This is a genomic window from Acidovorax cavernicola (genome assembly GCF_003581445.1).
Genome location: NZ_QXMN01000033.1, coordinates 1 through 57,671, shown reverse-complemented (window position 1 = coordinate 57,671; position 57,671 = coordinate 1). Strand labels below are relative to the sequence as shown.

The 57,671-nt window shown below is 64.5% G+C and carries 47 protein-coding genes and 1 pseudogene (1 of these 48 running past the window's edge); 24 read left to right on the top strand and 24 right to left on the bottom strand.

The annotated features are described in order from the left end of the window. The 3 genes from azu to D3H34_RS22635 form a co-directional block, all read right to left on the bottom strand. On the bottom strand, positions 1-119 hold the beginning of the coding sequence (azu, locus tag D3H34_RS22645) for an azurin (protein ID WP_119556496.1). 334 nt of this gene lie to the left of the window's left edge; the window shows 119 of its 453 coding nt (coding positions 1-119); it begins with the start codon at positions 117-119; its stop codon lies off the left edge, out of view. Positions 120-219: 100 nt separating this feature from the next. Next, a complete protein-coding gene (locus tag D3H34_RS22640; protein ID WP_119556495.1) occupies positions 220-2,577 on the bottom strand; it encodes a cytochrome P450/oxidoreductase in 2,358 nt (785 codons plus the stop codon). A 10-nt stretch (positions 2,578-2,587) separates the two neighbouring features. After that, positions 2,588-3,562, bottom strand: a complete 975-nt coding sequence (locus D3H34_RS22635) for a Bug family tripartite tricarboxylate transporter substrate binding protein (RefSeq protein WP_119556494.1) — start codon at positions 3,560-3,562, stop codon at positions 2,588-2,590. Positions 3,563-3,683: 121 nt separating this feature from the next. On the opposite strand from D3H34_RS22635, the gene D3H34_RS22630 reads away from it, so the two are divergent. Continuing rightward, positions 3,684-4,493 carry an IclR family transcriptional regulator gene (locus D3H34_RS22630; protein WP_119556493.1) on the top strand — a complete coding sequence of 270 codons (810 nt, stop codon included), beginning with the start codon at positions 3,684-3,686 and terminating at the stop codon, positions 4,491-4,493. 10 nt (positions 4,494-4,503) lie between these two features. Here the strand turns inward: D3H34_RS22630 and D3H34_RS22625 are convergent, their stop codons facing one another. Then, positions 4,504-5,328 carry an undecaprenyl-diphosphate phosphatase gene (locus tag D3H34_RS22625; RefSeq protein ID WP_119556492.1) on the bottom strand — a complete coding sequence of 275 codons (825 nt, stop codon included), beginning with the start codon at positions 5,326-5,328 and terminating at the stop codon, positions 4,504-4,506. A gap of 204 nt (positions 5,329-5,532) precedes the next feature. Here D3H34_RS22625 and D3H34_RS22620 point away from each other — a divergent pair, with 204 nt between their 5' ends. Next, positions 5,533-6,396: a hypothetical protein gene (locus D3H34_RS22620; RefSeq protein ID WP_119556491.1), complete on the top strand. Its 864-nt coding sequence runs from the start codon at positions 5,533-5,535 to the stop codon at positions 6,394-6,396. Here D3H34_RS22620 and D3H34_RS22615 read toward each other — a convergent pair. From D3H34_RS22615 to D3H34_RS22605, 3 genes are read right to left on the bottom strand one after another with little or no spacing between them, the layout of a single operon-like run. Further along, positions 6,388-7,032: an aspartate/glutamate racemase family protein gene (locus D3H34_RS22615; protein ID WP_119556490.1), complete on the bottom strand. Its 645-nt coding sequence runs from the start codon at positions 7,030-7,032 to the stop codon at positions 6,388-6,390. The two genes, D3H34_RS22620 and D3H34_RS22615, sit on opposite strands and share 9 nt — an antisense overlap. A gap of 18 nt (positions 7,033-7,050) precedes the next feature. Further along, positions 7,051-7,968: a transporter substrate-binding domain-containing protein gene (locus D3H34_RS22610; protein WP_119556489.1), complete on the bottom strand. Its 918-nt coding sequence runs from the start codon at positions 7,966-7,968 to the stop codon at positions 7,051-7,053. Between the two features lie 56 nt (positions 7,969-8,024). Then, positions 8,025-9,359, bottom strand: coding sequence for an aspartate aminotransferase family protein (locus D3H34_RS22605; RefSeq protein ID WP_119556488.1), 1,335 nt, complete (start codon positions 9,357-9,359; stop codon positions 8,025-8,027). A gap of 141 nt (positions 9,360-9,500) precedes the next feature. Between D3H34_RS22605 and D3H34_RS22600 the strand changes: the two genes are divergently transcribed. Then, positions 9,501-10,367 carry a MurR/RpiR family transcriptional regulator gene (locus tag D3H34_RS22600; RefSeq protein WP_119556487.1) on the top strand — a complete coding sequence of 289 codons (867 nt, stop codon included), beginning with the start codon at positions 9,501-9,503 and terminating at the stop codon, positions 10,365-10,367. A gap of 16 nt (positions 10,368-10,383) precedes the next feature. Here the strand turns inward: D3H34_RS22600 and D3H34_RS22595 are convergent, their stop codons facing one another. The 3 genes from D3H34_RS22595 to D3H34_RS22585 all read right to left on the bottom strand — a co-directional run bounded on the left by D3H34_RS22595 (position 10,384) and on the right by D3H34_RS22585 (position 14,055). Continuing rightward, positions 10,384-11,115, bottom strand: coding sequence for a GntR family transcriptional regulator (locus tag D3H34_RS22595; protein ID WP_119556486.1), 732 nt, complete (start codon positions 11,113-11,115; stop codon positions 10,384-10,386). Positions 11,116-11,279: 164 nt separating this feature from the next. Further along, the gene (locus D3H34_RS22590) at positions 11,280-11,747 is read right to left on the bottom strand and encodes a (2Fe-2S)-binding protein (protein ID WP_119556485.1); all 468 of its coding nucleotides are present in this window, start codon (positions 11,745-11,747) and stop codon (positions 11,280-11,282) included. 28 nt (positions 11,748-11,775) lie between these two features. Then, positions 11,776-14,055, bottom strand: a complete 2,280-nt coding sequence (locus D3H34_RS22585) for a xanthine dehydrogenase family protein molybdopterin-binding subunit (protein WP_119556484.1) — start codon at positions 14,053-14,055, stop codon at positions 11,776-11,778. A gap of 210 nt (positions 14,056-14,265) precedes the next feature. On the opposite strand from D3H34_RS22585, the gene D3H34_RS22580 reads away from it, so the two are divergent. Continuing rightward, on the top strand, positions 14,266-14,631 hold the full coding sequence (locus D3H34_RS22580) for an SPW repeat protein (protein ID WP_119556483.1): 366 nt from the start codon (positions 14,266-14,268) through the stop codon (positions 14,629-14,631). A 142-nt stretch (positions 14,632-14,773) separates the two neighbouring features. Here D3H34_RS22580 and D3H34_RS22575 read toward each other — a convergent pair whose 3' ends face one another. The 4 genes from D3H34_RS22575 to D3H34_RS22555 form a co-directional block, all read right to left on the bottom strand. After that, positions 14,774-16,279, bottom strand: coding sequence for an efflux transporter outer membrane subunit (locus D3H34_RS22575; protein ID WP_434057708.1), 1,506 nt, complete (start codon positions 16,277-16,279; stop codon positions 14,774-14,776). A 5-nt stretch (positions 16,280-16,284) separates the two neighbouring features. Beyond that, positions 16,285-19,551, bottom strand: coding sequence for an efflux RND transporter permease subunit (locus D3H34_RS22570; RefSeq protein WP_119556482.1), 3,267 nt, complete (start codon positions 19,549-19,551; stop codon positions 16,285-16,287). 643 nt (positions 19,552-20,194) lie between these two features. Further along, positions 20,195-23,317: an efflux RND transporter permease subunit gene (locus D3H34_RS22560; protein WP_119556480.1), complete on the bottom strand. Its 3,123-nt coding sequence runs from the start codon at positions 23,315-23,317 to the stop codon at positions 20,195-20,197. Further along, complete coding sequence (locus D3H34_RS22555) at positions 23,314-25,002, bottom strand: efflux RND transporter periplasmic adaptor subunit (protein WP_119556479.1); 1,689 nt, start codon at positions 25,000-25,002, stop codon at positions 23,314-23,316. Before D3H34_RS22555 ends, D3H34_RS22560 begins: the two co-directional genes overlap by 4 nt. A 303-nt stretch (positions 25,003-25,305) precedes the next feature. On the opposite strand from D3H34_RS22555, the gene D3H34_RS22550 reads away from it, so the two are divergent. The 7 genes from D3H34_RS22550 (at position 25,306) to D3H34_RS34010 (ending at position 30,348) form a co-directional block, all read left to right on the top strand. Further along, positions 25,306-25,827: a DUF6622 family protein gene (locus D3H34_RS22550; RefSeq protein WP_119556478.1), complete on the top strand. Its 522-nt coding sequence runs from the start codon at positions 25,306-25,308 to the stop codon at positions 25,825-25,827. A gap of 48 nt (positions 25,828-25,875) precedes the next feature. After that, entirely contained in the window at positions 25,876-26,820 is a 945-nt protein-coding gene (locus tag D3H34_RS22545) for a sterol desaturase family protein (protein WP_119556477.1), read from the top strand. Positions 26,821-26,839: 19 nt separating this feature from the next. Beyond that, on the top strand, positions 26,840-27,430 hold the full coding sequence (locus tag D3H34_RS22540; protein WP_119556476.1) for a protein-S-isoprenylcysteine O-methyltransferase: 591 nt from the start codon (positions 26,840-26,842) through the stop codon (positions 27,428-27,430). Positions 27,431-27,454: 24 nt separating this feature from the next. Continuing rightward, the gene (locus D3H34_RS22535) at positions 27,455-27,754 is read left to right on the top strand and encodes a 2TM domain-containing protein (protein WP_119556475.1); all 300 of its coding nucleotides are present in this window, start codon (positions 27,455-27,457) and stop codon (positions 27,752-27,754) included. Next, positions 27,751-28,824, top strand: a complete 1,074-nt coding sequence (locus tag D3H34_RS22530; protein ID WP_119556474.1) for a sensor histidine kinase — start codon at positions 27,751-27,753, stop codon at positions 28,822-28,824. Before D3H34_RS22535 ends, D3H34_RS22530 begins: the two co-directional genes overlap by 4 nt. Before the next feature lie 2 nt (positions 28,825-28,826). After that, complete coding sequence (locus tag D3H34_RS22525) at positions 28,827-29,702, top strand: LytR/AlgR family response regulator transcription factor (RefSeq protein ID WP_434057707.1); 876 nt, start codon at positions 28,827-28,829, stop codon at positions 29,700-29,702. A 121-nt stretch (positions 29,703-29,823) separates the two neighbouring features. Continuing rightward, positions 29,824-30,348: a hypothetical protein gene (locus tag D3H34_RS34010; RefSeq protein WP_147400471.1), complete on the top strand. Its 525-nt coding sequence runs from the start codon at positions 29,824-29,826 to the stop codon at positions 30,346-30,348. On the opposite strand, the gene D3H34_RS22520 is transcribed toward D3H34_RS34010, so the two are convergent. Both D3H34_RS22520 and D3H34_RS22515 read right to left on the bottom strand, forming a co-directional pair. Continuing rightward, positions 30,318-31,391, bottom strand: coding sequence for an IS1595 family transposase (locus tag D3H34_RS22520; protein ID WP_119556473.1), 1,074 nt, complete (start codon positions 31,389-31,391; stop codon positions 30,318-30,320). The two genes, D3H34_RS34010 and D3H34_RS22520, sit on opposite strands and share 31 nt — an antisense overlap. A gap of 502 nt (positions 31,392-31,893) precedes the next feature. Further along, positions 31,894-32,130, bottom strand: coding sequence for a hypothetical protein (locus D3H34_RS22515; RefSeq protein ID WP_147400470.1), 237 nt, complete (start codon positions 32,128-32,130; stop codon positions 31,894-31,896). Between the two features lie 115 nt (positions 32,131-32,245). Here D3H34_RS22515 and D3H34_RS22510 point away from each other — a divergent pair, with 115 nt between their 5' ends. From D3H34_RS22510 to D3H34_RS22500, 3 genes are all read left to right on the top strand, one after another. After that, the gene (locus D3H34_RS22510; protein WP_119556471.1) at positions 32,246-32,989 is read left to right on the top strand and encodes a hypothetical protein; all 744 of its coding nucleotides are present in this window, start codon (positions 32,246-32,248) and stop codon (positions 32,987-32,989) included. Between the two features lie 99 nt (positions 32,990-33,088). After that, positions 33,089-33,277, top strand: a complete 189-nt coding sequence (locus tag D3H34_RS22505; protein WP_119556470.1) for a hypothetical protein — start codon at positions 33,089-33,091, stop codon at positions 33,275-33,277. A gap of 288 nt (positions 33,278-33,565) precedes the next feature. Next, entirely contained in the window at positions 33,566-33,805 is a 240-nt protein-coding gene (locus tag D3H34_RS22500; protein ID WP_119556469.1) for a hypothetical protein, read from the top strand. Between the two features lie 339 nt (positions 33,806-34,144). Here D3H34_RS22500 and D3H34_RS22495 read toward each other — a convergent pair whose 3' ends face one another. From D3H34_RS22495 to D3H34_RS22480, 4 genes are all read right to left on the bottom strand, one after another. Beyond that, positions 34,145-35,158, bottom strand: coding sequence for a hypothetical protein (locus D3H34_RS22495; RefSeq protein ID WP_147400469.1), 1,014 nt, complete (start codon positions 35,156-35,158; stop codon positions 34,145-34,147). 128 nt (positions 35,159-35,286) lie between these two features. Continuing rightward, positions 35,287-40,203, bottom strand: a complete 4,917-nt coding sequence (locus D3H34_RS22490; protein ID WP_119556467.1) for a coiled-coil domain-containing protein — start codon at positions 40,201-40,203, stop codon at positions 35,287-35,289. Further along, the gene (locus D3H34_RS22485; RefSeq protein ID WP_119556466.1) at positions 40,200-41,000 is read right to left on the bottom strand and encodes a hypothetical protein; all 801 of its coding nucleotides are present in this window, start codon (positions 40,998-41,000) and stop codon (positions 40,200-40,202) included. Before D3H34_RS22485 ends, D3H34_RS22490 begins: the two co-directional genes overlap by 4 nt. Then, the gene (locus tag D3H34_RS22480; protein ID WP_167481256.1) at positions 40,997-42,331 is read right to left on the bottom strand and encodes a DNA replication complex GINS family protein; all 1,335 of its coding nucleotides are present in this window, start codon (positions 42,329-42,331) and stop codon (positions 40,997-40,999) included. The genes D3H34_RS22485 and D3H34_RS22480 overlap by 4 nt, the downstream gene beginning before the upstream one ends. 653 nt (positions 42,332-42,984) lie before the next feature. On the opposite strand from D3H34_RS22480, the pseudogene D3H34_RS35005 reads away from it, so the two are divergent. From D3H34_RS35005 to D3H34_RS22460, 4 genes and pseudogenes are all read left to right on the top strand, one after another. Continuing rightward, positions 42,985-43,241 (top strand): annotated as a pseudogene (locus D3H34_RS35005) (IS481 family transposase); the annotation flags it as partial. Continuing rightward, positions 43,239-44,609 (top strand): SIR2 family NAD-dependent protein deacylase, encoded by a 1,371-nt coding sequence (locus tag D3H34_RS22470; RefSeq protein ID WP_434057709.1) that lies wholly within the window; start codon positions 43,239-43,241, stop codon positions 44,607-44,609. The pseudogene D3H34_RS35005 and the gene D3H34_RS22470, both read left to right, overlap by 3 nt. Next, entirely contained in the window at positions 44,599-46,476 is a 1,878-nt protein-coding gene (locus D3H34_RS22465) for an ATP-binding protein (protein ID WP_119556504.1), read from the top strand. The genes D3H34_RS22470 and D3H34_RS22465 overlap by 11 nt, the downstream gene beginning before the upstream one ends. An 11-nt stretch (positions 46,477-46,487) precedes the next feature. Further along, positions 46,488-46,697 carry a KTSC domain-containing protein gene (locus tag D3H34_RS22460; RefSeq protein WP_119556464.1) on the top strand — a complete coding sequence of 70 codons (210 nt, stop codon included), beginning with the start codon at positions 46,488-46,490 and terminating at the stop codon, positions 46,695-46,697. A 969-nt stretch (positions 46,698-47,666) separates the two neighbouring features. Here D3H34_RS22460 and istB read toward each other — a convergent pair. From istB to D3H34_RS22445, 3 genes are all read right to left on the bottom strand, one after another. Continuing rightward, positions 47,667-48,458: an IS21-like element helper ATPase IstB gene (gene istB, locus D3H34_RS22455; RefSeq protein ID WP_119556463.1), complete on the bottom strand. Its 792-nt coding sequence runs from the start codon at positions 48,456-48,458 to the stop codon at positions 47,667-47,669. After that, entirely contained in the window at positions 48,448-49,992 is a 1,545-nt protein-coding gene (istA, locus tag D3H34_RS22450; RefSeq protein ID WP_119556462.1) for an IS21 family transposase, read from the bottom strand. The genes istB and istA overlap by 11 nt, the downstream gene beginning before the upstream one ends. 469 nt (positions 49,993-50,461) lie before the next feature. After that, positions 50,462-50,812, bottom strand: a complete 351-nt coding sequence (locus tag D3H34_RS22445) for a hypothetical protein (RefSeq protein WP_119556461.1) — start codon at positions 50,810-50,812, stop codon at positions 50,462-50,464. 137 nt (positions 50,813-50,949) lie between these two features. On the opposite strand from D3H34_RS22445, the gene D3H34_RS22440 reads away from it, so the two are divergent. The 6 genes from D3H34_RS22440 (at position 50,950) to D3H34_RS22415 (ending at position 56,736) form a co-directional block, all read left to right on the top strand. Next, on the top strand, positions 50,950-52,779 hold the full coding sequence (locus D3H34_RS22440) for a glutamine--tRNA ligase/YqeY domain fusion protein (RefSeq protein WP_119556460.1): 1,830 nt from the start codon (positions 50,950-50,952) through the stop codon (positions 52,777-52,779). Positions 52,780-52,918: 139 nt separating this feature from the next. Beyond that, the gene (locus D3H34_RS22435; protein ID WP_119556459.1) at positions 52,919-53,884 is read left to right on the top strand and encodes a GSU2403 family nucleotidyltransferase fold protein; all 966 of its coding nucleotides are present in this window, start codon (positions 52,919-52,921) and stop codon (positions 53,882-53,884) included. After that, positions 53,881-54,441 (top strand): pseudouridine synthase, encoded by a 561-nt coding sequence (locus tag D3H34_RS22430; protein ID WP_119556458.1) that lies wholly within the window; start codon positions 53,881-53,883, stop codon positions 54,439-54,441. Before D3H34_RS22435 ends, D3H34_RS22430 begins: the two co-directional genes overlap by 4 nt. Positions 54,442-54,479: 38 nt before the next feature. Next, the gene (locus tag D3H34_RS22425) at positions 54,480-55,394 is read left to right on the top strand and encodes a M23 family metallopeptidase (RefSeq protein WP_119556457.1); all 915 of its coding nucleotides are present in this window, start codon (positions 54,480-54,482) and stop codon (positions 55,392-55,394) included. A 65-nt stretch (positions 55,395-55,459) separates the two neighbouring features. After that, on the top strand, positions 55,460-56,398 hold the full coding sequence (locus D3H34_RS22420) for a restriction endonuclease (protein WP_119556456.1): 939 nt from the start codon (positions 55,460-55,462) through the stop codon (positions 56,396-56,398). Positions 56,399-56,412: 14 nt separating this feature from the next. After that, the gene (locus D3H34_RS22415) at positions 56,413-56,736 is read left to right on the top strand and encodes a hypothetical protein (RefSeq protein ID WP_119556455.1); all 324 of its coding nucleotides are present in this window, start codon (positions 56,413-56,415) and stop codon (positions 56,734-56,736) included. 18 nt (positions 56,737-56,754) lie between these two features. On the opposite strand, the gene D3H34_RS22410 is transcribed toward D3H34_RS22415, so the two are convergent. Beyond that, positions 56,755-57,671, bottom strand: a 917-nt coding sequence (locus D3H34_RS22410; RefSeq protein ID WP_119556454.1) for a M14 family metallopeptidase, incomplete at its 5' end; no start/stop codon positions are given.

The following is a 57,671-nucleotide window of genomic DNA, read 5'->3' as shown; positions in this document are numbered from 1 at the left end:
CTGGTCTTGTTGAACTGCATCGCGTCGCTGCCTTCGATCTCCACGTCGCACGTGGCGGCCAGCGCGGGGCCGGCAAGCAGCGCAGAAAAAAGCAGGGCCGCGGTGGTTCTCGTCTTCATCACATGATTCTTTCGGTTGGGTGCCGGCTCGGCACGCCTCACTGTGCAGCCGGCATGCCGCGGAACCCTTGCGATGAATCAAGGCGCCGAGGGAAAGGGCTCAGAGTTCGAGCACCAACCGCCCTTCGCAGGCACGGGAGCAGCATGCCATCATCTTCGTGTTCGCGTCCCGCTCGCTGCGCGTGAGCACCACGTCGCGGTGGTCGACCTTGCCGGCAATCACGCGCACTTCGCACGAGCCGCACAGGCCTTCCTCGCAGTCGCTCTGCACATCGACATTGGCCGCGCGCAGCGCCGTGAGCAAGGTCTGGTCGGGCGGCACGGTGATCACGAGGCCAGAGTCTTTCAGTTCCACCTCGAAAGCATGCTCCTTCGACGGGTCGAGCGTGGCCAGCGTCGATTCGAAATGCTCGACGCGCAACGCGCCTTCGGGCCATGCGGCGCAACAGTCTTCGAGCGCTTCGAGCATGCGCAGCGGACCGCAGGCATAGATCTGTGCGCCGGGCACCGGCGTGGCCAGCAACGTGCGCAGGTCGTTGCGTTGGCCTTCATCGGCCGCATGCACGTGCAGGCGCTCGCCGTGCAGCGCGGCCAGCTCGTCGACGAAGGCCATGGTGGCGCGGCTGCGGCCGCTGTAGTGCAGCTCGTAGTCCATGCCCAGCGCCTTCGCGCGACGCGCCATCGCGCTCACGGGCGTGATGCCGATGCCGCCGGCGATGAAGATCGCCTTCGCGAGCGACTCGTCGAGCCGAAAGTGGTTGCGCGGCCCGCGGATGCGCAGACGGTCGCCCACCTTCACGTTCGCATGCACCCAGGCCGAACCGCCACGACCGTCGGGCTCGTGGAGCACGGCGATCTCCAGCGCGTGCGCTTCGTCGGGGTCGCCGCACAGCGAGTACTGGCGCGACAGCTCGGGCGTGCCGCACTCCACGTCGATGTGTGCGCCGGGCGTCCAGCGTGGCAGCGGCTTGCCGTCGGGCGACACCAGGCGCAGCCGGACGATGCCATCAGCCACCCGCGTCACGCGCTCGACCACCACCGGCCGCGCGATCGCGTGCGCCGACGGCTCACCGATGCGCACGGGCACCTGCACGTCGCGCAGGCCCGCATCGGCACGCTCCGGGTTGGCGCGCGGGTCCCATTCGACCCACAGGTGCTCGGGCCCGCGGAACGAGGTGTTCGGCACGTAGCTGAAACGCTGCGGCGACAGGCGCATGTGCGGCAGGCGGCGCGTGAACTCCTCCAGGAAGATCTGCATCTCCATGCGCGCCAGGTTCTTGCCCATGCACTGGTGCGAACCGTAGCCGAAGGTCAGGTGGTCGCTGGCGTTGTCGCGGCGGATGTCGAACAGGTCGGCATCGGAAAAATGTCCTTCGTCGTGGTTGGCCGACGAGGTGACGATCAACAGGCGCGAGCCCGCCGGCAGGTCGACGCCGCCGACCTGCGTGTCCTTCGTGACGAGCCGGCGCCAGGCGGCCACCGAGCCATTGTGGCGCAGGCACTCTTCCACCGCGTTGGGGATCAGGCCCGGGTCCTCGCACAGCTCCTGCCACACCTGCGGATGCTGCAGCAGCAGCTTCACGGCGTTGGCGGTGGCGTTGGCGGTGGTCTCGTGCGCGGCGACGATGCCGGCCATCATCATCGAGTGCAGGTACGAGTCGGTGACGACCTCGGGGTGCTGCATCTGCTTGCGGATGCCGTACTGCATCCAGCCGGGTGCATCGGGGTCCTGGCGCATCTTCTCGAGCACCTTGCCGGCGTACTGCCAGAAGTTGCCGACGGCATGCGCCACGGCCACCTGCTCTTCGGGCTTGGGGCGGCCCCAGGTGTTGACGGTGTGTGCGATGGAGTACTTGCGCAGCGTGTCCATGTCTTCCTCGGGCACGCCGAGGAAGTGCAGCGCCACGGTGAGCGGAATCTCCCACAGCATCTGGTCGACCAGGTCCGCCTTGCCGTCGTCGATGAAGCGGTCGACATAACTGCGCGCCAGTTCGCGCACCAGCGGCTCGTGGTGCTTGAGCGCCTCGGGCGTGAACGGGTCCATGAGCGCGCGGCGGCGCGGCATGTGGGCCGGCTCGTCCTCGTTCACCAGCGTGCGGTTGAGCGCGAAGCCGTACGACGCGAGCACGGCGTTGGCCTCGTCGCCGGTGGGCGTGATCTTCTCCAGCGCGTTCGACGGGCTGAAGGTGAGGTTGTCGCGGAACACCGCCTTGATGTCGTCGTAGCGCGTGATCACCCAATAGCCCAGCTTGGGGCTGTAGAAGATCGGCTCCTGCTCGCGGGCCCAGCGCACGTACTCGGGCGGGTCCTGCTGGTAGCCGTCTTCGAAGGGGTCGAACTCGGCGGCGCGCTGGCTCACGGGGCAGCCGGTGGGCGTGCGCTCGGCAGAGAGCGCCCCGTGTGCGACGGGGCAACCCGAAGCGGAAGACGTGCGCGATGGCATGGCGGTGTCGGACATGGCAGCGGACTCAGTCGAGCGTGATCTTCAGGTCGCGGATCAGCTTGTGCCAGCGCACGGTCTCGGCCTTCAGCAGCTCGGTGTACTGCGCGGGCGTGTTGCCCACGGGCTCGACGCCGAAGTCGACCATGCGCTTGTTCACCGAAGGCTCGTGGATGGCCGCCACCAGCTGGCGGTTGAGCGTGTTCACCACGTCGGCCGGCGTGGCCGCGGGCACCACCACGCCGACCAGCGCGGCGGCCTCGACGTTCTTGTAGCCGAGTTCGGCGAAGGTGGGCACGTCGGGCAGCTGCGGCAGGCGCGTGGGGTTGGCCACGGCCAGCGCGCGCACCTTGCCGCCCTTGATGAAGCCGGCACCGGCGGCCATGTCGACCATCATGGCCGGCAGCTGCCCGCCGACCACGTCGGCCAGCGCGGGCGCTGCGCCGCGGTACGGCACGTGGACCATGAAGAGCTTGGCCTCGACCTTCAGCAGTTCCATCGCCAGGTGGTGCGGGCTGCCCGCGCCGGCCGAGGCGTAGTTGATGCCGCCCGGCTTGGCCTTGGCCTGCGCGATGAAGTCCTTGGCGTTGGCAAAGCCCGAGTTGGCGCCGACCACCAGGATCATCGGGAACTTGCCCATCAGCGTGACGGGCGCCAGGTCCTTCGTGGGGTTGTAGCTCAGCGACTTGTACAGCGCCGGGTTGAACACCAGCGTGCCGTTATCGGCCGAGAGCACGGTGTAGCCATCGGCCGGCGCGCGCGCGGTTTCGGCAGCCGCCAGCGCGGTGTTGCCGCCGGGCTTGTTGTCCACCAGCACGGGCTGGCCGACCTGGGTCGACAGCGTCTGGGCGACGGTGCGCGCGAGGAAGTCGGAACCGCCGCCGGCCGCGTAGGGCACGAGCCAGCGGATCGGCTTGCTCGGAAAGGCGGTCTGGGCGCTGGCGGCGGTGGCCAGGGCAGCGAGGGACAGGACCGCAAGGCCGCGGGCGAAGTGCTTCTTCATCGGGTGTCTCCGGAGTGGAATTTGTGTATTGCGTAATTATCATACGCATTGCGTAATCAACGATCCGCGGGTTTACCCGGCCAATCGGGCCACCCAGGCCGCCACCTAAGATGAGGACGACATGACCTCTCCCGCCGAAGCTCCTTCCGCCCCTCCTCGCGAGCGCCGCCAGCGCGTGCAGTCCGCCGAAACCGGCATGGCCGTGCTCAAGGGCCTCGCGCACCTGGGCGGGCGCAGCAGCCTCACGGCCCTGGCCACCCACGTGGCCGAGAGCCCGGCGAAGGTGCACCGCTACCTCGCCAGCCTGATGGAAGAAAGCCTGGTGCGGCAGGACACCGTCTCGCAGCACTACTACCTGGGGCCCGAGGCGATCCAGATCGGCCTGGCCGCCATGCGCCAGGCCGACCCGATCCGCGCGGCCGAGCCTTGCCTGATCCGCCTGCGCGAGTCGCTGGAGGTGACCTGCTTCGTTGCGGTGATGGGCAACAAGGGCCCGACCATCGTGCGCTTCGAGGAACCGGGCCTGCCGGTCACGGTGAACGTGCGCGTCGGCTCGGTGATGTCGATACTGTGGTCGGCCACCGGGCGCGCCTTCCTGGGCCTGCTCGACGAGTCGCGCGTGGTCGCGCTGGCCGAGCAGGAACTTGCCGATGCCACCGAGGACATGCGCGCCCTGCTCGACGCCGGCGACCCCATCGGCGCCCTGCGCCGCGACGTGCAGCAGGCGCACTGCGCCATCGTGCGGGACACCTACCTGCGCGGCATCAGCGCCGTGGCGGCGCCGGTCTACGACTATGCGGGAAGGGTGTGCGCCGTGATCACCGCGCTGGGTGCCACGGGCGGGTTCGACCCGTCGATCGACGGGCCGATCGCCATCGCCGTGCGGCGGGAGGCGAAGGCCGCCGGCGCGCTGCTGGGCGCGGCGGCCTGAGGCTGCTGCCTTATTCCGCCCAGACCACCGCGCCAGTCCAGGCCGTGGCCAGCACCACGATGCCGAAGGCGATGCGATACCAGGCGAACGGAATGAAGTTGTGCGTGCTGATGTACTTCAGCAGCCAGCGCACGCACAGCCACGCGCTGATGAACGAGAAGGCCAGCCCCACCGTGAACAGCGGAATGTCGGCCACCGACAGCAGCCCGCGCTCCTTGTAGAGGCTGTACACGCCCGCGCCGATCAGCGTCGGGATCGCCAGGAAGAACGAGAAATCGGTCGCCGCCTGGCGCGACAGGCCCAGCAGCATGCCGCCGATGATGGTCGCGCCGCTGCGGCTGGTGCCCGGGATCATCGCGAAGCACTGCACCAGGCCGACCTTGAGCGCGTCCCAGGGCGTCATGTCGTCCACGTGCTCGACGCGCACCGAACCCGGCGGCCGCTTTTCGGCCCATAGGATGATGAAGCCGCCGATGATGAAGGTGCTCGCCACCACCGTCGGGATGAACAGGTGCGCCTTGATCATCTTGCCGAACAGCAGGCCCAGCACCACCGCGGGCAGGAAACCGATGACGATGTTCATCGCCAGCCGGCGCGCCTTGGGCTGGCGGGGCAGCGCCACCACGGTCGAATGGATCTTCTGCCAATAGACCAGGATCACCGCGAAGATCGCGCCGGTCTGGATGGCGATGTCGAAAACCTTGGCCTTGGCGTCGTCGAAGCCCAGCAGCGAGCCCGCAAGAATGAGGTGGCCGGTCGACGAGATCGGCAAGAACTCGGTCAGCCCCTCCACGATGCCCATGACAGCGGCCTTGGCCAGCAAAACGATATCCACGCGTACTCCTTGTAAGAGCGGCAATTATGGCGAGCCCCCTGGTCAGGCTCTGTTCAGGCCCGCTGCGACTGCCGTTCCACCGGCTGAACACGGCCCCCTCCAATCCCCCCTCTACCCAGGAAATACCTAGTTCGGGTGATGTTCGACGTCGGCGCATTAATACATATTGATAACAGTTATTCATCTGCGTGCGAAGGAGCATCCATGTCAACGTTCACCACCGGGAGTGAACTCGAGGCGTGCGTCGCAGAAGAACGCCCCTCGACGCTCGACGACCATGTCGAAGACCGTCTCAAGAGCCCCTGCCAGCTGGAGCGGGAGCAATGCCACGGCATGCTGCGCGTGACCGAGGCCACCGGCGCGTCCGCCCACGAGCTGCGCCAGCTGACGCAGCGCCTGGCCGACATCGACCGCTGCGGCGCCAGCGCCTGCATCGTCGCGCAGGGCCACGTGGAGGCCGACCGCATGGCCTCCGGCCTGCAGGCCGACGCCGCCCTGTGCATCGACTTCCGCCTGCTGGAGCCGCTGGGCCCGGCCCACGACAAGAAATGGTTTGCGCGCTGGAAGTTCTGGAGCTTCCTGCTCGGCGCGGCCGGCCCCGTGGCCGCGCTCACGCTGCAGGGCCTGGCGCTGCGCCCGAGCGAGCCGCACGACGCGCACGCCGACCTGGTCGCCAAGTCGCGCAAGGTGCTCGAAAGCTGGCGTCGCACGTCCGATGCGCTGTTCTGGCACGCGGTGGAAGACTATGTGCGCCAGCAGGCCTTCTCGCTCGAAACCCAGGCCTACCTGATGCACTGCGTGGCGGCCGTCTTCGGGTCCGACACCGACACGCAACTGCTGTCCGACGCCGAACGCGAACGGCTGGCCGCGGTGCTCACCGACACCTACTGCGACGCGCTCGGCACCGCGGCGACCATGCCCTCGTCCGACATCTACCGGCGCCTGGCGCAGGGCCTGGAAACCGACAGCGGCAACGCCGGCCCGGGTCGTCCGCTCGGGCGCGGCGAAGCGGCCCAGGTCGCGATGACCGCCCTCTTCACGGTCGCGGGCAACGGCGGCTCACACTGACGCGCGGCGGCGCAGTGCGCGCACCGCGCTGTCGACCGTCGTCAGCACCGGCAGGCCGCTGGCCGCCTCGCAGGCAGCACGTGCCCGCGCCATGCTGAACTGAGCCAATGCAATGCGCGTGCAGCCGCGCGCGCGCAGCGCCGCCGCCTGTTCGGCGATGAGCGCATCGTGGCGCTGCGCATCGCCCGCATCGAGCGCCGCCAGCGCGCCCTCGGCCAGCGCCAGCTCGAGCGCCATGCCCGCCGGAAACTCGGGCGGCATCGACTCCAGCGTGCGAGGAAAGGTCGCGATCAGGCCCAGGCGCCCTTCGCCCTGCGCGGCCTCCTCGATCATGGCCTCGTTGGGCTTGAGCACCGGAATGCCCGCATGCCGCCGCGCCACCGCCTCGATGCACGGTCCGAAGGCCGAGCAGGTGAAGAGGATGCCGCGCGCGCCCGTGTCCACCGCGTACTGCGCCAGACGCTGGAAGCGCTCATGCATGGCGGCATCGAGCCCCTTGCCGTCGCGAGCCAGGTCGGCCGAGAGGCTGTCGTCCAGCAGGTTCATGCGCACGGCCTCGGGCCAGTCGCGCGCGAACGCCTCGTTGATGGGGGCGACGGAATGCGAGAGCGCGTGGATCAGGGCGATGCGGGTCATGGGTCGGAAGTCGGAATCTCAGATGCCCTTGGACGACGGGTTGGCGAACGCGTCCTTCGTCTCGGCGTTGAGCGGGTAGTTGATGTTGATGCCCTTGGGCGGGATTGGCGACATGAACCACTTGTTGTAGAGCTTCTCCATCTCGCCGGACTTCATCATGCCCGAGACCACGCGGTCCACCAGCGCCTTGAAGGCCGGGTCGTCCTTGCGGAACATCAGCGACTGGTTCTCGGTGCGCAGGCTCTCGCCGGTGATGGCGAAGTCCTTCGGATTGCGCGCATTGGCGATCTGGCCCGCGAGCAGGATGTCGTCGAGCACGAAGGCCTGCGCGCGGCCGCTCTCGACCAGCAGGAAGGAGTCGGTGTGGTCCTTGCCCGAGAGCTGGTTCACCTCCAGGCTGCGGCCCTTGTCGGCGGCGCGCAGCAGGCGGAACGAGGTGGTGCCGGCGGTCGTGACCACGGTCTTGCCCTGCAGGTCGGCGATGCTCTTGATGCCCGAATCGGCCTTCACCAGGGTGCGCACGTTGTAGCGGAAGATGTCCGGCGAGAAGGCCACCTGCGACTGGCGCTCGACCAGGTTGGTGGTGGAGCCGCACTCGATGTCCACCGTGCCGTTCTGCACCAGCGCGATGCGGTTGGCCGAGGTCACGGCCTGGTACCTGACTTCGACCGTCGGCAGCTTCAGCTCGGTCTTCACCGCATCGACGATGCGGTTGCAGATCTCGATGCTGTAGCCCACCGGCTTCAGGTTGGCATCCAGGTACGAGAAGCCGAACGACGCCTCGCGGTAGCCGAAGGTGATGGCGCCGCTGGCCTTGATCTTGGCGAGCGTGTCGCCGGTGGCCTGCGCCTGCGCGGCGGTGGTCGGCACCAGGGAGGCGAAGGCCAGCGCGAAAGCGGCGGCGGCGATGGAAAACGACGGACGAAGCTGGGGCATGGAACGCTCCTCGGGACGGCGGTTGAAGAAAAGGGAATGGGAGCGACGGCGGCTGCTCAGCGCGCAGCGCCGCGCGTGACCGCATCGACCGAGGCCGCGAGCAGCGCGACGATCTCCTGCAGGTGATCGCGCGTCGCGATGTACGGCGGCGCCAGCAGCACGTGGTCGCCCTGGCGGCCGTCCACCGTGCCGCCAAAGGGGTAGCACAGCAGGCCGCGCGCCATCGCGTCCTTCTTGAGGCGCGTGTTGACGGCAAGGGCCGGATCGAAAGGCTGCTTGCTGGCGCGGTCGGCCACCAGTTCGACGCCCCAGAAGAAGCCGCGACCGCGGATATCGCCCACGTGCGGGTGATCGCCCAGCGCCTCGGCCAGCATTGCGCCGAAGGCGATGCCGTCTTCGCGCACCTTGGCCACCAGGCCGTCGCGGCGGATCACCTGCTGCACCGCGAGCGCTGCTGCGCAGGCCATCGGATGGCCCAGGTAGGTGTGGCCGTGCTGGAAGAAACCGCTGCCCTTGGACATGGCCTCGACGACCTTGCGCTGCGCGAGCACCGCGCCGATCGGCTGATAGCCGCCGCCCAGGCCCTTGGCGATGGTCATCAGGTCGGGCGCCACGCCCTCCTGCTCGCAGGCGTGCAGCGAGCCGGTGCGGCCCATGCCGCACATCACCTCGTCGAGGATCAGCAGCACGCCGTACTTGTCGCACACCGCGCGCACGGCCTTGAAGTAGCCCGGCACCGGGGTGAGCACACCGGCGGTGGCACCGCCGACGGTCTCGGCGACGAAGGCGATCACGCGGTCCGCGCCCTGCGCGACGATGGCCGCCTCCAGCTCGGCCGCCAGACGCAGGCCGTACTGCTCGGCGCTTTCGTCGGCGCGCTGTTCGCGGTAGGGATAGCACGGCGCGACATGCGTGGCCGGCACGAGGATCGGCGCGAAGGGCTCGCGCCGCCAGGCGTTGCCCCCCACCGCGAGCGCGCCCAGCGTGTTGCCGTGGTAGCTCTGGCGGCGCGCGATGAAGTGCGTGCGCTGCGGCTGGCCGGTCTCGACGAAGTACTGGCGCGCCATCTTCAGCGCCGACTCCACCGCCTCCGAACCACCGCTCACGAGGTAGACGTGGCTCATGCCTTCGGGCGCCGAGCCGATCAGCTCGTCGGCCAGCTGCTCCGCCACTTCGCTCGTGAAGAAGCTGGTGTGGGCGTAGGCCAACCGGTCGAGCTGCGCATGCATGGCGGCCATCACCTCGGGGTGGCCATGGCCAAGGGAGGACACGGCTGCGCCGCCCGAGGCATCGAGGTACTCGCGCCCTTCGGCGTCGCGGATGAACATGCCCTGCGCGCTGGCGGCGACGGGCGGGGTGTGGCGAAGGTGGCGGTGGAAGACGTGCGTCATGGCAGGCGGAAGGACGAAGGACTGGGACTCGGAACCAATGTTTCCGGCGAATTATTTATTGGAACATTTGTTCCGTCAACTCCCGGGATTTTCCTGCTCCGGTACATTCGTTCCAGACACCCCGAGAAAAGAGACACCGCCATGGGCGCCCAAGAACAGATCCGCCAGCGTTTCAACGAACTGAGCCCTGCCCTGCAGCAGGTGGCGCGCTACGTGCTCGACCATCCGAACGAGGTGGTGACGGGCTCCATGCGCAACGTCGGCACGCGCTCGCAGAGCACGCCCGCCACGCTCGTGCGCTTCGCCCAGCACCTGGGCTTCGAGGGCTGGCCGCAACTCAAGGAGGCCTTCGCCGCCGACATGGGCCTGGGCACCGAGACCTACGGCGTGCGCGCCAAGCAGCTGGTGGGCCGCGTGGCCGACCAGGGCCTGGCGGGCGAGATGTTCGAGGTGCAGCGGCGCAACCTGGAGCTCACGCACCAGCAGAGCGGGCCGGCACTGCTCAAGGCCTGCGCGCTGCTCGAGAAAGCCCCGGCCGTGCATGCGGCGGGCTTTCGCGCGTGCTTTCCGATTGCGTTCTCGTTCGTCTACGTGTACCGGCTCTTTCGCACCAGCGTGCATCTGGTGGACGGCCAGGGCGGCTCGCTCGAGATGCAGCAGCGCGCCTTCGCCAAGGGCGACGCGCTGGTGGTGGCGAGCTTCGCACCCTACTCGCGCGAGGCGCTGCAGGTGGCGCAGGCGGCCAAGGCCGCCGGCTGCCGCATCGTGGCCATCACCGACAGCGTGACCTCACCGCTGTCGCTGCTGGCGGACGAGACGCTGCTCTTCACCATCCACAGCCCCTCGTTCTTCCCGTCGGTGGCCGCCGGCGTGGCCGTGACGGAAGCACTGGTCGAACTGCTCGCGAGCCGCGCGGGCAAGCCGGTGATCAAGCGCATCGACCAGGCCGAGGCGCAGCTGTTCGAGTCGGGGGCCTACCTCATGGCGCCGGTGGCGCGCGGCGGCTGAGAAGCCGCGTCAAGGATCAGGCCAGCGCCCGGGTGCGGCCGGCGCTCTGGCGCAGGTAGAGCACCAGCAGGTCGCGGTTGGCGTTGATGTGCTCGCGCATGGCGGCTTCGGCGCTCGCCGCCTCCTGCTTGCCGAGCGCCTCGACGATGCTGCGGTGCTCGTCCAGCGCCTGCAGGGCCTGGCTGTGGCGGTACATCAGCATCGCGGCATCGCGCTTGTGCGGACGCGAGCGGCTGTCGAAGATCACCGGCAGCTGGCAGGCACGCTCCACGGCTTCGCTGAGCCAGCGGTTGTCGGCCAGCGACAGCAGCTTCTGGTGGAAGGCCTGGTTCAGGTCCTGCCACTGCTCGCCGCGGGCGTCGGTCCACTCGCCGCTGTCGTGCAGCAGCGCGTGCTGCGCGTCGACCATGGCCGTCAGCTCGGCCAGCACCTCGCTGCCGAGACCGCGTTCGCCCAGCAGGCGGCAGCCCATGCCTTCCAGCGTGGCGCGCACGCTGAAGGCGTCGAACACGTCCTTGGCATTGAAGCGGCGCACCTGGAAGCCCTTGTTGGGCAGGTACACCAGCAACCCCTCGTCGGCCAGCCGCGCCATCGCGCCGCGCACGGGGGTGCGCGACACGCCGAGCTCGTTGGCGAGCGAAATCTCCATCAGGTGGGCGCCGGGGGCGATCGCACCGTCGAAGATGCGGGTGCGCAACGTATCGGCCACGGACAGCACGCGCGTCCGCGAGGGGTCTGGGGGGGTCATCGAAAGTCGGAAACGGGAGACGGCCCGAAGCAGGCCGCGCGGATGGTACGGCGACGTATCGAAGCTTCATATCCCCGATTTCCGTAAAAATCCCGTTCTGGCGACTTATTCGATAGTTACGTATAAATTATTAATTTCTGTAAACAACAACCCCGGGTTCTGCGTTAGCGCCCCGCGGTTTCTGCCGCCAGGTGGATCGCGGCGCGAATCCGCGGATAGGTGCCGCAGCGGCAGATGTTGCCGCGCATGGCGTCGGACACCTGGTCGTCGCTGGGCTTCGGGGTCGCCTTGAGCAGCGCGCAGGCCGACATCAGCTGGCCGCTCTGGCAATAGCCGCACTGCACCACGTCGACTTCGGTCCAGGCCTGGCGCAGGGCATCGGCCTCCCGGCCCTTCAATCCCTCGATGGTGGTGACCTCGCGCGAGCCTACGGCTTCGAGCGGGGTGACGCAGGAGCGCACCGCCTGCCCGTCCAGGTGCACGGTGCAGGCGCCGCACAGCGCCTTGCCGCAGCCGAACTTGGTGCCGACGAGCTTCATCTCGCCGCGCAGCACCCACAGCAGCGGGGTGTCGGGCTCGGCGCTCACGGTGGCGGTCTGGCCGTTGATCTTCAGTGTGGTGGTCGTGGTCATGGGGGTGTGTCCTTCTTGTTCTCGTGATTCAGGCCAGTCGCAGCGGCAGGCTGCGCAGGCGCTGGCCGGTCAGCGCGAACACGGCGTTGGCCACGGCGGGCGCGATGGGCGGCGTGCCCGGCTCGCCGACACCGCCCGGCGGCACGTCGGCGCCGGTGCCGGCGAGGATGTCGACCTCGATGACCGGGCATTCGTCGATGCGCAGCGGCGTGTAGTCGTGGAAGTTGCTCTGCTGCACCTGGCCGCGCGACACGGTGATCTCGCCGCGCAGCGCGGCCGACAGGCCGAACACGATGCCGCCTTCCATCTGCTGGCGGATCAGGTTCGGATTGACCGGCAGGCCGCAGTCGATCACGCACACCACGCGGTGCACGCGGATCTGCCGCTCGGGCGTCACCGACACCTCGGCCACCTGCGCCACGATGCTGCCGAAGGCACGGTGAATGGCCACGCCGCGTGCCCGCTTGGCACCATCGGGCCCGTCGGCCAGCGGCTCGCCCCACTTCGAGAGTTCGGCCACGCGCTTGAGCACCGCCAGGTGGCGCGCATCCTTGGCGAGCAGCCCGGCGCGGAAGGCCACCGGGTCCTTGCCCGCGGCAACGGCGCATTCGTCGATGAAGCTCTCGACGAAGAAGCCGTTCTGCGAATGCGCCACCGACCGCCAGATGCCGGTGGTGACGGCCGACTCCACGGGCACATGCGCCACGCGGGCCTGCGGGAAGTCGTAGGCGGTGTTCCAGGCGCCGTCGGTCGAGTTGTCCATGAACGATGGCGCGCCCAGGCTGGAGCCGGCGCTGGTGGTCTGCCACGCGACCAGCGCGCCCGCGGCGTCGAAGCCGGCCTTGCACAGCGCCACATAGGCCGGGCGGTAGAAGTCGTGCGTCATGTCTTCCTCGCGCGACCAGATCAGCTGCACCGGCGCGCCGCCGGCCTCGCGCGCGAGCTGCGCGGCCTGCACCAGGAAGTCGATGAAGTAGCGCCGCCCGAAACCGCCGCCCAGGTAGGTCACGTGCAGCGTGACCTTGTCGGCGTCGATGCCCAGCGCCTTGGCGACCGCGGCGCGCGCGAAGCCCGGCGCCTGCGTGGGCGCCCAGACGGTGGCGGCGCCGTCCTTGAACTGCACCGTGCAGTTCATCGGCTCCATGGTGGCGTGCGCCAGGAAGGGCACGCGGTACTCGACCTCGATCGTGCGCGCGGCCGACTTCAGCGCGGCCGCCACGCCGCCGGTGTCGAGGCGGGCGTTGCCCGCGTCGGCATCGAGCGTGCGCGCGAGGCGGTCGATCATCTCGGCGCTCGACAGGCTCGCGGCCGGGCCGTGGTCCCAGGTGATGTCGACCTTCTTCAGCGCACGCATCGCGTGGTACGGCGTGTCGGCGATCACGGCGACGCCGCCCGCCGTGTTACCCGTGCCCACGAGGCTCGCGGCCACCGGCGCCAGCGCCACCACCTTGCGCACGCCGGGCAGCGCCTCGGCGGCCTTGGCATCGAACTTCGAGACGCGGCCAGCCAGCGTCGGGCACATGGCGATGCTGGCGTACAGCAGGCCCGGCGGCAGCACGTCGATGCCGTAGGTGGCGGTGCCGTTGAGCTTGCCGGCGTTGTCGATGCGCCGCTGCGGCTGGCCGATCACGCGGAAGTCGGCGGGCGCCTTGAGCTTCACTGCCGTGGGCAAGGGCTGCTGCGCGGCCTTCTCGGCAAGTTCGCCGAAGCGCGCGCTGCGGTTGGAGGCCGGGTGCAGCACACGGCCGGCCTCGGTGCGGCATTCGCCTGCGGGCACCTGCCACTGCGCGGCCGCCGCGCCCACGAGCATGAGTCGCGCCGACGCGCCGGCCTCGCGCACCGGCCCCCACTGGTCGGTGACGCTCGACGAACCGCCCGTGCCCGAAAGCCCCGGGATCGTGCGCAGCAGCTTGCCCACGACCTGGTGCGCCGCACGCTTGCCGAAGCCCTCGTCGCCCGGCTTGAAAGGCAGCGCGTCGAGGATCATGGCCTGGTTGTTGTAGATGGCGTCGAAGCCGGCCTGCTCCAGCCGGACCTGCGACAGCGCCGCGTCCATCTCTTCGGCCAGCAGCATCGCCAGTCCGGTGTGGGTGCCCTGCCCCATCTCGGATTGCGTCATCACCAGCGTGACCGTGTCGTCGCTGCCCACCTTGACCCAGCCGTTGAGCGCGACCTGGCCGTTGCCCGCCGGCAACGGCTTGCCGGGCACAAGGCGCGAGGCCGCCGGTGTGGCGGCCCAACCGACGACCAGGGCACCGGCGGCCCCGAGGGTGCCGAGCACGAAATGGCGGCGTTGGAGTGAAGGCATGAGCGGGTTCTTTCTTCGGTGGGGCACGGGACCGGGTCCGTCACGACGGGGTACCGAATCCTCGCGGGAAGATTTTGCACGCGGTGTCGCAGAACGTGCAGTTCGACATGACAGGCCATGACCGGCCAGATCGCACCCTCGCGGAACCCTGCCTGAACCCGGGAGTCCAACGCCTGTCGTGGTGTCGTGCCGCGACAGGAGGTAACGACCATGAAGCATGTGAAGCATTGGCAGGACCCCGTCAACGCCGTCGCCGGCGTGTGGCTGATCGTCTCGCCATGGGTACTGGGCTTTCAGGGCAATTCGCTCGCCATGTGGACCATGGTGGCAACCGGCATCCTGCTGGGCGCCGTGGCGCTGGGCGCGACCTTCGTGCCGAAACAGTGGGAAGAGTGGACCGAAGTGGCGCTGGCAGCCTGGCTGGCGGTGTCGCCCTGGTTGCTCGACTTCCGCATGGTCGAGCCGGCGCTGGTCAACGCGGTGCTCGTCGCCGCGCTGATCATGGTGCTTGCCCTGTGGGTCCTGGTGACAGACAAGGACTACCTGGGCGGTGCCATCGACCGTCCAGCGCACTGATGGGGAGAGGGCGATAGTGCGATGCGCCGAGCGGCGACCACCGCCGCGAAGCGACGACGCCCGGTCCGGTGTTCGATGCAAGCGGGCACCGGCCGGGCCGACGGGCAGGCAGGTTCCCATGCCCGCCCGCGACACCCGCCCCTTACGGTGTGCGGGAAGCGGCGTTGTTGTTTGAAGTACGGTTGTCGACCGGGCGGGCGGCGCCCATCCAGTCGGCCTGCCAGCCGCCGCCCATGGCCTGGATCAGCGCGATTGCCGCGGCCTGGCGATTGACCTGAAGCTGCACGAGCGCGCGCCGCGCGCTCAGTGCGGCGGCCTGCGCCTGCACCACGTCGGTGTAGCTCACCTGCCCCGCGCGATAGCGGTTGAGCAGTTGCTGCTCGGTCTTGTCCGCCGCCGCCGTGGCCTCGCGGCGCAGACCTTCCTGCTGTGCCAATGTGGCGCCGGTGGTCAGCTGGTCTTCCACGGTCTGGAACGCGGCGAGCACCGTCTGCCGGTAGCGCGCCACGCTGGCCTCGTGGCCGGCCTTGGCCGCATCGACGCTGGCGCTGATCGCGCCTGCATCGAACACCACCTGCGCCACCGACAGGCCGAGTCCCCACAGCGTGTTGGCCGAACCGAAGAGGTCCTTCACGCGGCTCGCGTTGCTGCCGACCGAGGCCGTGAGCGAGATGTTCGGGTAGTAGGCCGAACGCGCCACACCGATCTGCGCATTGGCCGCGGCCACCGCGCGCTCCGCCGCCGCGATGTCGGGCCGGCGCTGCAGCAGCGTCGAGGGCACGCCGGTCGGCACGCCGGGCACGGTGGGCGTCCAGCGCGCGGGCGGCAGGCTGAAGTCGGCCGGCGCCACGCCCACCAGCATCGCGATGGCGTGCTCCAGGGTGGCGCGCGTGCGCTGCAGACCCACGCGATCGGCCTTGGCGTTCACCAGCTGTGTCTGCGCCTGCAGCACGTCGGTCTGCGCGGCGATGCCCGCGGCATAGCGGTTGCTCGTGATCTCGAAGGCACGCTGGTAGCCGAGGATGGTTTCGTCGAGCAGCACGATCTCGGCGTCGGCTTCGCGCAGCGAGAAGTAGTTGGTGGCCAGGTCGCCGATGGCCGACAGCCGTGCCGACGCCAGGTCGGCCTCGCTGGCCTGTGCGTTGGCCTGCGCGCTGTTCACGGTCTCGCGCAGACGGCCCCACACATCGGGCGTCCAGCTCGCGCCGAGCGTGGCACCGAAGGCGTTCGACGGGCCGGCCGAGGCGTTGCCGCCCACCGTGCCCGAGCGCTTGCCACTGCCATCCAGCGACACCGACGGGAACAGCCCCGCGCGCTGCTCGCGCACCAGCGCCTGCGCCTGCGTGTAGTTGGCGACGGCGGCGGCGATGTTCTGGTTCGACACCTGCACGCGCCCCGCGAGTTCATCGAGCGTGGCGTCGCCGAAAAGCTTCCACCATTCGCCGCGATCGAGCGCGTCGGCCGGCGCGGCGGGCAGCCAGCCGTCGGCAGCAGGTTGCTCCTTCCAGCCGGCGGGCGCGGCGGAGGCTGGCAACTGGTAGGTCGGCCCGACGGCGCAGCCCGCGAGCACGGCGGCCAGCGCGAGCGTGCTCAGCGCGAAGACACGCCGCGAAGAACGAAAGGGAGGAGACGAGGCATTCATGGTCATGGATCTCAAACGGCCGGAGCGCGGCTCAGCGCGTGTTCGTTCTTGCCGCGGCGGCGCAGCTTGTCGAGCAGCAGGTACACCACCGGCGTGGTGAGCAGCGTCAGCAGCTGGCTCGCGATCAGCCCGCCGATGATCGCCACGCCCAGCGGCCGGCGCAGCTCCGCGCCTTCGCCGAAGCCGATGGCCAGCGGCAGCGCGCCCAGCGCGGCGGCCAGCGTGGTCATCAGGATGGGACGGAAGCGCAGCAGGCAGGCCTCGCGCACCGCTTCGAGCGGACTCAGGCCACGCGAGCGCTCGGCCTCCAGCGCGAAGTCGATGATCAGGATGGCGTTCTTCTTCACGATGCCGATCAGCAGGAACACGCCGATCAGCGCGATGATGGAAAACTCCATGCGGAACATGAGCAGCGCCAGCACCGCGCCCACGCCGGCCGAGGGCAGCGTCGAAAGCACGGTCACCGGATGCACCAGGCTCTCGTACAGGATGCCCAGCACGATGTAGATCACCACCAGCGCCGCCACGATCAGCATCGCCTGCTGGCCCTGCGACTGCTGCGCGCTCAGCGCGGTGCCGGCGAAGGCGCCGCGCACATTGGTCGGCATGGCGATGTTGGCCTCGGCCTTGGCGATGGCCTCGCGCGCGTCGCCGAGGTTGGCGCCCTCGGCCAGGTTGAACGAGATGGTGGTGGCGAGTTCGCCGTCTTCATGGCTGACCGACGTGGCGACCGATTGCTCCTGGAACTTCGCCACGGCCGACAGCGGCACCAGCGTGGTGGCGGTATTGCTCAGCACGTTGCCGGTCGAAGCGTTGCGCAGGCCGGCGTTGGCCGACACCGGCACCGTCGCCGCAGCCGAGCTGGACGCAGCGGTACTACTCGTGGACGTGGTGGTGGTCGCCGCCACCTGTGTGGTCACGGCCTGCCCCCCGACCACCGAGGTCTTGGTGGCGGGCACGTACACGTCGCGCAGTGCGTTCGGGCTGCGCGTGTAGCCCGGCGCCCATTCCATCACCACGTGGTACTGGTTGAGCTCGGTGTAGATCGTCGCCACCTGCCGCTGGCCGAAGGCGTTGTACAGCGCGTTGTCGATCGCGGTGGAAGTCAGCCCCAGGCGCCGCGCGCTGTCGGGATCGACCTTGGCCACCGTCTCCACGCCGTTCTGGTCCTGGTCGGTGTCGATGTCGGTCAACGTGGGCTGCAGCTTCATCTCGTCGGCCAGCTTCACGGCCCAGGTGCGCAGGTCGGCGAGGCTGTCGCTCTTGAGCGTGTACTGGTAGGTGGAGTTGCTGGAGCGCCCGCCCGATCGCACGTCCTGCACCGGGCCGAGGAACACACGCAGCCCCGTCACCTGCGCCAGTTGCGGACGCAGCCGCGCGATCACGGCCAGGCCGCTGTCCTTGCGCTGGCTCGCGGGCTTCAGGTTGACGAACATGAAGCCGCCACCCGCGCGCCCGCCGCCGGTGAAGCCGACCACGGTGTCGACCGCCTCGTCCTTGCGGATGATGTCGACCACCTCGCGCAGCTTGGCGCCCATGGCCTGCGACGAAATGCTCTGGTCGGCGCGCAGGCCGCCGTTGAGCTGGCCGCTGTCCTGCTGCGGGAAGAAGCCCTTCGGCGCCGCGCTGAACAGGTACACGTTGAGCCCCACCACCGCCAGCAGCACGAGCATGACGATCGCCTTGCTGTCGAGCGCCCAGTCGAGCGCGTGCTCGTAGCGCTTGAGAATCCAGTCGTAGCTGCGCGCCGCCGCACGGCCGAAACGCCCCGGCGGCTTGCCGTTGTTGCCGTGATCGCCGCCCGGCTTGAGCATCCACGCGCACATCATCGGCGTGGTGGTCAGCGAGATGACCAGCGAGATCAGCACCGCCGCCGACAGCGTGATCGCGAACTCGCGGAACAGCCGCCCCACCTGCCCGCCCATGAACAGCAGCGGAATGAACACCGCCACCAGCGACACGCTGATCGACAGCACCGTGAAGCCCACTTCCTGCGCGCCGAGCAGCGCCGCCTTCATGCGCGACATGCCCGACTCGATGTGGCGGCTGGTGTTCTCCAGCACCACGATGGCGTCGTCCACCACGAACCCGGTCGCCACGGTGAGCGCCATCAGGCTCAGGTTGTTGAGGCTGAAGCCCAGCAGGTGCATCACCCCGAAAGTGCCCAGCAGCGCCACCACCGTCGCCACCGCCGGCACCACCGTCGCGCGCACGCTGCGCAGGAACAGACTGACCACCAGCACCACCAGCAGCACCGCGATGACCAGCGTCATCTCCACCTCGCGCAGCGAACTGCGGATGGAGTTCGTGCTGTCCGACGCCACCTGCAGCGTCACGTCGGGCGGCAGCTGCGCCTGCAGCTCCGGCAGCAGCGCGCGCACGTTGTCCACCGTCTCGATGATGTTGGCCGAAGGCTGGCGCGTGATGAGCACGATGATCGCCGGCTCGCCGTTGAACAGGCCCAGCGTGCGCGTGTCTTCCACGCCGTCGACCACGTCCGCCACCTCGCGCAGCCGCACCGCCGCGCCGTTGCGCCAGGCCACGACCATCGAGGCGTAGTCGCTCGCGCGCAATGCCGGTGTCTGCGTGTAGATCTGCAGCTTGCGCCCGTCGCCCTGCACCATGCCCTTGGGCCGGTTGGCGTTCGACGCCTGGATCGCGGCGCGCACGTCGTCGGTGCTGATGCCGTAGCGGTTGAGCGCGAACGGCAGCAGCTCGATGCGCACCGCCGGCAGCGAGCCACCACCGATCTCCACGTCGCCCACGCCGTCGACCTGCGACAGGCGCTGGCTCACGATGTTCGACACGGCGTCGTAGATCTGGCCCGGTGTCTTCGTCTTCGAGGTGAGGGCCAGGATGATGACTGGCGATGCGGCCGGGTTGGCCTTGCGGTAGGTCGGATTGCTTCTGAGCGTGGCCGGCAGATCGACACGGCTCGCGTTGATGGCGGCCTGCACTTCTCTGGCGGCGCCGTCGATGTTGCGGCTGAGGTCGAATTGCAGCGTGACGCGGGCGGAGCCCACCGAGCTGGTGGACGTCATTTCGTTGACGCCTGCGATCGTTCCCAGGTGTCGCTCCAGCGGGGTCGCGACGCTGGTGGCCATCGTTTCGGGGCTTGCTCCCGGGATCGAGGCTCTTACGGAGATGACTGGGTAGTCGACCTGGGGGAGTGGGGAGACTGGGAGGACGAAGAACGCGGCTATGCCTGCCAGGGCGATGCCTATGGTCAGGAGGACTGTGCCTATGGGGCGGCGGACGAAGGGGCGCGACAGGTTCATCGTTGCGCCTCTTGTTGGGTTCCGAGGCCGGGTCTCGCCCCGGCGGGCGACTCACTTTCTTTTGCTTCGCCAAAAGAAAGTAAGCAAAGAAAAGGCGACCCTGCTGTCTGCGTCCCTCCGCTTCGCTGCGGGCAACCTGCGGTGCTCGCGTCTCGCGGGGTCTCGCCCAAACTCGCTTCGCTCAAACAAGGGCGAGCCCTGATCCGCGAAACGCTGCGCTCCTCGGCGCAGCCAGAAGGGATGGGAGAACCGAACTCGCCATCGCTTCGCTCGGCTTCCAACTCCGCACGGGCCTTCGCTGCGCTCGGCCCGGCACCCTCACCCCAGAATCCAGGGCCGAGCAACGCGATGGCCCTACCGGCCCGAGCGCAGCGATGGGCCGTCCCCGGCCCCTCCCCTCTGGCTGCGCCGAGGAGCGCAGCGTTTCGCGGATCAGGGATCGCAGCTGTTTGAGCGAAGCGAGTTCTGCGAGACCCCGCGAAACGTGAGCACCGCAGGTTGCCCGCAGCGCAGCGAAGGGTCGCAGACAGTGGGGTCGCCTTTCTTTTGCCTACTTTTCTTTGGCGAAGCAAAGAAAAGTAGGTCGCCCGCCGGGGCGAGACCCGGCCTCGGGAAGCAAAAGAACAGCAGGAGAAGAAACAGATCAAACCGCTTCCTCCTCAAGCTCGGCAGAACGCCGAGCACTCCCCCCACCCAACCGATCAAACGCCAAATAAATAACAGGCGTAGTAAACAAAGTCAGCAGCTGACTGACGATCAGCCCACCAAAAATCGCCAGTCCGAGAGGACGCCGCAACTCCGCCCCATCCCCAAAACTCAACATCAACGGCACAGCAGCAAACAAGGCAGCAAGCGTCGTCATCAAGATCGGACGAAACCGCAGCAACGCAGCCTGATGAATCGCATCCCGAGGCGACTTCCCCTGAGTCCTCTCAGCATCGATCGCAAAGTCGATCATCATGATCGCGTTCTTCTTCACGATGCCGATCAGCAGGATGATCCCGATGATCCCGATCACCCCCAGGTCGTTGCCAGTCAGCATCAAGGCCAGCAAAGCCCCTACCCCGGCAGAAGGCAAGGTAGACAAGATCGTCAGCGGATGCACATAGCTCTCGTACAGCACCCCCAGCACGATGTACACGCACACCACCGCCGCCAGGATCAACCACAGCTGGTTGGACAACGACTTCTCGTAGGCCCCCGAGGCCCCAAGAAAAGTCATCGTCACACTGCTCGGCAACCCGATCTCCTTCGCCGCCGCGCGAATCGCCGCAACAGATCCACCCAACGACACCCCCGGCGCCGTATCGAAGTTCAGCGTGCTCGCCGGATACTGCGCCACGTGCGTGATCTGCAGCGGCGCCTGCCGCTCGCTGATGTCCGCGAAGGCCGACAGCGGCGTCGCAGTACCAGACCCCGCAATGAGGTTCAGCTGTCCCAGCGTCTGCGGCGTGTTCACCATGCCAGGCTGCGCCTCGAGAATCACGCGGTACTGGTTGGTCTCGGTGAAGATGGTCGAGACGATGCGCTGGCCGAAGGCGCTGTACAGCGCGTCGTCCACCGAACTCGCGGTGATCGACAGCCGCGAGGCCGTGTCGCGGTTCACGTTCACGTACGCGGCCAGGCCCTGCGCGCCGGCATCGCTGCTGACGTTGCGCACCTTGTCCGACTCCTGCAGCTTCGCGACCAGCTTCTGCATCCACTCGGTGACGAGCGCGCTGTTCACGCCTTCGAGCGACACGCGGTACTCGGTGGGTCCGGTCTCGGCGTCGATGGTCAGGTCCTGCGTGGGTTGCAGGTACAGCGTGAGGCCGGCCACCTGACGCACGCGGTCGCGCAGGCGGTCCATCACCTCCTGCTGGTTGTCGTGGCTCTTCGTCAGGTTGATGAGCATGCTGCCGGTGTGCAGCATGGTGTTGTTGGCGGCGTCGACGCCCACGAAGGAGCTGAGGTTCTCGACGTCGGGGTCTTCAAGGATCGCGCGCGCGGCCTGCTGCTGCAGCTGTGCCATGCGGTCGAAGGACACGTCCTGCGCGGCCTGCACGCGGGCCTGGAGCTGGCCGGTGTCCTGCGTGGGGAACAGGCCCTTCGGGATCGTGAGGTACAGCAGCACGGTCAGCACCATGGTGAGCAGCGCCACCAGCAGCGTGAGCGGCTGGTGCGCGATGACCCAGTGCAGCGAGCGGTCGTAGCGCACCATCACGCCGTCGAAGAAGCGCTGGGCGCGCGCGCCGAAGCCGGTGCCCGAGGGATCCTTCTTCGGCTCATGCTTGAGCCAGCGCGCCGACATCATCGGCACCAGCGTAAGCGACACCACGCCCGAGATCAGGATGGTGATCGCCAGCGTCACGGCGAACTCGCGGAACAGGCGGCCCACCACGTCGCCCATGAACAGCAGCGGGATCAGCACCGCGATGAGCGACACGGTCAGCGAGATGATGGTGAAACCGATCTGCGTCGCGCCCTTGAACGCGGCCTGCAGCGGTTTCTCGCCCTCCTCGATGTAGCGCGCGATGTTCTCGATCATGACGATCGCGTCGTCCACCACGAAGCCGGTGGCGATGGTCAGCGCCATCAGGCTCAGGTTGTTCAGGCTGTAGCCCAAGAGGTACATCAGGCCGAAGCTGCCGATCAGCGAGATCGGCACCGCGATGCTCGCGATGACGGTGGCGCGCAGGCTGCCCAGGAAGGCGAAGATCACGAGCACCACCAGCACCACGGCGAGCACGAGTTCCATCTCGACGTGCTGCACCGATGAGCGGATGCCGGCGGTGCGGTCGCTCAGCACCTCGATCTGCAGGCCCGCGGGCATGCCGGCCTGCAGCTCTGGCAGCTGCTTCTTGATGGCGTTGACAGTGGCGATCACGTTGGCGCCGGGCTGGCGCTGCACGTTCAGGATGATGGCGGGCGTGAGCTGCACCTGCCCGTCGACCTTGCGTCCGGCCCAGGCGCCGAGCTGGGTGTTCTCGGCGCTGTTGACCACGCGCGCCACGTCGACCATGCGGATCGGCGCGCCGTTCTTGTAGCTGACGATGAGGTTTTTGTAGTCGTCGACCGTGAGCAGCTGGTCGTTCGAATTGATGGTGTAGGCGCGCTTGGGGCCGTCGAAGCTGCCCTTGGCGCCGTTGGAGTTGGCCGCGCTGATCGCGGTGCGCAGCGAATCCAGCCCGATGCCGTTGGCCGCCAGCGCCTGCGTGTTGGCCTGGATGCGCACGGCCGGGCGCTGCCCGCCACTGAGCGACACGAGGCCCACGCCCGAGACCTGGCTGATCTTCTGCGCGAGCCGGGTGTTGACGAGGTTCTGCACCTCGGTGAGTGGCAGCGTGTCGGAGGTGATGGCCAGCGTGAGCACCGGCGCGTCGGCCGGGTTGACCTTGGCATACACCGGCGGCGCGGGCAGGTCGGCCGGCAACAACGAGCCGCCGGCGTTGATGGCGGCCTGCACTTCCTGCTCGGCGACGTCGAGCGTCTGGCCCAGCGAGAACTGCAGCGTGATGATCGACACGCCCGCCGCGCTGGTCGAGCTCATGCGGTCCAGCCCCGACATCTGGCCGAACTGGCGTTCCAGCGGCGCGGTGACGGTGTTGCTCATGACCTCGGGGCTGGCCCCGGGGTAGAGCGTCTGCACCTGGATGGTCGGGTAGTCGACCTGCGGCAGCGCCGACAGCGGCAGGAAGCGGAACGCCACCAGGCCGGCCAGCACGATGGCCAGCATCAGCAGCGAGGTGGCGACCGGCCGCAGGATGAACGGACGCGACGGGCTCATGGGCTGCGCCGTCCCTCACCGCCGCGTTCGCCACCACCACCGCCGCCGCCGCGCTCGGCCATGCGCTGCCAGCGCTCCAGCGCGGCCGGTTCGCCGCGGTCGAGCGCTTCGAGGAAACGCTTGCGGCGTTCGAGCTGTTCGGGATCGTCCTTGGCCGAATCGAGCATGCGCTGGCGCTGCTCGGCGGTAGGAAGCTTGGCGGTCGTGGCTGCGGCCGCCGGCGCCGGCGCGGCAGCGCCGGCGGGTGCGGGCGATGTCGCTGGTTGCGGTGCCTGCTGTGGTTGCGCCGCCGGTGCGCCCGCCTCGGCCGGTGCCGCCGGTCGGGCACCGCCGCCCTGCGCGCCACCTGCGCCACCAGCCCCTGCGCCGCCTTCCTGCCGGCGTCCGCGCTTTCCGCCCGACCCAGCTGCCCCGGAGGCCGCACCGGCGGGCCGGTCGACCGTGGTCTGCACGCGCGCGCCATCCTTCAGGCGGTCGCCGCCTTCGGTGACCACGGTTTCGCCGGCCTGCAGGCCCTTGGTGATCGAGGCGAAATCGACGCTCGATTCGCCGCGCGTCACCGGCCGCTGCGAGGCGGTGCTCTCGGCGGTCACCACGTACACGTAGTCGCCGTTCGGGCCGTAGCGCAGCGCCGTGACCGGCACCACCACTGCGCTGCTCACGGTGCGCAGCAGCAGCCGCAGGTTGACGAACTGGTTCGGGAACAGCGCGCCGTCGGCATTGGTGAAGCGCGCCTTGGCCTTCACGGTGCCGGTCTGCGTGTCGACCATGTTGTCGAGCGTGGAGAAACTGCCGTCGGCCAGCCGGCGCGTGCGCGTGCGGTCGAAGGCGGTGGTGGCGAGCGTGGCGCCCTGGCCCAGGCGCTCCTGCACCTCGGGCACGCGGTCTTGCGGAATGGCGAACTCGACGTCGATGGGCGCCATCTGCGTGATGGTGGCCACGCCGCCGGTGCTGCCGGTCGAGATGTAGTTGCCCGCGTCCACCGGCCGCAGGCCGATGCGCCCGCTCACCGGCGCGGTGATGCGGCTCCAGGTCAGGTTGAGCTTCGCGGTGTTCTCGTTGGCGCGGTCGATGGCCACCGTGCCTTCGAGCTGCTTGACCAGCGCGGCCTGGGTGTCGACATCCTGGCGGGCGATCGAGTCTTGACCGAGCAGCGTCTGGTAGCGCTGCAGTGTGACGCGCGCCGCGGCCAGCTGCGCCTCGTCGCGCTGACGCGCGCCGGCCGCCTGGGCCAAGGCGTTCTCGAAGGGTTGCGGGTCGATGGTGGCGAGCACGTCGCCCTTCTTGACCATCTGGCCTTCCTTGAAGAGCACGGCCGTGAGCACACCCGACACCTGTGGCTGCACGGTCACGTTGGCCAGCGGCGTGACCGTGCCCAGCGCTTCGAGTTGCACGGGGATGTCGGCCTGCCGCGCGACGGCGGTGCCGACGGTGCTGGAGGCCGGGCCTCCGCCGCCCGCCCGTCCACCCGGTCCGCCACCGCCGGGCCGGCCCCCGCCGGCGCCCGGCCCACCGGCACCGGGCGCCGGCGCCTTGGAACGCTGGACCAGGTACCAGGCACCGCCTCCCAGCGCCACCAGAAGCAGCAGGGCCAGCAGGCTCCCGACCCAGCGGCGCCGGCGCGCCGGAGGATGGGTCGGCGACACGACGGGTGGCAGGGGCTCGGGGGGCGTTTGGGAATCCATGGGCGGTGCGTGCGAAGGGATGCGAAAGAGCAGCCTGAAGGGAGGCGGCCTAGAGTACAGCGCGAAATATCACTCCCGCAGTTTTCCGTGCCGTAAAGCGACGGTAAAGCTTCCGTTTGCACGGTGCCCCGGCCGCTTCGGGGCCGCCATTCGCGCCACCGTTCACACCGTCGACCCGCACTTCGCGCCGCCCACCCGCATTTCGTCGCATGGCCGTGGCGGAGAGCCGGGGGCATCGGCACAGTCCGCTCCATCGATTCCCCTTCCCCTCCCCCTTTGCCTTCCAACCCAACGGAGCCTCCCATGCTGATGCAGATCCTTCTTCACACCCCGAAGTGGGTGTTCGCCGTGTTCGTCCTGCTGGCCTGGCTCGGCGGCCGGCAACTCGTGGCCAATCGCATCGGCCTGAACCGCGTCATGGTGATGCCGGTCGCGATGGTCGGCCTGTCGGTCTACGGGGTGATCTCGGCCTTCGGCGAGTCCTTCGGCGCGCTGGCCGGCTGGGGCGTGGCCGCGGCGCTGCTGGCCACGCTGGTACTGCGCCTTCCCCTGCCTGCTACCACCCGCTACGACCCGGCGGCGCGCCAGTTCCAGGTGGCCGGCACCGCCGTGCCGCTGATGCTCATGATGGGCATCTTCTTCACCAAATACGTGGTGGGCGTGTCGCTGGCCATGCACCCGGAGCTGAGCCGCCAGGCCGCCTTCGCCCTGGGCGTGCCCGCGCTGTACGGCGCCTTCAGCGGCATCTTCGCGGCACGTGCCCTTCGCCTGTGGCGCCTGGCTGCGTCGACGGGTGCGATGGTCAGCGGCGCCCGCGCAGCCTAAGATTCCGCCCGAGCCCAGCCCGCCCCTTCTTCGCCGACAGGAACCGCCATGACCGTGCTTGTGTTGATCCTCAAGATTTCCGTCACGGTGGTGCTGCTCGCATCGTTGGCCGAAGCACTCGTGCTGTCGTGGCGCAACGGCTGGCGCAGTTACGACTGGAAGGCGGCCGGCATTTCGGTGTTCGACTTCCTGGTGCGCGAATACCCGCTGCGCTGGCTGCTCCCGCTGGCCTTCTGGCTCGGCACCATGGACTGGCTTTACGCCCACCGGCTCTTCACGCTGCCGATGGACCACTGGACCGGCTGGCTCGCCTGCTTCATCGGCCAGGAGTTCTGCTACTACTGGTACCACCGCGCCGCGCACCGCGTGCGCTGGTTCTGGTGCACCCACAGCGTGCACCACTCGCCGAACGAGCTCAACCTGTCGGCCGCCTACCGCTTCGGCTGGACCGGCAAGCTCACCGGCACGCTGGCCTTCTTCCTGCTGGCGCCGCTCCTGGGCATGCCGCCGCGGATCATCCTGCTGATGCTCACGCTGAACCTGCTCTACCAGTTCTGGATTCACGCGACCTGGATTCCGAAGCTCGGCCCGCTCGAATGGGTGCTCAACACGCCCTCGGCCCACCGCGTGCATCACGCCTCGAACCTGGAGTACCTGGACGGCAACTACGGCGGCGTGCTGATCGTGTTCGACCGCCTCTTCGGCACCTACATCCCCGAGCGCGCCGACCTGCCCTGCCGCTACGGGCTGGTAAAACCGATCACCTCGTACAACCTGTTCGAGATCGAATTCAGCCAGTGGCGCGCCCTGCTGCGCGACCTGCGCTCGGCGCGCTCGCTGCGCGCCTTCATTGGCTATCTCGTCAAGCCGCCGGGTTGGCACCCGGACGGGCCGGGCGAGACGACCGAAGAGCTACGCCAGCGTGCGGCACTGACCGCGCCCAAGCCAGCCAACACCCCGCTCGTTGCCGGCCTGGGCATCGAGCGCAACTGAGCTTGACCGAAAGACACCTGTGAACCTTCAACCCTCTCATCTGATCTTTGCCGCCGGCACCGTCGCCTACATGGTGATCCGCGCCGCCTTCCAGCGCCACGGCGCGTCCGGCGCCAAGGCGCACAGCCGGGCCGACGCGCGCGACCGCCTGCTGATCGTGATCGTGGGCCTCTGCCAGATGGGGCTGCCCGCCCTCCTGCTGCTGACGCCGTGGCTCGACGCCGCCAACTACACGCGGCCCGAGGCCCTGACCTGGGTCGGCACGGTGGTGATGGCCGGTGCGCTGTGGTTGTTCTGGCGGTCGCATGCCGACCTGGGCGCCAGCTGGTCCGTCACGCTGGAACTCAACCAAGACCACCGCCTCGTCACGCAGGGCGTCTATCGCCGCATCCGGCATCCGATGTATGCGTCGTTCTTCGCCATGGCGATCGGCCAGGCCCTGCTGCTGAGCAACTGGATCGCCGGCGGGGCCGCGCTGCTGGCCATCAGCCTGCTCTACATCGTCCGTACGCCGAACGAGGAGCGAATGATGCTCGAGTCCTTCGGCGACGAATACCGCGACTACATGCGGCGCACCGGCGGCATCCTGCCGCGCGCCACCACCCCCTGACCCATCCAGCCAAGGAGAACCGTCATGACCTCTTCCACCTCCTCGAACCGTTCCCCCGCCGACCTCGAAAAGCTCGCCCGCCGCCGCGCCGGCGCCAAGATGGGCTGGTACATCCACGCCTTCGTCTATGTGATCGTCAACCTCGGCCTGGTCGGGCTGGCCGCTTCGCGCGGCCACAACTGGGCGGTCTATCCGCTCATGGGCTGGGGGCTGGGCCTGCTGATCCATGGCGCGGTGGTCTGGTTCCTGGCGCCCGGCGGCGGCTTCTACGACCGGCTGGTGGCGCATGAGCGTCGTACCCTGGGCGCAGAGGAACGCCGATGACCCTGGAAGCGCGCTCGCGCTTCCGCGCCGAGAACATCCGGCACATGCTGCAGCATGGCCTGATCACGGTCGCGTTCTGCTGCGTCATCGCGGCGGCGCTGGCCGTCTCGGGCATGGGCAGCTGGCGCTCGCAGATGGTGTATTCGCTGTCGATCGGCACGATCAGCTGGCTGGTCATCGACACCGGCCGCCTCTTCATCAGCGGCAACAAGGACGTGCTCTGGCCGCACGGCCCCTGGGGCTTCGTGCTGGTCGCGCTGGGCGTCACCCTGGGCTTCCTGGGCGGCAACGCCATCGGGGATGCCGTGCTCGACCAGCCGCTGCTCGACTTCACCACCTTCGCGGGGCACCGGGTCGCCTCCACGATCGTCATCACGCTGACGGCCACCGTCGGCATGTGCTATTTCTTCTACAGCCTGGGCAAGAGCAAGCACCTGCTGGGCCAGATCGAGGCCGAACGGCGCAACGCCGCCGAAGCCCGCCTCAAGCTGCTCGAGACCCAGCTCGAGCCGCACATGCTCTTCAACACGCTGGCCAACCTGCGCGCGCTGATCACCGTCGACCCACCGCGCGCCGTGGCCATGCTCGACCACCTCAACGGCTACCTGCGCATGACGCTCAGCGGCTCGCGCGCGCTGTCGCATCCGCTGTCGGCCGAGTTCGACCGGCTGGGCAACTACCTTGAACTGATGTCGGTGCGCATGGGCGAACGCCTGCGCTACACGCTCGACCTGCCCGACGGCCTGCGCGACGTGCCGGTGCCGCCGCTGCTGCTGCAGCCGCTGGTCGAGAACAGCATCCGCCACGGGCTGGAGCCCCAGGTCGAAGGCGGCGAGATCACCGTGCGCGCGCGCCGGGAGGCCGGCCAGCTGGTCATCGAGGTGAACGACACCGGTGTCGGCCTCGATGCGACGCGACAACCAGCTTCGGAAGGCGGCGGTTTCGGACTCGAGCAGGTCCGTGAGCGGCTGGCCACCGTGTATGGCGAGCAAGGCCGCGTGCGCCTGGGCCCCGCGCTGGCGGGCGACCACGGAACGTGCGTCACCCTGAACCTGCCCCTGCTTGCCTGAACATGCCTCCCAACGACCAGACGATGCCCACGACCGCACTCACCGCCCTCATTGCCGAAGACGAACCCCTGCTGGCCCAGGCCCTGCAGGCTGAACTGGCCACCGCCTGGCCCGAGCTGCAGGTCGTCGCCACGCCCCGCGACGGCCGCAGCGCCGTGCGCGAGGCGCTGCGGCTGCTGCCGCAGGTGCTGTTTTTCGACATCCGCATGCCCGGTCTCGACGGCCTCGCCGCCGCCGCCGAGTTGGCCGACAGCTGGCCCGCCGACGAGGCGCCGATGCCGCAGCTGGTGTTCGTGACCGCCTACGACGAGTACGCCGCGCGCGCCTTCGAGGCCGAAGCCATCGACTACGTGCTCAAGCCCGTGCAGCCCGAGCGCCTGCGCAAGACCGTGGCGCGGCTGCGGCAGGCGCTGGCGGCCGTGGCGCCCTCGCCCTCGCCTTCGACGGCCTCGGCCGACGAGGCGCTGGAGCGCACCCTCGCCCAGTGGCGCCAAGTGCTCGGCGCTGCCGGCGGCTCGGGTGGAGCCCCGTCATCAACACCTGCAGCGCCGCTGCGCATGATCGCCGCCAGCGATGCCGGCGGCGCCACCGTGCGCATGGTGCCCATCGACGAGGTGCTGTACTTCGAGGCGGCCGACAAATACCTGCGCGTGCTCACTGCGACGCAGGAATACCTGATCCGCACGCCCCTCAAGCAGCTGCTGCCCCAGCTCGACCCCGACGCCTTCTGGCAGGTGCACCGCGCCGTGGTGGTGCGCAGCGCGGCCATCGAGGCGGTGCACCGCGACGAAGCCGGCAAGCTGCACCTCGCGCTGCGCGGGCGGGCCGAGAAGATCCCGGTCAGCCGGCTCTACGCCCATCTGTTTCGCGCCATGTGAAATCTGCGCACCGAGCGCGCAGCAAAAAGCCGGCCTTTTCGGGGCCGGCTTTTTTCATTCAGTCCGGAGTTATCTAGCTGTTGCACAAGACCTCTCTCAGGGGAAATGAAACCCTTGAGGGATGCCAAAAAACCGTGACTATACGAACCTTCGTCGTACCCCCTCCTCGATGGCGTGGTTAATCAGAACACGCGCAGTTCATCAAGGACGCCTTGACCAGCTTCTGAAACTTCAAAGCAAGCTCACGCAGCAAATGGCTGTTATCGAGAGCGAGCTTGCCGCGATCGATGCTGTCATTCCCTTTCACGAAGTGAAAGTTGATCCTTCAAGCATCGCCGGTGTTCAGCCCAGAAGCAAGCGACTTGTGCCTCACGGGCAGATGACCAAGGTGGTCATCCGCTGTCTAAAGGATGCGAAAGGACGAGCGATTCACACCGAAGAGGTTGCGCAGTTCTTCGCTCGCGAAGTCGGCGTCGACTTAGGCCAATATGGGGCAGCGGCAATGAACATTCGAGTTCGCACTCGTCTCAAGGTGCTGTGCAATGAAGGGCTGGTGCGACGGCATCACATCGGGGCAACGGGGAGTGCCACGGGCAGTTGGTCTCTGGTCCTCGATCAATCCGAAGATTTGGATATTGCGCCCTGACCAAACATCAATTCGCTTGGCCGGTGATGACCTTGCCAGTAACCACGCCACCATCGTGATCGACCATTGTTAAGTACTGCGTCGAGAAGCAACCCCATCTGCGTAGTCGTATCTTTTCGACGAACATCTTCACGCCACGCGATCTCGTTCATATAGTCGAGCATGTACTTCGGTGTCATGCGATGAATGGCACCCCATACCAAGCGTCTGGCGCGTGCAAAAAAGCTCTCGGCCTGGTTTTCGTTCACACCTTCATCCGTCGAAAACTCAATGCTGTGATTGACAGTGAAGTGCTCGTATCGGACGCTCAACCTGCTGAAAGCATTGCTTTCATCCGTATGAACTATTGAGCCCTCCTTGATGTATCGCTGCGCCAAGGGTGTAGCGTGGATTTCGGTCTCAGCCGGAACCACTTCAACGATGGTGCGGATCGCCCCTTGCCCTTTGATCGGGGAGATTTGCCGCAATACCATGACGATGCGTCGATTCGGATGTGTTGCGTACCAAGTCTTGCCTTGCTTGGCTCGGGCAGGCATTGCGGTGGCTTTTTTCTTTTTGCGCGGCTTGCGAATTCGGCCTGAAAAATGCCCTCCGTCGATCTCTACATGTCTTTCGAGTGGAGCTAGGTTTCGTTCGTCGAGCAGGCCTTCTCGAAACTTATGCAAGAGAGTAAACGCGGTTTGATAGGCAATACCAACTTGGCGCGCCACCTTGCTTGCAGCCACCCCCTTCACCTCGGTGACATAAATCCACAGTGCCTGGAAGATTTTTCTCAGCGGTATCTTGTGATCCTGGAACTTGGTGCCCGTCGTCACCGAGAACGTGCGGCCACATCCGGCGGCCTTGCAGCGCCATTGACGCCGCCCACGTATGACGTAGTGACTGTCGATGCTGCCGCAGGCGGGGCAGACCTGCTTCCCTTCTCCGTACCGTCCCCAGCGGTGTTTCATAAATAGCGCCTGTGCGTCGTCTTCCGACAGGCGTGCAACGTCATCGAGGCCGAGGTTCCTCGCTTCCTTCGAGAGTAGGAAGTGTCCAGCCATCCGTGAACGGCGGAAATTGAGACGAGATCCTGAACGTCAGCGATGTCGACGCAGGCCGGCCGAGCGACGCTGATTAATCCTGCTGCCTGACGGCATCGCCGTTGTGCTCAAGTAGTCATGGCCGCCTCTCGAGGAGCAAGGGCCTTGATCGACAGAATCTGAGTGAACGTGCGCGGCGCTAGGGCTGCGTGCAGGCGCATTCCGGTGTAGATGGTGGGGCATGTGTGTCGTTACGGAACTCGGTACGCCTCGGCGGGCGCAAGACGCAGGCGAACGAGGCCCCGCCGCATGCCGCCAAGGGGTTGACGGAGCACGGGACATGACACACAATTTGCGCAAGATAAATCGCCGTCCAAGCATTAATCCCGCACAAGGCCGTCAATTCCCTAGGGAGTTGGCGGCTTTTGTGTTTTTCGATCACCTGCACTTGATGCAGTGCATGCTCAATGTGGTCGTGCTGTAGGGAGGTCCTCCTGGTGTTGTGTGGTTGATGGGCAGGGAGTTATTCGCTCATTGACTCCAGCCAATCGGCGATGTCGGTTGTGCGGGCGAAAGGCCCGCGGCGGCCTTCCAAGTCGAAGACCTTGACCGGGAGCTTCTCTTCGCGCCTAGCTTTATAGAAGGCGGCGTACGTCTTGAAGCCGAGCGCCGCAACAAGGGCGCGAGCTCGGACCATAGGGCCGTACAACTCAAGCATTTCCCTGCGCCGTTGCGCGGCCGAGGTGCTTTCTGCATTCATTTCATTTCGCCTGGATTGACTGGAGCGTCGATCCTCTATAGGCGCACTTTGAAAATCTAGGTTCTGGTGAAGGCATCATCGATACCTAGACAAACAATCTTTTTTTGGTTAGCTCATGAAAAAGAAAGACTGGCTCGACTATTTGCGGGTGGAGCTTTGGCTCGGCGAAGTGCGCAGGGAAACCGGAGGGGCGAGTAACTACGAGCTGGACCAAATGTTCTCGTCAGAACCTGGAGCCTCCTCGGCGGATCGTCGAAAAGAGTTCGACTTCATCGAACGGAATGCCAAGCCGCCACGCAGCGACGTGCTTCATCGGGTTGAGTTGAACATCCCCGGAACTCGGAGCCTGTATGAAGCGCCTTTTTGGACGCTGGTGAGAGACGACAAGACGCCGCAGGCCCAATGCACGCAGAACGTTGAAGAGTTGCTCCAGTTGTATGGACTGGTTCGGCTCGACTGGCTTGAAGTGAGGGAGTACCTATTTGGAAGTAAGCAGGTTGATGAACCCAGCGTTTTCAACGTAAGTCTTGAAGCGGCGCTAACTGGTCTTGCCTGGTATGACGGCCTGAGCCTGCTGTTTGCGCTCTACAAGGAAGCCAAAGGCTCAACTAACTTCAGGGTCACCGAATCTGTGAGCAGCATGCTCGACAGCACCATCAACCTTGCGTTGACACAGCGTCTCCCATGGGCTCAAGCCACTGAGACTTATCTAGACCTACTGAACCACTGCTTGAACAGTGGGACGGTCGCTGATCGCTCGGATGCCGGGTCACTGCTCCAGGCGCAGGTTGAATCTGCCAAGCCGATCCTGCCCTCATGGCTTGTGGAGCAGCGAGAAGCACAAAGTCAGGCTGCCTGAGTAGTGCCCGCGATTGCATGACATACATCGTGGATTTTGAATTCTTCGACGGGTGTAGACTTTGATGCCAAATATTGTCGGCATCCCGGGCTTGTCCTCATGACGAAATCGCTGCTTGAGTTGACTACCTCCGCCGAATTCAAGCAGCGGTTGAGCGCCCGCTTCAAGAAGATCGCCGAGACAAGGGCTCGGCTGAGGCTGCCGAAGGCAGTCGTTGTTGATGGGGTCGTCTTCAAGGAATATCCGGACGGGCGACGCGAGCGCTTCAGCAAACCCGACCTCACCTGATTGCAAGTTGGGCACTTCTTCTGGTCAAGTCGCAACTAAGCATCTGCAGCGCTGCACCTTGCGATCCACGAGGCTCGCCCGCGCGCTGACCGCACTCGGGCCTTTCCCCCTGCTTGCAGATGGCTACCTCCACATGAGGGGAGCCGTTGATGTCGGCGGCACTTTGAAAAGAAAAATCGCATCTGCCGTATCGGTAACCCCATTTTTCTCGATTTCCCACTGCGAACACTAATTTCATCCGCTGCTCGCCGAGCAGTGCTCGCAAGGGCTCGAAAACTGGAGAAATTTATGGACGATCAATGGCAGGCCATCCGTGCCGACATTCTGGACATCGCAGACGGGGACAGCACCAGGTGGGTGCGAATCAAGACCTTGGTCAGCCACGCGTACAGGCGCGGCCTGACAACGAACACCGGCCCCGTGCTGGCAAACACCCTTGAATGGGCTGAACAGCAGGGCCTTGTGGAAGTTCGTGCCGGCCCCCCAGAGCTCGGCTTGGCGAGGTTGACAGTCGCCGGCACCATCTAAAGCCCGCGGGCGGCGCGTTTTCGCCCTCTGGCCTGGTCGGAGAGGCGCTGTTTGCAGGGGCTGACGTGCCTATAATTGGGCCCACCACTCCTCCTTCGTGGCGTCATTCAGTTGGCTGCGGCTTGGGAAGAAAGAACCGCCTTCGGGCGGTTTTTTCATGGCAAAGTCCGGGAGCATCATCGTCCCTGCATACGCCGGCCTTTGAGACCTTGTGTCCGCGCTCGGTGATCTGCTTGACCGCCCGGTCTTGAATTCTTCTGGGTATCTCTGCTTACTCATGGCACCTCCTATTGGGCCTCAGGATTGAGGCTCAGAGGTGTCTAGGGAAGCCGGGGCGATTCACATCTCTGCCAGACCGCGTCGGTTCACGCCCAAAGACTGCGCTCCCAATCGTAGGATGCTGCATTCTTCGACGGCTTCCTGGTCCCCTGCACGAGCAGAGCACGCGGCTTGAAGCATTGCCAAGTCCTCGTCGTCGAAAGGCGACGGCGCGGCGCTGTCGTGCGGGTACCGCGAGAGCTGACCGCTCTTGTCAAACAGCACAGCATACGGATGCGACCGCGCAGGATCCAAAACCATCGGCACCATCTCCTCGTAGATCGCGCTCATGCGCAACTGCGGAATAGCCCCTTTGAGCGAGCGAAATATATTCATGGCGGCCAGATCCAGATCCGCCCAGAGGAACACCTTCTCGGCCGCCAGAAGCTGACGCAACGGCGGCGGTGTGCCGTCGCGCACGATCAGGATCGGGCGATCATGCTGCGAGACCCCATCGTCTGCCCACAGCTCGCTTCCCAAGTACGACAGCCCGAACCCGAAGGTGCACACAATGGCCACCGTAACGCTCAGACCGCTGCGGATTGCGTTTTCAAAGGCGCGGGGGTTTTCGATCAGCAGAGTGGCGGCGGGCTCTGAAGGGCCCGCACAGAGGATGTACCTAGGCGACGGTGCATGAAGACGCAAGGGGAGGTCCAGCGCATCAAGCATTGGGCGGGAGAGCCTGGACAGCACTTTGGAGCTTCCCATCAGGTGACGAGCGCTCACGTTGAAGCCCGCATCGTCAGTGGCCTCAGCGGGCCTGCCTCGAAGTGCCTTCAGAGCGCGGGCCAGCACCAGCATATCCGAAGCTCCAAGGTCCGCGAGCGCCGGCGCCAGCTGCGCAAGGATCGCAGCGGCACCCGGCTCCATATGAGCGGCCTCCAGCGCTTGTTGCCACGCGATCTCGTGCGACGCAAGCACCACGGCGGCCGCTTGGACTCCAAGGAATCCCGATACTGGTAGTTGCTGTGCGTCAGGTTGGTAGGTCACCAATCCACAGCGATACAGCTCCCGAAGCGCCTCATTGATGCTCACGCGGGGTAGACCTAGCTTGGTGCACAGCTTCGCGATAGCGGATGACGTGCGTAGCCTCCCGCTTTCCCCTGCCATCCGGCGTAGCGTGGAAAGCACTTGTGTAGTTTCCTCCTGCAGGAACGCTTCGCTCACGTGACGCTTTCGCTCGTCAACGGCTGCGTGATCGCACTCAGGAAGCCGACTGTGCCGGGTTCCCGACCGCGTTCGCGGAAGGACACCAGACCATCTCCCTCGCGATTCACCAGTTTCTTGCCAACGTGGTAGACCGGGAACACAGTGAAATCGTTGTTCCAGGTCGGCGAATGCAGGAACCCGATGATCTGGAAATTGCCACCTAGGTCACGCAGTCCGTTGAGGGCTTCCTTGATGATGCGGCGATCGGACAGCGTGCTGAAGATCCCGTCGATCAGGATTACCCGATTGGCCTTGGCCCGCGACCTGGCCGCCTGTTTGCTTGTCATCTCCAGCAGGCCGCGTTCGATCTCGTATTCGGCCTGCCGCACGATCCACATGAACTCCAGTGCGATCTTCTGTCCCGTGGAGAGCTTTTCTGAAACGTGGCTCTTCCGGCCGCCCCAGATGCCGCCATTGACGAACTGCACCTCGGTGCTGGTGAAGACGCATTCGATGAGCTTGTCCCGCAGCATCGCCTTCAGCTGCGTGTCGCTACCGCGGCGCATGCCTCGCGATCGGCCATCCTGCTCGCGCAGGGCCTTCTCCACATCCTCCTTTAGTTCGTCGAGGATGTTCTGCACGCCCGCCTTCCCCGTGACCTGGGTCTCGAAGAAGAATCGGCCGTGCGGATAGCCGGCCATGACCTTGTTCAAGGTTTTCAGGTTGTCTGTCGCGCTTTCGATCAAGCCCGCCAGCTGCGATAGGGTGTCTTGCGCAGTCTGGCTGGCGATGTTCTTGGCTTGCTGGGCCTCGTCACGCTCCTTCGTCAGGCTGGCTTGCAGCTGCTCGAAGAGCGTTCCCAACCCCTCGATGCTGTCGGGCGTTGCCCTGGATATCTCCTCGATCTCCAGCGAGTTGAACGGCGCGTCGCGCGACTCGATGGCCAGCCGTGCGGTCTCGCAGAAAGAGGTGTTCAGATTCCTGTACTGGTGCTGCGCCGCCAGCAGACTGTTCGAAACCTCCTTGTGCCGTTGGAGGTCCTCTTGCAGGTTCATCGCCTGGATGGTCTGCGCCAGAGCGTCGACTCGCTCCACCACGGCCCCGTGCGACTGCAGGGAGGGATTGGACAGGGTTGCCAGCACGGCCATGGCCTCCCGGTAGCTGGCATGCACCTCTGGCACCGCCGCCCCCTCTTCCAAGTCCTGAGCATGTGCCGCTGCTTCCTTGGTGCGTGCGACTCTGCTGCCCACCTCGTACGCCAGCTCATGGATCGACCTGGCCAGCCGCTGCCAGCTGGGGATGTCCGCGTCGGCAATGCGCTGCGCCTCCTGTCGTGCGCTTGCGATGCTGACATCGAGCTCTTGCGCGGCTTGTTCCTTTTGCCCGATCTCATCGAGCAGGCCTTGGTCGCTCTTGCCGTGATGGGCGCGGAACGCTGCCGCCCGCACGAAATTGACCCTGAGCGCCGTCGCCAGGCGATCGGTCGCTCGCGTGATCTCCTTGCTTTGCGCCTCGAAGTTCTGCATAAACTGCAGGTCCGTGGTGTTCTGCGCGAACTCAAGCACACGCTCGTAGCGGACTCGGGCCTGCTCTCCACCATCCTGGTCATGCTCGCCCTGAACCTCCTGGAGCTGTTGCTGCTGCCTGGTAAGGTCTTCGAGCGCAGCCTGCGCCTCTTCGACCTGGGCCTGCGCTATCTTGACCGCCTCGCACGCCTGCTCGTGGTCGCGCTGAGCTTGAAGGCGGGTGCGGTCGCCGCCCAGCCTGTGGTGTTCCATCGCGTCATCGCGCGCCTTCAGGTTCTCATGCGACGCACGCTCCTTCGCGATCGTTTGCGCCTCGGTGGTCTGCGCGAGCTCCGCTTCCTTCCCGGGTATCTGCTCGCCGAGCTCGTCGAGCCGAGGTCGGCCGCCACGCTGCAGAAACTCCTTGGCTGCACGCAGCACTTCCAGCGACTGGGGCTGAATCTGCGTCTTCAAACGCGTTACCTGCGCTGCGAGTTGTTCAGCCTCCTTCGTGCGCGCCTCGTATCGCTGTCCCGCGCCGGCTGCCAGCGCGGCCTTGGCGCTGAGCGCCAGCTTGTAGTCCTCGCTGTCGGGGACAACTTCCGACAAAGCCACCCGGGTCTGCGCGATGGCGCCCTGGCAGGCGAGCAGCTCTTGCGCCACCCGCTGCAGTTCGGCGCGGGCGAACTGGGCATCGAGCAGGATGCGTACGCGGCGGGAAGTGGGCCCGCCGATAAAGCCCAGCATCCGGATCTGTTCATTGCTCGTGACCCCTTCGGACAGAGCCCTGAACAGTTCGTCCTTGAGAATCAACGGGACGGATGCCGAGCCGGCCTCCAGCAGGCCAGCCGCGATCTTCAGTTCGTCGATGGTGTCGAACACCGGCGCGGAAAGCATGCCCGACATGGCGCTCATGGCGTCGTTGCAAGCCTGCTGCGGCAAGCCGGCGGCCATCAGCACCTGATGCAGACGCTGGGCCTTCAGGGATGCCCCGCCAAGAATCGACCACGCCGCCGCGAAGCTGCCGTCCTCCACCGAGCGCATCTGCTCGATGGCCTCGTGCTCCTTCGCGAGATTCGTCTGCAGTGCCACCTGCTGCTGCAACTCATGCTCCAAGTCGGCACGTCTGCCTTCGGCATCGTCAATCCAGGCCTGGGGCATTACCTGAGGGAATCTGTCCTCGAACAGGTCGATCGCTTCCTTTTGCGGCAGCAGCGCCACCAGCTCCTGGCGCACCGTCGACAGTTCGTCGGATGTATCTGCGTGCCGCTTGACCGGGTCGTACGTCAGGGGATCCACGTTCGCGTCGAAGATGGTTTCCAGGGTGGCGCACTGGGCTTTGAGCCGCCGCAGAATGTCCTGCTCATCGGTCAAGCCCTTGAGGCCCCCTTGCGATCTGGCCACCGCCTTGTCCGCCAGAACCAGGTCGCGCGCTGGATCGACCCCGGCCGGATCTACCGCACCGAACACCGTTGCGAAACGCTGCACCCCGGCAGCGAGCCGCTCGAAGGCGTCCAGCTTGCGCTGCGCGGCATTGGACTTGTCCACCAAAGGTTGGACGGCCCGCTGCCGTGTGCTGGCTGTCTTGCTTGCTTGCCCCAGCGCCGGCACGATGCGCTTGGCCTCCGACTGGATGTGCTCGTGCCTTGCCTGTAGAGCCTCGAAACGATCCCGGGCTCCCTGCAGGCCTTCCAGGCCGTGGAATTCGAGCACGGCCACATGGTCAGCCCAGACGGCGTTCAACTCGCCACGGCGCGTGTTTCGACTGGTCGCTTGCGCTTGAAGCGCATCGAGCTGTTCGCCCAGCCAGGTTCTGGCCCCCTCGGGATCGGTGCGCATAGCTTCGGGGAGCTGCAATGCGATCTTCACGAAGTCTTCCCAGGCGCCCTGGTTGTCTGCGCGATCTTTGACCTGCAGCTTGAGCTGCTCCACTTCGCCCGCCAGTTTGGATTTGGCCTCCTCCCCTTGTCTGGCTTCGCCCAGCAGCCGCAGTCTCGCGGTTTCCAGCGCGCGTACCTGGCGCGAAGCAGGGTTGGTGTCGATCTGCGCTTGCGCGATGGTGAAGGCTTGGAGCAAAACTTCCTTCAGGCCAGCTGTCCGGGCCCCAGCCCTGCTCACCAAAAACTCGGGCAATCGAAGTGCCGAGTCCTTCGGATACCCCTTGCGATAGTGCCCGCCCTTGGTGCTCCCGCTGGTTAGATTTTCGAAATCGCAAGCAAAATCAATGACTTGCGTTCTTGCCGAGAACGAGGGGATCTGCTTCCGATCGGCCACCTCTGAGAGGATGCGGACCTCTACGGCACTCAGATCGCTCAGTGTCTTGTCCAGCAACAGAATCCCCTCGTCGCGGCTGATGACCATGCCTTTGAGCGCGGTCAGGATGCGTGGATCCTGTTCGCCCATCCGAGGCAGGCTGCGGGGCAGGCCTGGGAGGGTATGACGGGTGTCTTGCAACCCGAAGTGCCGCAGGAAGGCGATGTCGCTGCGCAGTTCCCTGAGCAGGGCATCGCGCTGGCGCTGCTGCTGTTGCGCGTGCCTGCCGGCAGCGAGGATGGGCTGCAGGTCGTCGATGCCTTTTTCTCGCACCGCCAGCCGGGTCTCCTTGATCAGGATTTCCTTGTCGGCCCTCACAATCTGCGTCAGGCTCTTGAGCAGCGTGTCCTCCACGGCCGACTCGTCCTCCTCGGCGAAGGAGCTCAACAGGTTACTCACGAGGTCGGGCGCGACCACCGATCGAAAAAAGGCGCTGTCATAGGACTCACCGCCCCTGGGCTTGAAATCGAAAAAGCTGGCGTTCTGGTCGTCCGAGCCCTTGAGCTGGTACACCACGTTGCGGCGGATCACCTCTATCGGCAGGAACAGGCGGATGTGGTCTTCCCAATCCATGCGGTTGGCAAACCGGTTCCACTTGCATCCGCGCAGGGCCTTGGTTGCGGCCACGAACTGGCCGTCCGCCACGGGCGTGATGCTCTTGCCGTCATAGAGGTAGCACGGTGAGTCTTCCAGCGTCCCGCTGTACGAGTAGAAGATCGGCGGGTCATTGATGTCGTCGTTGAGCGCGACGCCCACCACATGCGTTTCGCCGGGGAGGTTCAGCGGGTCGATCTCCAGAAGACTGGGGGCCGAGTAGGTGTCCTCGGGAGGTGTCCTGAATTCGATGCGTGCATGGGTGTACCCCCGGTTCCTGGGGGCGACCTTCTCGCGAATCTTCTTGAGCAGCCTGGCGTCGCGGCTGAGCAGGTACAGCAGGATCTCCACCAGCGAGGTCTTGCCTCCGCCATTGGTGATGTTCACCAGCGCGGACTTGCCGCCGTCCATGCGCAGGGTGATGCCCGTGAGCATTGGCTTCCAGTCCGCCGAGCGGCGATGCATGTTGATGCCTTCGGTGAGGTAGTTCGACACCTCAACGCGCGAGATCAGGCTCATTGTTCCCCTCCATCCGATGCGATTGCCTGCGCGGCGGTGAGCAAGGGGCCAGCCAGCTGCGCCATGCTCGAGCTCTGGCCGGATTGCTCGCGCGCCAACATGAGTGGCGCCAGCGACCGGTCAAAGTTTTCTTTCATCTCGACCGCGGACAGCAAGGTCTGCCGGAAGGCTCCCTCCGCGCGCTCTTCAAGCAGCCCGCCCTCGCACATGATCTCCAGGAAGCGCCTGACGTAGCGCGAGACATCCGCTCCTTTTTCCGCGCACAGGACCTCGTACACCTCGCTGTTGGCAAGCTCGACGGCGTTGAGCTTGCGCACATGGTCGTTGATGTGCGTGCTCAGGGCGTCCTGCAGCATCTCCCGCGTGAAGGACGCATTGATCCACCGACCCCGCTCCAAGGGGCTGCGATCGAGCTGCGTATAGATGAGGTCCAGGTGGAGCAGCCAGATCTGCGTGAACCAGATCTTCGCGGCATTCGGGCGCTGGCCCAGGCCCATCCGTTCGACCACATGGCTGCTGTCCACAAGGCAGGAGGGCATGTCAGCGCGACGCGCGGCCAGGTACACGCGTGAGCCCGGACCGATGCCCTCCACGTCGAAGCTATTCAACTGTACGAAGACGAAGCCCTGGCCACTCATCAAGTCCTCGAGGTCGCGCAACTCGTCGACTGATGCCTCCCTCAGAATCGCGGCAAGGTCCTTCTCGTCGCGCCGCATGCCTCGCTTGTCGACGCGATCCTCCAGTTTGCGATGCGCAATGAGGAATGCGCTGATGCGCCCCATGTCGTACGGTGTCATCGGCCCTTTCCGGCGGCATCGTCGCTCGCCATCTGCAATTTCAAGCTGGAGAACATCACCTGCAGGCCCGGCAAATCGAAGCGCTCCAGCTCCCGCGCGAGCTCGCCCTCGACCGGCGCCTTGACCCAGTCTTCGGCCGCGGTCAGCGCCGTCACGAGGCTGTTAAGCGTGTGGGCGTCGCCGTCATGGCCAAGACCCGCGCGCAGCGCTTCGCCCAGCGTCACGCCTTTGTGCAGCTGGCTTTCGAGGTATGAGAGGTTCTTCTGCAGCCAGTCGGTGAACTGGTCCTCGGCGGGGACGTCGAAGCCCTCGAGTTGCAGGCTGTCAGCCTGCGCTTCCTCGGCGGCCCGTACCTTGACGATTCCCGCGAAGTCCGAGCCCATCGGGGCCAATCGGGGGGCACGGCCTGGGCCCAGCATCTCCAACACTCTTGCGATCTGCGAGGGCTCAGGCGGCGTTTTCACCCACTGGCGTGCCAGTCCCGCGAAGTCAGGCGCTTGCACCGTCGAGGGCTTGCCGACCATCGACAATTCCGCCAGCCGGGTCAGCTCCCGACCGTAGCGCACAACCCCGCCGGCGAGCTCCTTGACCTTGGCGCGGATCAACCCGACGGGCACATCGTCTGCGGTCTCCACTTCCTTGCGGACGAGTTCGTCGACGGCGAAGCTGGCCTCTTGCACCAGATTCACCGTGCGTCGCATCGTCTCGCGGTGCAACTCCATCTGGGAAAGGGTCTCCTCGCGCGCTCGCCGACCACCTGCCGTTTTCTCGATCAGCGCCACGAGCTTGAGCTGCTCGCTGCGCAGCTGCTGCAACAACCGTTCGACGAACCCCAGCGCCGGGCTCAGGCGCGCGGCCTGGATGGCACGGATCAGCTTCGTGATGTCGCCCTCGATGTAGGCAATGTCCATGTGGTCCGATGCGATCACCAGCGCCAGCTTGCCCAGGCGGGAAAGTCGATACTCCACGACGTGGGCAGCCTTCTCCACCAGGTTGGTTTCCTTGTCACCGATGACGTAGGCCGGCCCCTCCTGCGGCGAATGCAGCAGCTTCAGCTCCGACGGGCGCGAGAGCACGTTCAGTACGTACTCGATGTCGATGTCCTCGGCCCATTCCACATGTTCACACACGCCTTGCTGGATGGTCTGCAAGGACGAAAACTCGTCGCCGGTTCGGGCATCCAGCTTTTGCAGTACGTCGAGCACAGCCTCCGCCAGCGCAATGTAGCGCCCGTCGCCGAGACCGGGGCGGTCCTCTGTCTGGTACTGCGGCGACTCGCCACTGCCTCTCCTGGAATCGTGCAGGTCCAGCAATCGGGTGGACAGCTTCAACAGCGGCGCGAGATCTGTGCTTGGCATGCAAGAGACGAGGATGGCTTTGGCGGGCAGTAGACCACCTGTTGTACATCAAGGGGGCGAATTTGGGTCCATCTCTTGTCATCGCTCCCCTTGACCCAACGACCGATACAGCTGCCCCGTTTTCCACGGCCTTGTCTGGGTAGCGCTGCGTGCCGACCACCCGTCACGCCAAACCTCGGTCGGGCTCTACGACGGATTGCCTCATCAGGAGGCAACGGGGTCTCTTTCGATCATCACCTGATGGTCAAGAACAAAAAATGGGTGTCGCAATAAAGAGATAACTTCTGAGATGAAGTCAATCGCCGATCATGGGGATTGGTGGATTCCGTTGCGGCAGCGCGTAATGGATTGGTTGCTGAATCGAATTGGCGAGGCTCCGCCGTACTTGTTCGGCATTTTGAGTACTTGGCGACTCTTTTTGCACGGTTCCAGCCAAGACGCCGGACGTCGCAACCGTGCTTCCAACCGAGTCTCCGGGAGGCAGTGCGATGTAAGCCTGAGGACACGATTTCGTAGAAGCTCCACCCTTAGCTGTGAAGTTCCAATAGGGTGTATCCGGTATTCATCCGGATTGGGTTTGAGCGGCTGGAAGTCGCCAAACACCCAATCGACGGACGCCCAACCGGCTGAACACCCGTAGGCATGCTCGACTTACCTTTGCCCGCCGAATCAAGATGGTCAAGCAGATGACTCTGAAGGCTTGGATGCTGTGCGAGCTGCAGCTGCAGCTGCAGCTGCACACAGTATCACTGCGCCCACGGCCAGGAAGTGGCTTGGTCGCCACCTGGCTGGCGGCGAAGCCTCCTCCAGGCCCTTGCACTGTCCGAAAGCCATCGACGCAGGTAAGACATTGCTCATCATCAAGTTGAGCAAGCGTCGAATGGCCGACAAATTTCTGCCAACACATAAAGTTGCAATCTACACTGCGTGCGCCCTAACCATTGGCAAGCCTCCCTCTTTGCTGCAACGCAGCACCTTTGTATTCGCCAAATTTGTTCGACACCAAGCGAGCTCTCTAGCCCTAATACCGATGGAAACACTCCACGACACGATGCGTCATCTGCGCTATCTGCGCCAATCTTTGTCGCAGGACAATGAGCCGATTGGATTCTTTCTATCGGCCGGATGTCCACTTTCAGTGTCTATGCCGGAAGGCGAGTGGCCTCTTATCCCAGATGTTGCCAATTTAACTCGTCACATAAATGAAAGATTGGCAGGCGACGAGAGGTTCAAATGCCTTATTACTGAACTAACAAAGGCGGAAAAAAATACCGAGAATATCGAAGATATCCTCAGCTTTGTACGCAGCTTAATTTTGGTTTCAAAGGGAGGAGAGGTTCGAGGACTAAAGGAGCAAGAGCTAAACGATCTAGAAACGAAAATTTGCCTCGAGATTACCAAAAAAATCAACGTCCTCCTGCCATCGAGTGAAACTCCATATCACCGCCTGGGGAATTGGATAAGGTCTATAGACCGAAAACAGGCAATTGAGATATTTACAACAAATTATGACTTGTTGGTCGAGCAAAGTCTAGAAGATAACGGGATTCCCTATTTCGACGGCTTTGTCGGAGCTCGTCGTTCGTTTTTTGATTTGCGAGCAGTGGAAGATGATTTAATTCCTTCGCATTGGACTCGCCTTTGGAAAATTCATGGCTCCATCAACTGGTGCCAAGAAATGAAAGATGGCCAAAGATCAGTGTATCGCGCATCTGACGTCAAAGAGAACGACTCCCATCTTATTTACCCCTCTCACTTAAAGTATGAAGAGAGCAGAAAAATGCCTTATCTCGCTTTAATTGATCAACTTAATAGATTTATACGCAAGAAATCTTCATTTCTCGTAATGTGTGGCTACTCATTTAACGATGGGCACCTAAATGACACCATCGTGAATGCGCTTAAGGCAAATCCTACCGGGATGGTTCTTGGATTGCAATTTGGGAAGTATTCCAAAGAAAACAATGATGCGGAAGCCTACCAAGAGGCGTACAAATTGGCAAAAAAACAGCACAATTTGAATATTTGGACATTTGACAAAGCCATCATCGGAACGAGTGTCGGTGCCTGGGTGATGCCTCGAGACACGGAATACGACGATCCCGAGTTGAAGAACTTTGTCGCATATGAGAAAAACTCTGAAGACTCGCACCCGTCAGCACCTCTTATAAAAATGGGGGATTTTTCCATTTTTACGGATTTCTTGAAAAGAATAATTGGTGACACAGGGAACTCCAGAGATGTCAAATAAGGAGACCTACTTAGGGGATGTCCAAGATGTAGACGGAACAACCGTCAGCATTACTTTGTCCAAAGATTCATTGACTGGATTTGTCTATATTGATGGGCAGGGATATCGAGCCGGCCAAATTGGTAGCTTTGTCCGTATTCCGATTGGATTTTCGAGTCTCTACGGGATTGTTAGCCAAGTCGGTGCAAGTGCGGCGCCAGCGACAAAATCACTCTCAGAAGAATTGGGTCATCGATGGATGAAAATTCAATTGATTGGCGAAGCGCCTCGTACTGGTGTATTTACTCGCGGCCTTTCGCAATACCCTACGATCGGAGACCAGGTTCACCTCGTGTCCGAGAAGGAATTAAAGAATATATATGGCCAACCAGATCGACCCTATTTCGTCAAGATAGGGCATATCTCAAACGCCGACTCTATTCCAGCGCTGATTGATGTCAACAAGCTCATCACCAGGCATTCGGCTGTTGTTGGAACTACTGGATCTGGAAAATCCACAACGGTTGCGAGTTTGATAAATGCGTTGTCCGATGGGGGTAGATATCCATCATCGCGCATTATTATGCTAGATCTACATGGCGAGTATGGAAGCGCATTAAAGGATCGAGCCGTAACTTATAAGATAGGCACGCCCAAATCAAACGGCACGGCGTATGAAAAAGAGCTTCACATCCCGTTCTGGGCACTAAGTTTCGATGAGTTGTGCGAAGTCAGTTTTGGCGAAATAACGAATGAAAAAGAGAAAAACATCGTTATGGAGCGAATTCAAAAATGCAAGGATCTTTCAATAGCTGCACACCCTCGAAAGGGAGCTTCCGCCGACACGCTAAGTGTGGATTCGCCCATTCCCTTTAGCCTGCATCACCTATGGCATGAGCTTTTTGTTGAAACCTTCGGAACCTATTACAGCAATAAAGGCGGGAGGCCAATCGAAAATTTGGCGTATGAGCTTGATGCTCATGGCAAAGAGCTAAAGGGAAATTCAGAGGCAGGAATTCCTCCGGTTTTCAAAAATGTAAAAAATGACAAAGGTGACGAAGAAAAGATAAACTATCTTCCCGGGGGGAGTAATCTAGGGAAGCATTTGTTGTCGCTAGGCGCAAAGCTTCGTATTCCGAGATATGACTTTCTCTTTAGGCCGGGTGACTGGAGTGTTGGTGCCGATGGTGCGGTAAATCGAGATCTAGATGGTCTTCTGATTGATTGGCTTGGCACCGACCGTCCCGTCACCATCTTAGATCTTTCTGGTGTTCCATCAGATATTCTTCAGACGACCATTGGCGCGCTTCTGCGGCTAATTTATGAAGCACTTTTTTGGTCTCGGAATCTGTCACAAGGTGGTAAATATCGTCCACTTTTGGTTGTGATGGAAGAGGCGCATATTTATTTGAATGACGACTTCAAGGGGATGGCTTCAAAAATTGTTCAACGAATTGTAAAGGAAGGTCGAAAATACGGAATTGGCGCAATGATTGTTAGCCAGCGACCTTCTGAAATTAATCCTACAATACTTTCTCAATGCGGAACTTTTTTTGCTCTTCGTTTGGCAAACTCTGCAGACCGCGGGCATATCAGCTCTGCACTCTCTGATAATTTAGATGGGTTGACAAATATGCTTCCCATTCTCAGAACCGGAGAGGCAATCGTTTTAGGAGAGGCTGTAAAGTTGCCAATGCGGACCCTCATCACGCCTCCCTCACGTAATGCGCGACCTGATAGTCAGGATCCTGTTATCTATGACGAAGCTCCGCTAGATGAAACTCAACACCCAGGGGGCTGGGGCATACCAAGAGAGGAAAAGCCAAATTACGAAGAGCTTAGTGAAGCTTGGCGCTCTCAAAATTCCCGCATATCACGAATCAAGTAAAAGGAAGAAAAATGGAAAGACAAGCTGTTACATCGAGCAATGTCGCGTCTGTCGGTTACGACGGAGAAACATTGACACTTGAGATTGAGTTTAACAATGGGACCGTGTATCAGTACTTTGATGTCACCGAGCAGATTTACAACGAACTGATATCTGCGGGCTCGGTTGGGGCTTACTTGGCGGCTAACATAAAGGGTCGATTCCGATTTTCCAAGGTTTAGGCGCGTGCTTTCATGAAAATTTGATCCCAAAGGAGTCTGGATTTTCATGATCACTTAACCCTGTATTCGTGTTTTTCGCTTCAAGAATGAAGACATTAAATGGGTTGATTGCAATGAAAAATTGCAATCAAATTGCAGAGAATTTAGCCGAAATGAAAGACTAAACCTTATGCCAACCCAAGCGTCAGGCTTGAATTAACAGCCCTCCAATGAACGACTGCTATAGCCGGCCGGCCGGTGTTGTGGCTTGGCGCGCTGGAACGCCTGCTTCCGCTTAACTGCGGGCAGCCGCTGCTCGGGCGCCCGCAGTTAAGCGCGAGCGGCCTCCGTTCGAAAGCAAGGAATCACGCGGTTGTGATGCGTCTCGCGATTTCCCCGGTAGTGGGCCCGCGTGACTGCGCGTGTATGGATCTGCCGCAGATTGCCCCGGTGCCTCCGCGCCCACACCATCAGGCCCGGCCCGAGCCTAGTCGCCGATAGGGAGCGAAGCGGACTGCCAGGTGTAGCTTGCTCACCTAGCCGGCGCACGTTGTAGAGGCTTGCCGCTGCGCATATTTGTGGCCATAGCGCGTGCGCTCTCAAGAGCCTCTACGTCCGACTGAACAGCACGGTCGAACGACCTGGCGATGAACTTGCGGCGGGCACGTGAATCCGCGGCCCAGGGTCGACCTGGGGTGGTGGGGCGCGTTTCTGTAGCCATCCCAGTATTCTCTTCCTAATCTGTACAGGATACCGGTCGATGGGAAAGCCCAGGCGGAGCATCGCGTAGTCGCGGATCGGCCGAGCACTTGGGCGCGTCCTCGCCGTTAGGACCAGCTGATGTGCGAGGTCGGTCAGGCAGCAGGCACTACAGCGGCAGCCAGCTTCGCAGGGTCTGACTCCGTAAAGCCGTGCGTGTTGGATTCCGCCGATCTCTGACCCTGGATTTCCATTGAATACTGACCCACTCGCTTTGTGAGCCTGAAGGCTTCACGGTGTGGATAAGTGCTTGGTGTTCTCCTTTGTAGGTTGAGGCTGCGCAGAACTGTTTTTGAACCTGAAGCTGTCGTTCCCGGTCTCCAGGATGTGGCACCGATGTGTCAATCGATCCAGCAATGCAGTCGTCATCTTCGCATCACCAAAGACGCTGGCCCACTCTCCGAAGCTGAGATTGGTGGTGATCACGACACTGGTTCTCTCGTAGAGCTTGGAGAGCAGGTGGAACAGCAGTGCTCCTCCTGATTCGCTGAAGGGCAAGTAGCCCAGTTCATCCAGGATCACCAGATCAACGTGCAGGAGCTTGTTGGCAATCTGACCTGTATGCCCGTTGGATTTCTCCACTTCCAGAGCGTTGACCAGTTCAATCGTCGAGAGGAAGCGGACCCGGTGACGGTGATGTTCGATGGCCTGCACCCCGATCGCGGTTGCGAGGTGGGTTTTTCCCGTTCCGGGCCCGCCAACGAGGACAACGTTGTGCGCCTGGTCGAGGAATTCGCATCTGTGCAACTGGCGCACCGTCGCTTCGTTCACTTCGCTGTGTCCGAAGTCGAACCCGACCAGATCCCGGTATGCGGGGAACTTGGCCAGCTTCATCTGATATGCCAATGAGCGCACTTCGCGTTCAGCCGTTTCAGCCTTCAGCAGCTTTGACAGGATCGGTTGAGCCGCTTCGAAGGCAGGTACACCTTGGTCGCCCAACTCCGACACCGCGTGGGCCATGCCATGCATCTTGAGACTCTTCAACAGGGTGACGATCGCCATCGTCGTCGAATCATGTGCCATGGCGTGCCTCCTTGCGCGGCTGCGCTTCTCGGAGTGAGTCATATCGCAACACATTCGCTTGCGGCTCGGTGGACAGTTTGAGTGCTTGTGGCGCAACCACTTCCGGGACGGCAGACTTCCCGTCGACCAGGCGATGCAGGATGTTCAGGACGTGTGTTTTGGTCGCAACCCCAGCATCCAACGCCGCCTCGACCGCAGCCAGGACCACGTGCTCTTCGTGATGCAGCACTAGCGCCAGGACTTCCACCATTTCTCGATCACCCCCCGGCTTCTTGAGCAACATCGCTTGCAGCCGTTTGAACGGCGTCGGTAGTTCTGCAAATGGTGCGCCGTTCCTGAGCGCACCGGGTTTCCTCTGCAGGACGGCCAGGTAGTGGCGCCAGTCGTAGATGGTCTGGCCAGTCACGTCGTGCCGTCGATCGACGATCCTGTTGTGCTCGCATATCACCTGGCCTTCGGCTGCCACCACCAATCGGTCGGCGTACACCCGCAGGCTGACCGGCCGATTGGCAAACGATGCGGGGACGCTGTAGCGCGTCCGGTCGAAGGTAATCAAGCAGGTCGGGGATACACGTTTGGTGTGCTCCACGAAGCCGTCAAACGCAGGCGGCGGAGGCATCAGGAAGGGTTTTTCCTGAGCCCAGATATCAGCGACAGTGCCCGGCAATTGGCCGTGGGCAATCTCCTTCCACAGTGCCTTGCATCGGACCTCGAGCCAATCGTTGAGCTCGGCCAGTGTCGGGAATGCAGGAACGGGCTGCCAGAGGCGATGACGGGCATCACGCACATTCTTTTCGATCTGGCCCTTCTCCCAGCCTGACGCCGGGTTGCAGAACTCGGCCTCAAAGAGGTAGTGGCTCACCATCGCACTAAATCGGACGTTGACGTCCCGATCCTTGCCGGTGCGGACCTTGTCCACAGCCGTCTTCATGTTGTCGTAGATCCCACGCTTGGGCACGCCGCCCAGCACACGGAAAGCATGGTTGTGTGCATCGAACAGCATTTCGTGGGTTTGCAGAAGGTAGGCACGCGCGGTGAATGCTCGGCTGTGGCTGAGCTTCAAATGCGCGACCTGCAGCTTGGTGCGCTCGCCTGCGATCACGGCCCAATCCTCGCTCCAGTCGAACTGGAATGCCTCGCCGGGACCAAAAACCAGCGGCACGAACGTGCCGCGGCCGGCAATACGTTGTGCTTCCTGTCGATCAGCCTGCCATTTCCGACAGAAGGCCGCCACGCGGCCGTAGGAGCCTTCGAAGCCCAACGCGACCAGGTCTGTGTGGATCTGCCGCAGATTGCGCCGCTGTTTCCGCGATTTGGTTGCCTCGATCGCGAGCCAGGTCGCGAGCTTCTCGGCATAGGGATCGAGCTTGCTTGAACTTGCCCGCTTGGCGTAGCGCGGCTCTTCATCGCCGCCTCGCAGGTACTTCTTTACGGTGTTGCGAGACAGGCCTGTACGCCTTGCAATCTCGCGAATGGACATCTGCTCACGCAGGGCCCAGCGTCTGATGACACTCAATGTCGCCACGTCTATCACTCCTAGGATCCCCTGCTCTAAAAATCAGCAGGGTAGGGTTTTACGTGGGTCAGTCTTAGACGGAAATTACTGCGTTAAGAGGGTCAATTTTCGGCGGAAATCAACACGGGGCGTGTTTTTCATCCAAATTTGAGCCAAAAAGAGTCCGATTTTTCATGCTCGCTTGACCCTGCATTCGAGCTTCCCGCTCTACGAATGAAGGCAATAGATGGATCAATTGAAATGAAAAACGTGGGTCAATGTTCAGCTAATTTAGTCGGGATCGGGGATCGAACCTTAGGCCAAGCGTCAGGCTTGAATTCGCGGCCCTACGAGGGCGCTTCGAGCAAGCAGCAGCAGACCAACGCGGATGGCTTGAGCCTCTCCACGTTGTGTCGAATCAACATTGCCAGATCCTTTAAGCTGTTGATTTAATTGGATTTTTGCATCAGCTAGATAAGGCCGATTCAGTCACGAATGGCGTTGTAAATCAGCGCCAGTGGCCGTGGCCATGACCGCGGTGATAGCCGCGACCGTAGTAGCGCGGACCATAGTAGGCCGGCGGCGCGTAGTAGACCGGTGCCGGGCGGTAATACACAGGCGGCGGCGGACGGTAGTAGACCGGCGGCGGCGGTGCGTAATACACCGGGGCCGGCGGCGCATAGACCGGGGCCGGATAGTAGGCGGGACCGCCCACCCCGACTGCCACGCCGGGCACGCCGACGCCGATCGACCAGCTCACGTCGCTGCGGGCGCTGGCCGAGGTGGCGGCAAACAGGGCACCGAAGGCCACCGCACCGGCGGCGGCCCATTTGAAGAAGGTAGAACGTGTGACGCTCATGATGTGGAACTCCTTGTTGGGGGGCGTTGTGCGCCCCATGTCCGTATTGAACGCTGCAATTGCAAAGCGGGTGGACGCTGCAATGTGAAGAGCGTTGCCAAAAGTAACCCCCGCAGGGCCCCCTCTAGAATGACACGATGACCTCCCCGACCGACAAAAGCGGCACCAAAACGACCGCTGCACCGAGCAATTTCCTGCGCCATGTGATCGAGAACGACCTCGCACAGGGCGCCTACGCAGGCCGCACCTGGGGCGGTTCCCCCGGCGACGCCACTCACCACGCCCAGGGCATGCCCGACCCCGCCAAGGTCCGCATGCGCTTTCCGCCCGAGCCCAACGGCTACCTGCACATCGGCCACGCCAAGAGCATCTGGCTGAACTTCGAGCTGGCCAAGGAATACGGCGGCGTGTGCCACCTGCGCTTCGACGACACCAACCCCGAGAAGGAAGAGCAGGAGTACGTCGACTCCATCCGCGACGCCGTGAAGTGGCTCGGCTACGAGACCTACCTGGCCGACCGCCCCAGCGCGCCCGGCACGTTGCAGGAACACGAGTACTTCGCCAGCAACTACTTCGACTTCATGTACGAAGCCGCCGAGTACCTGATCGGCGCCGGCCTGGCCTACGTCGACGAACAGACGCCCGACGAGATGCGCGCCAACCGCGGCGACTTCAACACGCCCGGCACCGACAGCCGCTTCCGCATCCGCACGCCTGAAGAAAACCTCGCGCGCTTTCGCGAGATGCGCGACGGCAAGCTCGACGACGGCGCCGCCGTGCTGCGCGCCAAGATCGACATGGCGAGCCCCAACATCAACATGCGCGACCCCGCGCTGTACCGCATCCGCCGGGCCACCCACCACAACACGGGCGACAAGTGGTGCATCTACCCGATGTACACCTACGCGCACCCCATCGAAGACGCGCTGGAGCAGATCACCCACTCCATCTGCACGCTCGAGTTCGAAGACCAGCGCCCCTTCTACGACTGGCTGCTCGACCGCCTCGCTGAAGGCGGCCTCATCGCCAGCCCGCACCCGCGCCAGTACGAGTTCGCGCGCCTGAACGTCACGCACGTGATGACCAGCAAGCGCAAGCTGCGCCAGCTGGTCGAAGAAAAGCACGTCGATGGCTGGGACGACCCGCGCATGCCCACCATCGCCGGCCTGCGCCGCCGCGGCTACACGCCCGCGGCGCTGCAGCTGTTCTGCGAACGCAGCGGCACCACCAAGTCGGGCGGCTGGATCGAATACGCCAGCCTCGAAGCCGCGCTGCGCGACACCCTCGACCCCATCGCCCCGCGCGCCATGGCCGTGCTCGACCCGGTGAAGCTCGTCATCACCAACTGGGGCGAACTGATGGGCGGCCCCAACAAGGATGAAAGCGCACTCGACGATTGCTCCGCCCCCATCCACCCGCACCACCCCGAACTGGGCAAGCGCGAATTCAAGCTCGGCCGCGAGGTCTGGATCGAACGCACCGACTACGAAGACGTGCAGCCCAAGGGCTTCTTCCGCCTGTTCCCCGGCAACAAGGTGCGCCTGAAGTACGGCCACGTCATCGAATGCACCGGCGCCACGCGCGATGCCGACGGCAAGCTCGTCGAAGTGCAGGCCACGCTCGTGCCCGACACCAAGAGCGGCACGCCCGGCGCGGACGCCATCAAGGTCAAGGGCAACATCACCTGGGTGGCCGCGGCGGATGCCGTGCAGGCCGAGGTACGGCTGTACGAGCGGCTGTTCGCCGAAGCCAACCCGGGCAGCGGCGAGCTGCTGGAAGAGCTGAACAAGCACAGCCTCGAGGTGTGCACCGCGTTCGTCGAGCCGTCGCTGGCGAAGGCCGAACCCGGCGTGGGCATCCAGTTCGAACGGCACGGCTACTTCGTGCGCGACACGAAGGGCGCCGCAAACGGACAGACGGTCGTGTTCAACCGCGCGGCCGGGATGCGGGACAGCTGGGCCAAGTAAGCCCGTTTGTCGTACTTTCCTGCGAAGCCGGGGCCGTCGTGGCCCCGGCTTTTTTCATGGCCTTATCAATTAACATAAGTTATTGATTTGAAATAGTTTTCCGTATAGATTAAGACTCTTGATTTTTATACGGAAAGTCATGAATTTCCAGGACATCGGCGACGACGCCCGGCGCCAATACATCGATGCCAGAGCCACGTTCGAGGCCCTCGAAGCGGCAGAGCTGCAAGCCGCAAGCGTGCGCGGCGGCATGTACTGGAAAACGGTGAATGGCGTCGAGTACCTCGTGCGCACCAGCATCCGTAACGCACAAAAAAGCCTCGGGGCGCGCAGCCCTGACACCGAGGCCATCCACGCAGGCTTTGTTCTCCGCAAGGAAGAAGCCGAAGGGCGCGTCAAGGATCTCGGTGAGGCACTCGCACGCCATCAGCGCATGAACCGGGCCCTGTTCGTCGGTCGCGTGCCGACCATCGTCATCGACATCCTCGACATGCTCCACCGCGCGGAGATCGCGGAGCACTTCACCGTGGTGGGAACACATGCGCTCTACGCCTACGAAGCCGCAGCGGGCGTGCGCCTGCAGAGTGCTGCGGTGGCCACGCGTGATGTCGATCTGCTCTGGGACACCCGCAAGCGTTTCCGTTTGGCAACTCAGTTGAGGCGGCTCGACTCGTCCATGCTGGCGTTGCTGCGCAAGGTCGACAAGACCTTCGCCCTGATCGCCGATCAACGCTACACGGCAGTCAACAGCAAGGGCTTCGAGGTCGACATCCTGCGTCGCGAAGCGCAAGAACAAGACCCCCACCCGGCACAGCTCAGCGACGCTGAAGATGACTTCTGGGCCGTGCAAGCTCACAACGCACAACAGCTGGTGAGTGCCCCGCGCTTCTCGTCCGTCGTGGTCGGCACCACCGGGCACATGGCACGCATGAATACCGTGCATCCACTCGCCTTCGTGCGCTTCAAACGGTGGCTGGCCGAGCAATCCGATCGCGATCCACTCAAGTCAGGACGCGACAGCTTGCAGGCGGACACCGTGGAACAACTGGTGCGAGACTATCTGCCGCAGTTGGCCCCTTCGCCACGCGATGCCACCCGCCCATGAATCTGCCCACGACCTCCCGCCTCATCCGCTTCAACAAACCCTACGGCGTACTCAGCCAGTTCACACCCGAGGGTCGCTGGCGCGGGCTGAAGGACTTCATCGACCTTCCCGGTGTCTACGTCGCTGGCCGCCTCGATGCCGACAGCGAAGGCCTGCTGCTGCTCACCGACGACGGCAAGCTGCAGGCGCGCATCGCCGATCCGCGCTTCAAGATGGAGAAAACCTACTGGGTGCAGGTGGAGGGCGTGCCGACCGAGGAGGCGCTGGCGGCGCTGCGCAGCGGCGTGCAACTCAACGACGGGCCGACGCGTCCGGCCAGGGCTCGCCTGCTCGACCCGCCGCCCGCCGTCTGGAACCGCGAGCCCCCGATCCGCGAGCGCAAGCTCATTCCCACCGCGTGGCTGGAGCTGGCGATCAGCGAAGGCCGCAACCGCCAGGTGCGGCGCATGACGGCGGCCGTCGGGCTGCCGACACTGCGCCTCATCCGCGCCGCCATCGGGCCCTACACGCTCGACGGACTCGCACCCGGAACCTGGCTGGATCAACCCGGCGGCTGAGCCGTCGCACCGCAAACTCTTTCTCCCGAATCCATTTCATGCACACGAACTCTCCCTTCTCCGACTTGCCCTCCGCAGCCCTGAATCGCCGAGGCGCCGTGCTCGGCGCGCTCGGCCTGCTCGCGCTGCCGACCATGCACGCCAACGCCGCCAATCCGACCAAGACCGCGACGAAGAAGCAGCCCACGCCTGATGTCTGGCCGCACGCCTCCCTGGTGCCCGGTGGCGTCGCCCGCCTGTCGCTCGGCCCCGCGTCCACGCGCCCCAAGGCCTTCGCCGGTGACGTGCCCTTGCTGGTGCTCGGTGACCCGATCGAATGGACTGCGCTGGTCGGCATTGCGCTCGCCGCGCAACCCGGCGAGGCCAGCATCACCGTGCGCGCCGAGGGCAAGCCCGAGCGCCAGATCGCCTACACCGTCGCCCCCAAGCAGTACCGCGAACAACGCCTGACGGTCGCACCGCGCACGGTCGATCTCTCCCCGGAAGACGAGGCCCGCTACGTCAAGGAGCGCGATCACCTGACCGGCGTGATGGCCACGCTCACCGACCTGCGCCCCGACGCCGCGCTGCAGATGCGCGTGCCCGTGCCGGGCCGCCGCTCCAGCTCCTTCGGCCTGCGCCGCGTGTTCAACGGCCAGTCGCGCAATCCGCACAGCGGCATGGACATCGCGGCCGGCACCGGCACGCCCGTGCGCGCGCCATTGGCCGGCAAGGTGATCGACACCGGCGACTACTTCTTCAACGGCGGCACCGTCTGGCTCGACCACGGCGGCGGCCTGCTGACGATGTACTGCCACCTGAGCCGCTGGGATGTGAAGGTAGGCGACGTGCTCAAGGTCGGCGACACGCTGGCCGCCGTGGGCGCCACTGGGCGGGTGACGGGGCCGCACCTGCATTGGGGGGTGATGCTGAATCGGACGATGGTGGATCCGGCGTTGTTCGTTGCGGCTTGAGGTGCGCGGGGTCGGCCCCCGCCCGGCTTATAAACGGGCCTTCCGAGGAGTGAGGCGAGCGACCCATGGCAAGACAGACAAGAGCCGAGCGCCGACGTGAGCGCGCGCAACAGGAACTGGCCGGCAAGGGCTGGACAGCGATCTTCGTCGGCATCGTGCTGCTGGTGGTGGCACCCGCCTTCCTGAAAGGCCCGATCGTGGGCGCACTGGGACCGGCGCTGCGGCCCGCCGGTTGGCTCGCGTTGGCGATCGGTGCTGTGCTGCTGGGCCTGCACTACATCGTCCGCCGTCAACCCGCTCGGGTGGCGATCGATCCTGCAGCACCTCAAGCTGCGGCCCGGCCCACGCCCGCCTCGACCGCAGAGCGGCGCGAACCCGTGCTTTCGACTGCGCCATGGAAAGAGTCTTCTTCGACGACGGTGCCCCACACCGACCAGAAATCGCAATGGGGCCCCGCCGTACTCCGTGCCATCGAGTGGCGGCGCTTCGAGGCCTTGTGCGAAGCGCTCTATGCGCAGGCCGGGTTCACCACCCGCAGCCAGTCGCACGGCGCCGATGGTGGCGTCGATATCTGGCTCCAGTCCAGACACAGTGACGTCCCGCGCATCGTGCAATGCAAGCATTGGCAAGGCAAAGCCGTGGGCGTGAAGGAAATGCGCGAGTTCCTCGGCGTGATGGCCTCGCATCAACTGAAAAGCGGGACCTACGTGACAAGCTCGACCTTCTCGACGGAGGCGACTGCGTTTGCCAAAGCGAACGGCATCCATGCCCAGGATGGCGCAGCCCTGCTCAGGCTGATCGCCCAGCGCACGCCCGAACAACAGGCGGCGCTTCTCGCTGTCGCCTATGAAGGCGAGTACTGGCGCCCCACCTGCGCGAGTTGCGGCACCAAGATGGTCGAGAAAACCTCGTCCAGGAACGACGGCAGCTTCTGGGGCTGCGCCAACTATCCAAAGTGCCGGGGCAGGACGATCCCGAAGTCCAAGGCACCTGTGGCGATCTAGCCCGGAGACGCGCCATGGCCGATCGACCGCTCTTCACCGAAGCCTGCCTCGAAACCGCATTCCCACGCACCGAGCGCCGCGAAGCTCTCGCGGTTCTTAACAACCGCCTGCACCCCGCCCTGCAGAAAATCGTCGCCGCCGAAGTCGCCTCGGGCAATCGCGTGGTCGACGTCGGCATCGACTGGCCCGACGCGGGCTCGGTCCACGTCACGCTCCACAGGCACTTCACCGACCGGCACGCCAGCGAGGACGCGGCCTTCAGCCTCTGCGACGACCCGCACTACTGGCACGCCGACTACAGCACCGCGGAAAAACCGCGGCACCTGCTGATCTGCTGAAGGACGCCGCCCTCAGAGTCAGAGCGGCCGGGTCAGGTACACCGCCTCGCGCCCCACGATCGCGCGTTGCGCGGGCATGAAGATCGTGCAGTCGTCGCACAGCGCGCGGATTTCCTCGTTGCCGTTGGTGGCGATCAGCTCGCCCTTGGCGAAGGTCTCGAAGCCGATCAGTGGGCGCACGAAGGCGAAGTCTTCCGACTGGATGACGTAGGTCTTCAGCAGCTCGAAGCGGCGCTGCGGGCCGGGCGCGGGCACGGCGGGGTCCTTGTCGATGAGGCCGAAGTGGGCCAGGAAATCGAGCGAGATGGCGGTGGCGAGGTCGGAGGCGGAGCGCAGGAAGTGCTGGCCGCATTCGGCCACCAGCGCCACGCCCTTGCCGTCGGCCTTGCCGTGCTGGCCGTGCTGGATCAGCGGCGTGCCCGAGCCCAGGCCGTCGGGCATCACGAGGTGCACCGACGGGCGGCCGATGGCCATGGCGGCCTCGGCGTTGCGGTCGAACGCGGGGTAGACCCAGAACGGGATCACCGGCTGACTCGTGGAATGGATGTCGAGGATGTGGTCGGCCGCGCTCACCACGGGGCGCAGCACGCGGGCGCGGCTCAGCTCGGGGCTGTCTTCGGTGCCGTCGAGCCACTCGGGCGACCACACGCGGTTGAGGTTGTGCACCAGCTGACGGCTGTCGAAGGGCAGCGCCTCGTTGAAAGACTCATACGCCGCCACGTTGGCGAAGCTGATGGTGAGCGTGCCGATCTTCGGACGCACGCCGGTGTCGAGCAGGTGCGTGGCGGCGGTCATGCCGCAGATCTCGTTGCCGTGCGTCAGCGCGTTGATCAGCACGTGCGGGCCGGGCTTGCCCGACTCGAAGCGGTGCACGTAGTCGATGCCGATGTTGCCCTCGCGGTAGGCGGACAGGTCGCGGGGGAGGACTTCGAGGG

Bases quoted from the DNA above. Each gene is read 5' to 3' on its own strand.
- D3H34_RS22640 (WP_119556495.1), bottom strand. From the start codon at position 2,577: ATGTCCGACACCGCCATGCCATCGCGCACGTCTTCCGCTTCGGGTTGC.
- D3H34_RS22635 (WP_119556494.1), bottom strand. From the start codon at position 3,562: ATGAAGAAGCACTTCGCCCGCGGCCTTGCGGTCCTGTCCCTCGCTGCC.
- D3H34_RS22630 (WP_119556493.1), top strand. From the start codon at position 3,684: ATGACCTCTCCCGCCGAAGCTCCTTCCGCCCCTCCTCGCGAGCGCCGC.
- D3H34_RS22620 (WP_119556491.1), top strand. From the start codon at position 5,533: ATGTCAACGTTCACCACCGGGAGTGAACTCGAGGCGTGCGTCGCAGAA.
- D3H34_RS22615 (WP_119556490.1), bottom strand. From the start codon at position 7,032: ATGACCCGCATCGCCCTGATCCACGCGCTCTCGCATTCCGTCGCCCCC.
- D3H34_RS22610 (WP_119556489.1), bottom strand. From the start codon at position 7,968: ATGCCCCAGCTTCGTCCGTCGTTTTCCATCGCCGCCGCCGCTTTCGCG.
- D3H34_RS22605 (WP_119556488.1), bottom strand. From the start codon at position 9,359: ATGACGCACGTCTTCCACCGCCACCTTCGCCACACCCCGCCCGTCGCC.
- D3H34_RS22600 (WP_119556487.1), top strand. From the start codon at position 9,501: ATGGGCGCCCAAGAACAGATCCGCCAGCGTTTCAACGAACTGAGCCCT.
- D3H34_RS22595 (WP_119556486.1), bottom strand. From the start codon at position 11,115: ATGACCCCCCCAGACCCCTCGCGGACGCGCGTGCTGTCCGTGGCCGAT.
- D3H34_RS22590 (WP_119556485.1), bottom strand. From the start codon at position 11,747: ATGACCACGACCACCACACTGAAGATCAACGGCCAGACCGCCACCGTG.
- D3H34_RS22585 (WP_119556484.1), bottom strand. From the start codon at position 14,055: ATGCCTTCACTCCAACGCCGCCATTTCGTGCTCGGCACCCTCGGGGCC.
- D3H34_RS22580 (WP_119556483.1), top strand. From the start codon at position 14,266: ATGAAGCATGTGAAGCATTGGCAGGACCCCGTCAACGCCGTCGCCGGC.
- D3H34_RS22575 (WP_434057708.1), bottom strand. From the start codon at position 16,279: ATGACCATGAATGCCTCGTCTCCTCCCTTTCGTTCTTCGCGGCGTGTC.
- D3H34_RS22570 (WP_119556482.1), bottom strand. From the start codon at position 19,551: ATGAACCTGTCGCGCCCCTTCGTCCGCCGCCCCATAGGCACAGTCCTC.
- D3H34_RS22560 (WP_119556480.1), bottom strand. From the start codon at position 23,317: ATGAGCCCGTCGCGTCCGTTCATCCTGCGGCCGGTCGCCACCTCGCTG.
- D3H34_RS22555 (WP_119556479.1), bottom strand. From the start codon at position 25,002: ATGGATTCCCAAACGCCCCCCGAGCCCCTGCCACCCGTCGTGTCGCCG.
- D3H34_RS22550 (WP_119556478.1), top strand. From the start codon at position 25,306: ATGCTGATGCAGATCCTTCTTCACACCCCGAAGTGGGTGTTCGCCGTG.
- D3H34_RS22545 (WP_119556477.1), top strand. From the start codon at position 25,876: ATGACCGTGCTTGTGTTGATCCTCAAGATTTCCGTCACGGTGGTGCTG.
- D3H34_RS22535 (WP_119556475.1), top strand. From the start codon at position 27,455: ATGACCTCTTCCACCTCCTCGAACCGTTCCCCCGCCGACCTCGAAAAG.
- D3H34_RS22530 (WP_119556474.1), top strand. From the start codon at position 27,751: ATGACCCTGGAAGCGCGCTCGCGCTTCCGCGCCGAGAACATCCGGCAC.
- D3H34_RS22525 (WP_434057707.1), top strand. From the start codon at position 28,827: ATGCCTCCCAACGACCAGACGATGCCCACGACCGCACTCACCGCCCTC.
- D3H34_RS34010 (WP_147400471.1), top strand. From the start codon at position 29,824: ATGCCAAAAAACCGTGACTATACGAACCTTCGTCGTACCCCCTCCTCG.
- D3H34_RS22520 (WP_119556473.1), bottom strand. From the start codon at position 31,391: ATGGCTGGACACTTCCTACTCTCGAAGGAAGCGAGGAACCTCGGCCTC.
- D3H34_RS22515 (WP_147400470.1), bottom strand. From the start codon at position 32,130: ATGAATGCAGAAAGCACCTCGGCCGCGCAACGGCGCAGGGAAATGCTT.
- D3H34_RS22510 (WP_119556471.1), top strand. From the start codon at position 32,246: ATGAAAAAGAAAGACTGGCTCGACTATTTGCGGGTGGAGCTTTGGCTC.
- D3H34_RS22505 (WP_119556470.1), top strand. From the start codon at position 33,089: ATGACGAAATCGCTGCTTGAGTTGACTACCTCCGCCGAATTCAAGCAG.
- D3H34_RS22500 (WP_119556469.1), top strand. From the start codon at position 33,566: ATGGACGATCAATGGCAGGCCATCCGTGCCGACATTCTGGACATCGCA.
- D3H34_RS22490 (WP_119556467.1), bottom strand. From the start codon at position 40,203: ATGAGCCTGATCTCGCGCGTTGAGGTGTCGAACTACCTCACCGAAGGC.
- D3H34_RS22485 (WP_119556466.1), bottom strand. From the start codon at position 41,000: ATGACACCGTACGACATGGGGCGCATCAGCGCATTCCTCATTGCGCAT.
- D3H34_RS22470 (WP_434057709.1), top strand. From the start codon at position 43,239: ATGGCCGACAAATTTCTGCCAACACATAAAGTTGCAATCTACACTGCG.
- D3H34_RS22465 (WP_119556504.1), top strand. From the start codon at position 44,599: ATGTCAAATAAGGAGACCTACTTAGGGGATGTCCAAGATGTAGACGGA.
- D3H34_RS22460 (WP_119556464.1), top strand. From the start codon at position 46,488: ATGGAAAGACAAGCTGTTACATCGAGCAATGTCGCGTCTGTCGGTTAC.
- istB (WP_119556463.1), bottom strand. From the start codon at position 48,458: ATGGCACATGATTCGACGACGATGGCGATCGTCACCCTGTTGAAGAGT.
- D3H34_RS22445 (WP_119556461.1), bottom strand. From the start codon at position 50,812: ATGAGCGTCACACGTTCTACCTTCTTCAAATGGGCCGCCGCCGGTGCG.
- D3H34_RS22440 (WP_119556460.1), top strand. From the start codon at position 50,950: ATGACCTCCCCGACCGACAAAAGCGGCACCAAAACGACCGCTGCACCG.
- D3H34_RS22435 (WP_119556459.1), top strand. From the start codon at position 52,919: ATGAATTTCCAGGACATCGGCGACGACGCCCGGCGCCAATACATCGAT.
- D3H34_RS22430 (WP_119556458.1), top strand. From the start codon at position 53,881: ATGAATCTGCCCACGACCTCCCGCCTCATCCGCTTCAACAAACCCTAC.
- D3H34_RS22425 (WP_119556457.1), top strand. From the start codon at position 54,480: ATGCACACGAACTCTCCCTTCTCCGACTTGCCCTCCGCAGCCCTGAAT.
- D3H34_RS22420 (WP_119556456.1), top strand. From the start codon at position 55,460: ATGGCAAGACAGACAAGAGCCGAGCGCCGACGTGAGCGCGCGCAACAG.
- D3H34_RS22415 (WP_119556455.1), top strand. From the start codon at position 56,413: ATGGCCGATCGACCGCTCTTCACCGAAGCCTGCCTCGAAACCGCATTC.